The following is a 57,671-nucleotide window of genomic DNA, read 5'->3' as shown; positions in this document are numbered from 1 at the left end:
TTTGATACTACATTACGTGACGGAGAACAGACGCCTGGAATTTCATTATCGCCTGATCAAAAATTATCCATTGCAAAGAAGCTAGATGAGCTAGGAGTCGATGCAATTGAGGCAGGCTTTCCAGTGATTTCAAAGGGAGAACAAAACGCAATCAAGATGATAACAAAGGCAAATCTCAAATCTGAAATTTGTGGACTAGCAAGGACAAACAAAAAGGACATTGATGCTGCAGTAGACTCTGGTCTAAACTACATTCACACGTTTATTGCAACATCTGACATTCACTTGGAGTACAAGCTCAAAATGACAAGGGAACAAGCACTGGAAAAAGCCATAGATGCAGTAGAGTATGGCAAGTCCCGTGGATTACAAGTAGAGTTTTCTGCAGAAGATGCAACAAGGACCGATAGAGAATTTCTCAAAAAAGTATTTGGCGAGGTTGCAAAGGCAGGTGCAGACAGAATTGATATTCCAGATACCGTTGGTTATTCCACTCCCGAATACATTTCACAAATAACAAAGGATGCAGTTGATGCAACCCACCTACCAATCAGTGTACACTGTCACAATGACTTTGGTTTAGCAGTTGCAAATGCACTTGCTGGCATTCATGCAGGAGCTGAATGCGCACATGTAACAATTAATGGAATTGGTGAACGTGCAGGAAATGCTTCACTAGAAGAGTTTGTTATGGCATTGCAATGCTTACCATACGAGGAAAAATACGAGACTAACATCAACACAAAGCTACTTTATGATACATCGAGATTTGTTTCAAAAATAGTTGGAATTCAAGTACAGCCAAACAAGGCTATAGTTGGAGAAAACGCATTTGGTCACGAATCTGGCATCCACACACACGGTGTTTTGAGCAATCCATTAACGTATGAGCCAATCAGTCCCGAACTAGTTGGCAGAAAGAGATGGTTGCAGGTAGGAAAGCATGCTGGAATTCATGGAATGAATGCGATGTTAGATGAGTATGGAGTAAAACCTACACAGGAACAAGCAAAAGAGATTCTTGAGAAAGTAAAGAGCCTAGGTGATCAAGGAAAACAAGTAACTGATGTAGAGTTGTTATCGATTGCTAGTGATATTCTAAAAGAACAAGGCGTAAAGAGAATTGTCCAGTTGACTGGATTTTCTGTTTCTACTGGAATCGGAACGATGCCATATGCTTTTGTCAAGCTAAACATTGATGGACAAGAGCTCTCGGCAACTGATTATGGTGTAGGCCCAGTTGATGCTGCACTAAACGCAATTCAAAAGGTTACTGGAAAAATTGCAGAAGTTAGAATCAAAGATTATGGGTTGGCATCAATCTCTGGTGGCTCCACTGCATTATGTGAAGTAACTATACGAGTTGAGGATGCACAAGGAAATCACGTTTCTGCAAAATCAATTGGTGAGGATATCGTCACTACTAGTGTTCAGGCAGTAATTGCTGGAATTAACAGATTAATGCTCAAAAAAATGCTAAAGGAAAAACAGATAGGAAACTAATCTTAAATCCTCACATATTCTAAAAGAGTTGGTAAAGATGTACAACATTTCATTAATTACTGGAGATGGAATCGGACCTGAATTATCAGAATCTGTAGTTTCTATTATCAACACAATTCATGACAAGCTTGATTTGAAATTTGCAATAAAACAATTAGAGGCAGGTGATAAGGCTTTGAAAAATACTGGCAAGGCCTTGCCTGATGAGACAATGTCTGCAATCAAAAATTCCCAAGTGTGTCTCAAAGCACCAGTTGGTGAGAGTGCAGCAGATGTCATAGTTGTGTTGCGCCGCGCACTAGACCTTTATGCAAATATCCGACCTGCAAAATCATATCCACACATGCCTGCATTACGTGAGGATATTGACATGGTAATTGTCAGGGAAAACACGGAGGACTTGTACGCTGGCCAAGAATTCTTAATTGACAATGCTGCTGTTGCCATGCGTATCATTTCTGAACCTGCATCAAAGAGGATTGCAAAATATGCCTTTGAGACTGCACAGAGTAGGAATTTACAAAAAAAGGTAACCTGCGTGCACAAATCAAATGTAATGCGGGTAACTGATGGCTTGTTTTCAAAAGCATGCACAGAAGTTGCAAGAGATTATCCTGATGTGACATTTGAGCAGATGTATGTTGATGCATGTGCCATGAATTTGATTCGACAACCAGAATTATTTGATGTCATAGTTACCACAAATCTTTTTGGTGATATCTTATCTGATGAGTCATCCCAAGTTGTAGGCGGTTTAGGGATGGCACCTGCTGCAAATATTGGTGATGACTTTGCACTCTTTGAGCCAGTACATGGCGCAGCATTTGATATTGCTGGAAAGAACATTGCAAATCCTTCTTCGTTTATCTTATCGATGAAGATGATGCTTGATTGGTTGTCGCAAAAATACAATGATGAAAAATGCAGACAAGTTGGTGAGACTCTGGAAAAGACAGTCTATGATGTAGTAAAGGATGGAATAAAAACAAAGGATATTGGCGGAGACAAGACGACTACAGAATTTACAAAAGAGATCGTCTCAAGATTGGTCTAGTCCTTTTCTTTTTTAAGATCTGATGATGGTGGATGCAGCGACCAAAAAAACAAAGCTAGTCCAACTGGTATCATGATTAAAACTGCAGCAATCAATGTCAGATAGTAAAAGTTTGGGTCTAATCCTGGTAGAAATGGGCCTGGATACACAGCATAAAACCACAAAAATCCGATGAATCCGAGAACGATTTTGTTTTTCTTTAACAGCTTCTTTACTCCTAGTCTACGTTTTTTGATGTAGCACTGTTTGCACCGTGTTCTGTCATCTGTCATACATGATGTACAACATCTTGCATCACAAAAGTAGCATTTCCTATCTCCAAATACAGACCCACAAAAACTGCATTGTTGCAATAATACAAAATGTGGCTTTTTCGAATTTATCTTTTTAGGGTCTTAATCTGTCTGGGTCTCTAGGATACAGTACAACTTCTCTTACATTGTCAATTCCTATAAGAGTAGTCATTAATCTATCAAGACCTAACCCCCATCCAGAATGAGGAGGCATTCCCCAATCAAATGCCTGCAAGTGGTCTTTAAACAAGGCAGGGTCTAATCCCTGCTCTGCTAGTCGTGCCTTGAGTATTGCAGGATCATGCAGTCTCGTTCCTCCAGATGATAACTCCAAGTATCCATATTGTAAATCAAAGGAGCGAGACAATGTTGCATCTTCATCTTTTTCTCTAATGTAAAATGGTTTTAGCTTCAATGGCCAGTCTGTTAGAAAATAAAATCCTGGATGCTTTTCACCAACTAGTCTTAAGTGAGAATCAAGAAGGTCATCTCCAAACTCTATCTTTTGATCAAGTGATTTTAACTCATCAACTACTTGGGAATATGTAACACGATCAAATGGTTCATTAGGAACTTTAATCTCATGTTCAATCTCTTCTTGTTCTTTTTTGCAATTCTCTGATGTAAATTTGTAAACCTCCATGACAAGTGACTCTAAAACATTCATCACATCTGTATAATCCATAAATGCAGCTTCAATGTCTACACTTGTAAATTCACTAAGGTGTCTTCCAGTGTGTGACTTTTCTGCTCGATAAAAATTTGAAATCTCAAAGACTCGCTCTAAACCGATTGTCATCTGTTCTTTGTATAGCTGCGGACTCTGTGCAAGGTATGCAGTTCTACCAAAATATTCAAGTGAAAAAAGATTTGCACCACCTTCGCTTGCACTCCCAATGATCTTTGGTGTAGTGATCTCTATGAATCGTTTTTCTGATAATGTCTTTCGTAATATTGCTAAAACATGGTGACGAAGCTTAAAGATTGATGCAGTCTTTTGGTTTCGCATGTCTAATGCTCTAGAGTTTAGCCTATTGTCGATGTTGCTTTCTAGTCTGCCAATAGGATCAATTGGTAAAGGATGAATTGCTTTTCCTAAAACATCTATATCCAGTGCTAATATCTCACAATCAAAATCTTTGGCTTTGGTATCCTGAACTTTACCTTTAATGAAAACTACGCTTTGTCTGTTTAGTCCTTCAAGCTTGTCATTTAGGTCTCCTTTTACAATCACTTGGATAATTCCAGAGACATCTCGTAATGTGAGAAATGTCATCTTGCCAAGTTTTCGTAAATCCTCTATCCATCCACCAAGCTTGACTTCCGAATTAATCAAAGAAGAATTGACATCTGATATATCGTGAGTCTTTGCAAATCCCAAAATTAGTTTCTCCGTGATTCTTCAAACTCAATTTCGATATCAAGATTTCTAGCATTTTTGACGATTTGAGAGACCTTTTCAACATCAATCGGGAATCTAGGAGTCCATTTGCCTGAAATTACGGCCTTTGTCTTCTCAATTCCTCCCGGAGCCCAAACTGAATTTATCGATAATACCTTTGTTGGAAAGAAGAGGTCCTCTATGAATCGCTTGTTATTTTCTCCTTCTTCAACAAGCCAAATTTTTCCTGAAAACTCTCCCTGAATTAATCCGTATAATGTTCTACTTTGTCTGATTTTTTGAATATCTTGTTTACTAAGTCGCAGTATGAAATTTCCATCTATCTCTTTGCATCCATGTAAGGTAAATTGATCAATCTGTGGGTGCGTCTTTGCCAATCTAGCTAAGATAATTGATGCATCCACATCTGCTTTAGTAAGATCTCCTGATTCTACCTTTGACTCACATTGTGGACATAAAACTGCATTTTTTGCATCAAAACCACAAATTGGAACTTGCATGATAAATCACATAATTTCAAATAAAGTTGTTTATATCCCTTGGTCCCAAAAACGTTTTTCGAATCTAATTTTACTAAACAAGAGAATTTATCTACCTGCTTTTCATCACGCATTTAATGGAGGAGAAATTTGTTTCCGTTGATGGAAACAAAATTCGTTACCTTGAATCTGGAGAGGGTAAGGAAGTTTTAGTACTAATTCATGGATTGGGTGCATCAGCTGAAAGATGGGAGTATGTTATTCCCATTTTTGAAAAACATTATCGTGTTATAGTTCCTGATCTCATAGGCTTTGGATTAAGTGATAAACCACTAGTTGATTACACTCAAGAATTTTTTGTAGATTTTCTTTCGCACTTTCTAAAGGAGATCTCAGTTTCTTCACCCTATCTGATCGGATCATCTCTTGGAGGACAGATTTGTGCTGAATATGTTTCAAAGTATGATAATGTCAAAAAACTAGTTCTTGTATCTCCGTCTGGTGCAATGTCTCAATCGACTCCTGCATTGGAAGCATATGTTATGGCTGCATTATATCCGACTGAGGAAGGTGCAAAAAATGCATTTGAGCATATGGCTGGAGATGAACAAGTGGACCCAAAAATTATCCATGGCTTCATAGAAAGAATGCAGCTTCCAAATGCAAAGATGGCATTTATGTCGACCTTGCTTGGACTCAAAAATGCAAACGACATTACTGAGCATCTAAAAAAAATAGAATCTCCAACATTGATAATTTGGGGCGATAAGGATCCTGTCATCCCTTTTGAGTACTCGAGCAGCTTTGTTTCAGCAATCAAAGACTGCAGATTTTTCAATATGGAGCAATCAGGTCATACTCCATATGTCGATAATCCGGAATTATTTGCAGAAACGGTGGTTAGTTTTCTTGATGAATAACAATACCTTTATATTCCTCATATAACCTTCTATTACCTATGAGTGGTAATCAATACCAATACAATCCTGCTGAAATGTTCAAAGAATGGATTCAGAAGAGCGGAAAAGCCCAAGCTGAATTTATGAAAAATTTTGGCGACCTTATGCAACAAAACCAGAACAAATTTGATCCACTGGTAACCTTACAGGAAGTTGCAAGCAAGACTAGTGAAGCACAAGAGAACATGATGCAAAATATGAATAATATGCAATCCAAGGGATTTGAACAAATTTTCCAAATGAATCAAAATCTCCCAAATTTCCTAAATTGGGGAGCTTACAAAACTACCGTGGGAAGTAATGGTAGAATTTCAATTCCAGAGGCCGAACGCGATGCACTCGGAATCAAGGAAGGAGATCTCATTCAGGTCGTTATCCTTCCAATTTTAAAAAAGTCAACCAATAAGGAGGTGAAACAATGAGTAGCACAAATAGTCCAAAAGATATCTTCGCAGTATATCAGCAAAACGTTGACAAATGTATTGATTCTATAAAGAAAGCAGTACCACAATATCATCAAGCAATTTCTAATGTACAACAAGAATACTTGCAAGCAGTTGAGAATCTAGTAAATTCTTCATTTACCACACAGAAAGAGACTTCTAGAAGAGCAGGAATTACTTCCAACATTCCAGAAGCAACCCTTAAAGTAATTGATGAGACCACAGAACAACTACTAAAAGGTACAGCAGTTAACAATCAAGTAGCATTAGCAGCAATTAATGCAACACAACAAAACATCAAGACATTCAACGATAATGCAAAAACATTTGCAGATATGAACAAAAATATCATGCAATCATGGATTTCTACATTCACACCTTCAAAATAGAAGGTTAGAATCCATTCTTTTTGTTTTTTAAAATTTTTATTTATTTTAAGATCTTTCCTTAAGCCATTCGCCCAATTCTGGTAGAACAACTTTTTGTGATAAGGAACTTGCAATCATTCCGACATGCCCTGTTGGATAGATTCGTATGGTTTTGTCTTCGCTTCCTACTCCGTAGTGCAATGGCATACTGCATTCTGGTGATACTAGATGATCACCAACTGCCACCTGAGTAAAGATTGGCATGGTGATGTTTTTCAATGACACATGTTGATTCCCAACATACATCTTGTTTTGAATCAAAAGATTTTCTTGATAGATGTCTCTAATCCACTGCTTGAATAGTGCCCCTGGAATAGGCGGTGTTTCTGAAAGCCATTTTTCGACTCTCATGAAATTATCTACAAAATTCTCATTTTCTATATTGTTAAAGAAGTTCAGATACTTTTCAATTCCTTGCTCAAATGGTTTTAGAACTGAAAAACAGTAATACATGAATTCTGGAGGCATGTTACCGACAATTTCAACCATTTTGTCTACATCCATGTGCTTTGCAAGGTTGCTAATTACAGTAGTATCCTTCCAACCATCAATTACTGGCGCTGTTGCAATGAAGTTTTTTACATTCTCTGGATGCAGTGCTGCATACGTTGTTGCTATAGTTCCGCCTGTACAATACCCTTGTAATGAAACCTGTTCTACACTTGATTCATTTTTAATAAATTCAACAGAATTGTGCAAGTACCCATTAACATAATCATCAAAGTCAAGATACTTGTCCATGTTTGATGGACTTCCCCAGTCTAACATGTATACGTTGAATCCTTGCTCCAAAAGATTCTTCACCCAACTCTTTTTTGGATGAATGTCTAAAATATGATATCTGTTTATCAGTGCATATGCAATTATGATTGGTGTTTTATGTTGTGTCTTTGTTAATGGCTTGTAGTGTAACAGTCTGGCTTTGTCTTCTTGATATGCAACATCATATTCTGTACTATCAAAATTAAACTCATCTGGGGCTGATACTAATTCTGATGCCCTTGTGATATTACTACTAAACTTTAGAATATTTTCTACCATCTTTGGGTCTATGTTTAATTCATTTGAAATTTTTTTCATTTTACTTTCCCTTTTCTTTTGATTCGTACTGTCTAACTTTTGCCTCTAGCTTTGATACTCGTTTTCTTAAGGAATGAATTTCCCTATAAACCTCGTCCATCTCTTGCTTGTTTGGCAGATTAGCCGATTGTAGTACTACGTTCATTATATTATTCCAATGTTTTGTTAATTCTAACTCCTTTGAAACAAGGTGACCATAATTTTCTCCAAAGTGCTTTGAGTCAAATAACTCTGTAAAGTCGTTATCAAAGATGTCAATCCAAACTCTCTTGTATGCCTCATAGTTTTCTGCATCGTGGGGAATCTCTGGAATCTTTAGGTTGACCTTTTTTTGAGCCTCTACCCATGTCTCATTTAGCTGCTTGTAATATTCGGTAAGGTGCTCATTAAATTCTGCCAAATCCTCATTTGACTCCATTAACTCTATTGAGATCTTTTTTGCATTTTCAGCAAAGTTTCTCATAGGACCTACTGACATCAGGGCTTGCGGCTTACTGTACATCAAATTGATGAGGTCTGTCCAAAACAATGATACGTGCTTATAGTAATCCTTAGGATCTGAAAACTGATTCTTCACGTTGAACGTTATAATTCGATCGCAATAAATAGCTGTATTGACTGAAAGTTGAGATATGGCCGATATTAGTAAACTAGAGGATATTTGTGCGAAAATTAAGGATTTAGACCCTAAAGTCCGTTTTGCTGCAGTGATTAATGAGCGTGGAAGACTGATTGCAGGCGGCATGAAAGAAGGTGTTGAACCACTAGAGACAGAAAAAGACGACGAAATGCTGTTTATGGAACTGGCTTTGAGAGTAAAGATGAGAAAAGAGTTTGATAGACAACTAGGCTCGGTTCAGTTTGCCCTGGCGGCCCGAGAGAGAGCACTCGCGTTGAGTTTTCTACACGGTAATGATGTTTTGTATGTGGTAGCAGAACCTGATGCTGATTATGGTACCTTACCAAAAAAAATTCTAAAAATAATAAAATAAAGTTTCAATTAAAACCAAAATACTTGCATACCTTTGAGTATACATGACATTTCTCTCAGTTGATGGATTATCCGTAGTTTATCCTACTTCAAAAGGAAATATCCATGCAGTAGAGAATCTCTCATTTGCTTTAGATAATGGACAATCAATAGGAATTGCCGGTGAGAGCGCATGTGGAAAGAGTACTCTTGGGCTTTCAATAATACGAATGTTACAAGGTGGTAAAATCACTTCTGGAAAGATAATCTTTGAGAATGACTCTTTGTTGGATTTACCTGAAAATAAATTTGAGAAAGTTTTTCGATGGAAAAAAATATCCATGATATTTCAGGGCGCAATGAATTCCCTTGATCCTGTTTTTTCAATAAATGAACAATTCCAAGAGATACTAAGACAACATCATTTTGATGGGGACTCAAAAAAAGTGATTCTTGATGTAATGAATGCAGTTAACCTTGATGAATCTGTTTTGCAGAAATATCCTCATGAGCTAAGTGGTGGTATGAAACAACGTGTAATTATCGCAATGGGATTATTACTAAAACCAAAATTTGTAATTGCTGATGAACCTACTACTGCATTAGATGTTCTTATTCAGGCACAAATAATCAACTTGCTAAAGAAATTAAAAAAAGAAGGCATGTCAATAATGCTAATCACTCATGATCTTGCAATATTGTCTGAGATTGCAGATGTGATTGGAATTATGTATGGCGGTCAAATGATAGAATTTGGTTCCTCTAATTATATCTACAAAAATCCCAAACATCCATACACAAAAGGATTGTTGGAATCCATTCCAAGACTACATGGTGATAAACCAAAATTTATTCCAGGTGATCCTCCAAGTCTTTTAGAACCAAAATCAGAATGTCGATTTATTGATAGATGCCCAATGGCATTTGAAAAATGTAAAAAAGATCCTCCAAATTTTTCAACTGAAACCGGATATGTAAAATGCTGGCTCTATGAGTAAAGCTTCACTATTGGAAGACAAGAATCTATAATTCTTAACACTTCACTACGAACAACTTTTTTGTCAATTGATATCCAAATTCTGATCTTTTTTATTGCAAATGAGATGGTTTGAACCTTTTTTCTTTCCTCCCAAACAAATTCCACCTCTCCTAAACTCTTATCAAAAAATGCTTCTAAATCAGTTTTAATTGCAATATGAGAGAATTGGTAATGTGTATTTTTTGCATTTAGAAGTGGCTTTAGATCTGATCTTCTAAAATATGATAATAGTTCGCCGCTTGAACCAATTACTCCTACAAATCTAATGTATGGACTAATCTTTGCAATAGCTATTGGGATTTCACTATAATTTTTTTTAGCCAATAGTAGTTTCACCAGAATATGTTATTTTAATGATTATGAAAATCAAACATGTATCTCATTTTTTATAGTTAAATAATGCTGACCACTCGTTGTTGTGTGGATTTTTCTGATTTGTTTCCATTCGCACCTGAAGTTGGTTACTTTGGTTTAACACTGGTGAGTTTTTTTGGTTCTCTTGTTCCATTTGTCCCTCTCCCGTCGTTTCTTTTACTGGCAACAATGGCCGTTGGGGACCAATTCAACATTCATGTTCTTGCAATAATATCTGCTATTACATCTACCGCTGCAAAGCAAATCATCTTCTATGTCAGCTATGGTGGCCGCAAGATAATTACTGAAAAAACAAGAAAACGTATGAGGCCATTTGAAAGACTAGTAAAGCGATATGGTGCAGGGGCTGCCTTTTTTGCTGCAGCTACTCCTATACCTGATGATCTAGTATATGTTCCACTAGGACTTGCAAAGTATAATCCAAAGCGATTCTTTATTGCAACGTTTACTGGAAAACTCGTGCTTAGCTATGTGATAGTTCTAATATCTCATTTTTTGGGATTGTCCCTTGTAGACCCATTCCTAGAAGACATTGATGATGCAACACCAATTTACATTGGCATAATTGGTTTTGGAGGAATGCTTACTGGTGTTGTAATTCTACTTTTACGACTAGACTGGGCAAAAATTTTAGGTAAATTTGCTCCTTGGACATTAGATGATGTCAATGACGATAAAAAAGACTCTAAAGATTAATTTTAAAATTCCATTTCTTGTCTAATCCGTTTCTTATTCCAATTCGCTGACTGGAAAATACTTTACAATCATTTTGCGCATCTGAAATAAACAACTCTGATTTCTTTGTCAAATCAACACCGTATTGTTTTTTTGTAATCTTTAATGCTTGAGTAAGCTTTGCAGGACCATTTGTTAGTTCTTCAATTTTTTTGTTTTTTCTATTTTTTATCATAAGATCTAATCCTTTAACTGGTTTTATTGCTCGAATTAGCACTGCCCCTGCATCATAATTATCATTTCTTGCAACTGCATTGACACAATAGTACATACCATAAGTAAAATACACATATGCTCTGCCTACTTCTCCAAACATTGCCTTGTTGCGTTCTGTCATTCCTCTAAACGCATGGCTTGCAGGATCATCATTGAATCTATAAGCTTCAGTCTCTGTGATGATTCCTGAGAACATCTTTTCTCCAATTTGTCTAACCAGAATCTTACCTAGAAGATTCTTTGCAACATCTACGGTATCATCCGAATAAAATTTTCTTGGTAATGGCCTCATCTTATTTTTTTATAATACTAGCTATTTTTTTCATGTCTTTTTTTAGCACATCTAATAATTCTTGATTATAAATTGTCGCAGCAGGATGAATGGTGATAAAGTATCTGTTTCCTTGATGCTCAACCACCTTGCCGCGATTCTTTGTAATGTTAGTTCCCCCTAGAATAGAACCATATGCTGTGTTTCCCATTATGCAAATAATCTCTGGGTTAATCTCCTCTATTTCAGATTTTAAATAATTAGAGCAAGCCTCTCTTTCACCTGTATTGGGAACCCTGTTGTTAGGAGGTCTGCATTTTACAACATTTGTAATGTAGATATCATCTCTAGAAATTCCTGCCGACTCTAGTGCTGCAGTGAGTTTCTTTCCTGCAGCACCAACAAATGGCTCTCCATTTTTATCTTCACTTCTTCCTGGAGCTTCACCAACAAAGATGACCTTTGAGTTAACGTTCCCCTTGCCTGGAACTGCATTAGTCCGTGTCTCACATAATTCGCAATTTGTACATTTTATGACCTTGTTTTTTATCTCCTCAATACTAGGCATTTTTTGTCTCTCCAGTACTTTTTACAGTGGCTACTGCTTTGATGGTTGGTCCACCGTTTCCCATCATCATTGACTGCATAGGATCACCTTTTCCACAATTTGTAATTGGTCTTATGGTAAAGTCATTTCCACATGCATCAATTGATCTGAAAAATTCAGGAGCAGTGCCCATTACTATCACATCTCTTTGAAGGTCAGTGATTTCACCATTTTCAATTTTATTTGCATATTGACAAGAGATACTCCAATTGTACCTTTTCATATCTATTGACGGTATCTTCATGTTAGAAATTAAATATCCTGACTTTACATCTTTGATAATTTCATCTGGATTCCAATCTCCTTTATCAATACAAGTGCATGCCATCCTAATCAGTGGCATGAACTTGTATGATGTTGCTCTCATGTTTGCATTAGATTCTACCTCAAAAATTTTTGATGTTTCATTATTTTGCAAATGCCCTTTCAATACTCCTTTCTCAATAATATTGGTCCTTGATGACTTCATCCCCTCATCATCAAAATCATACCATCCCAGTGTTCCTTCTACTGAAGGATCATCAAATACGTTTAATTCACTAGAGCCAATCTCCTCACCAAGTTTTCCTGCCCACCATGAACCTCCTGCCCATGCCATCTCTTTTCCCAAAACTCTGTCTGCTTCAGATGGATGACCTAAAATCTCATGAGTCAGCAAGCTTACAAAATCTGGATTAAACACCAACGTTGTCTTCTCTTCTTTGATTGGTTTTGCGTATACCAGTTTGGATGCTTTATCTGAAATCTCATCTGCAACTTTTAACACGTTGGCTTCGTTAGAAATTTTTTCAATTCCTCCTCTACCTCCTTCTGTAATATTGATTGATTGTGTAATTCCAGATTCCCTTGCAGTAGCTATCAGGTCTACTATGGTATCAGTATAGTTTTGACTAATTCTTGAGCCATAACTGTCTGCATAATATTTTGATGTGGTCTTAAAATAGAGATTAACTGTTGATTTTATGATGTTTCTTTTTTCTCTGATGATAGAATCACATTCAGTTCCAATTTTGATCAATTCTTCTAAGGTTGGAGTTTTTTTTACTGGATAGTCCTTTTTTGATTGATGCGTCTTTTCCTTTGAGAATTTTATTTTATTAGAAAATTTCTGGGTCGAATGTATGGCATCTGCTATTTTTTCCCTTATTGTCTCGAATGAGCCTGGATTTGATATTGAACAAAACCCCCATACGCCATTTTTTAGAATCCGTATCCCAATTCCTGTATCTATAATCGAGTCACACTGCTCAGTTTGTCCATTTTCTATTACTGCCTTCTTTGATGAATATGACTCTGACCTGACATCACAATACTCTGCCCCCAAGTCCAGTGAAATTTGGATAGACTTGTCTGCAAAATCCTCAAAATTCATGATTTAGTATCTAATGTTTCCTAAATCACTGTATCTTTATTTTTTCTTTGTTGGGATTGTATAGTAGAACTCATCCTCAAACCCATAGTCTGTTTTTCCTTTTTTGCGTAATCCCATAAAGTACTCTGTGCAATTTGCATAAAATTCATTATTCTTTTGACTTGAGATGTTATTCATTGCATTGCCTTTTCTTTCGTTAATTTCTCTTTTAGAGTAAGATAATTTGCGTAATGAGGTTTGAATTATTTAGCTTGATTGCCCAAAGGTGGGTTTTTTGGTAGAGTGAAAATGAACTTTGTACCGACATTTGGCGTGCTCTCAACACGAATTTTGCCTCCATGTCCTTCGACTATTCCTTTACTGATTGCAAGTCCTAGTCCACTGCCGCCTCTCTCTCTTGTCAGTGAAGCATCAACTTGGTAGAACTTTTTAAACAAATCTTTTTGTTTTTCTAAAGGAATGCCAATTCCATTATCTTTTACTGAAATTTCTATGTCATCATTATTTTCAGTAACATTAATGTCAATTGATCCTTTGTCAGCATGTATTGCAATCATGCTGTTTTTAATTAGGTTGTTAAGTACCTGACCTATTCTCTCTGAATCATGAACTACAATTATCTCTGGACTTGAATGATTCAGCTTGATTCCTCTTCTTTCAGCTTCTGGCTTGAATGATGTTACTGCCTTTTCTATAGTCTTTTTAATACTGATACTTTCTTTCTTCATTCTTAATTGGCCCAAGTCTAATTTTTGAGCATCAAGCAAGTCAGAAATAATATCTAGTAATGACGATGAGCTTGATTTTATTATTCGCAATCTCTCTTTTTGTTTGTCGGTTAATTTTCCTAAATGTTCTCCAAGTAGAATGTCTGCATAACCTTGAATTGGTACCAGAGGTGTCTTTAATTCATGTGTAATCATGGCTAAGAATTCGTCTTTTGCAAGGTCTGTCTTTTTTGCCTCTTCTTCTTTTTGTTTGATGGTGTCTGACATTATGTTGAATGTATTGACAAGTTGACCTACCTCATCTGATGCGTTATACTCTATTCTTTCTCCATAGATTCCCTCTTTGACTCTTGAGAGTGCAGAGGTAATCATCTCCAATGGGTTTAGTGATTGTCTGATAACAAAAATTACCAAAAAGAATACTATGACGTCAACTGCCAATAATACCTGAATGATGGTTTGTTGTTGCGCTTCACCTAAATTCAATTGCCTATTCCATGCATCCAAAAAGTTATCCAGCGCATCAAGCAGAATGCTCTTTTGTCTCTCAAGATTCTTTCTTGCTACGTCAAACTCTGGAGATAGCAATGATCTCTCCTCTAGGGTTTGAATTCTTAGCTGAACTGCTTCCCAAAGTGGATCTAATTCCCTTAGCGCTTCTGAATTCTCCCGTGGAGTAGGAATCAAATCTTCTGGCTCTTTTCCTACTGACTGATAATCTAATCCATCAATTGGTACTTGTAATAATTTTCTTAATCCTATCTCAAAAGATAATCTATCTTGTTTTAGTTGTACTTGTGCTCCTTCTCCTTCTCCAATAGATATGAGAAGTGCCTGCTGACCAATTCTTTTTGCAAGCTCTTGAAGCTCATTTGCAATTGCTTTGTGGCGATTATAGTCTCTATCTAGTACCTCTAAATCTTTTACTAGAGAATTTGTTGTGAGAATTAACTCTCCGTTTTTCTCCAATACATAATTCAATGAGTTTACTGCATTTTGATCAAAGACCGATGTTTTTTGAACTTGATTTGCACTCATTTTGTAATTCTCCCAAGCCTTTAGAACTTGATTATATTCTGGATCAATCTGATTTGGAATTGTAACTATTGATTCTCCTCTGATTGTTCCGCCATTTTTGAAAATCTTTAGTACGTTGTCAAAGTCATCTGTTTCTTTTTTTAGATTGTCTCTGTCCGCATCATTACCACTTGCAATCGAGCTTGCAAGACTTGATACTGTCTCAGTCTTTACTTTAAGATCTCCTGCCCTGATAATAGAATATGATTCAGACGTTCCTAGTTGCTGAACTTGGTAAAGCAGAAATAAATTTACAATTGCTGCTACAATTACAATTCCAACTAGTAAGTAAGTCTTGTAGATTAGTTTCATGCTTTTATGGTTAAACGTGACATAGAGTATAAAAATGACGGGTGAATCCTTTTTGATGAATAACAATGTCCGATGAATTCATTCGTGTTGCAACAAAGGAAATAATGGAAGAATTGTCTTCGATATCTGATTTAATCAAATCCTCAAATAATGATGCCGATATTGAGAATAAGTCTGTAGGAATTGAGAAACACCTTCATAAAATAAAGGGACTTGCACCAATGATGGGAAAAGAGGACGTAGGAAAAATTTCAACCATTGTGGACCACTTGATGAAAAAAATCATCGAGGGAAACAAAATTTCTAACATTCGTACAATTGTCGTTGATGCAACAATTCTTATGCAAAAATCAATGGGTAACATTAAGTGCGATACAAAGACATTCATTGACTCTATGGGTAAGCAGTTCCCTGAAGCTTTGAAATAAAGACGATCTTAAATAATAATTCATTAATTATGTGACATGAGCAAAATTCTCATTGCAGATGATTCTGAATCTATTCGTCTTGTAATGCGAGATATATTGGCAATTGGAGAACATGAGATTGTTGGAGAAGCTATAGACGGTGAGGATGCTGTTGAAAAATTCTCCGAATTAAAACCAGATGCAATGTTGCTTGATCTTGCAATGCCAAAAAAAGATGGACTTACCGTGGTTAGAGAAATTGTAAACAAATTTCCAGATGCAATTATTATTCTAATTACTGCAAGTGATAATCAAAAAGTTATCCAAGATTGTTTAGCTGCAGGTGCCACTGCATATGTCTCCAAGCCATTTGATTTTGACAATGTGCTTAAGGTAATCAAAAATACTTTATCAAAATAATTCTCTTCCATAATAAAATTAGATATGATTAAAAGCAGCCAACTATCTGTTTACTTGATTGAAAAAAATTGTTGCAGATACTAGCATAGTAATTAATGGTCAGTTAGTGCATCTTGTTTCTTCTGGTGAAATTTCTGACTGTGATATCATAATTCCAACTGCTACTTTGGATGAGCTTCAATCTCAGGCAACCCAAAATAAAGAACAAGGTTTGATTGGTCTTGAGGAATTAAAAAAATTACAAGAAATTATTGTGCCTCACAACATCACTTTGTCCTATGAAGGAATGCGACCAAGTGTAGATGATATCAAACTGTCTGGTCGTGGACGAATTGATGCAATTATCAAAGACATTGCAAAGCAGAGTGAAGCAATACTTTACACTTCAGACAAAGTTCAAGCACTAGTAGCTGAGGCTGAAGGTGTATCTGTGGTTTATCATGCACCAAAAATAGTCTCTGAGAAACTTGAATTTCTAAAATTCTTTGATGATGAAACAATGAGCATTCATCTAAAAGAAGGAATTACCCCTATGGCAAAAAAAGGAAAACCTGGAGAAATAACACTCACCCAAATTGGAGGTGATGTCATCACCCGTGACTATCTACATGAGATGTCCACTCAAATCTTAGAGGCAACAAAGATTTCTGATTCTGGAAACGTTGAGATATCAAAACCTGGTGCTTTGGTAATCCAGTACGGTGATTATAGGATTGCAATTACTAGGCCTCCCTTTTCAGAAAAATATGAAATAACAATTGTACATCCAATTGTACATCTTTCTCTTGATGATTATCATGTCTCTGATGAACTGATGAAAAGATTCTCTAGTGGTGCAGAAGGAATTCTAATTTCTGGTGCACCTGGTTCTGGCAAAAGTACTCTTGCATCTGGATTGGCCAACTATTACAATGGTCTTGGAAAGATAGTCAAAACATTCGAGTCACCACGTGATCTGAGGGTTGATCCTGCAATTACACAATACACTAGACTTGATGGAAGTTTTGAGAATTCAGCAGACATTTTACTTTTGGTTCGACCTGATTACACTGTCTTTGATGAAGTTAGGAGAAGGGAGGACTTTCGAATCTTCTCTGATCTTCGATTAACTGGAGTGGGAATGGTTGGGGTAGTACATGCAAATTCTCCACTAGATGCCATTCAAAGATTTATTGGTAAAATTGAGCTTGGAATTATTCCAAATGTTATTGATACTGTAATATTTGTTAAAGATGGAAAGATATCAAAAGTTTATGAACTTGAACTAAAGGTCAAAGTCCCATCAGGAATGTTTGAGCAAGACTTGGCAAGACCTGTAATAGAAATTAGAAATTTTGAGAACCATGTTCTAGAACATGAAATTTACACTTTTGGTGAGGAAAACGTTATTGTTCCTGTACAGAAGGGCGGCAAAAAACACGGAATTGAAAAACTTGCTGAAGACAGAATTCGAGACGTGATAAAACGCTTTGACCCCAATGCACACATTGAAATTTTATCTGATAATAACATTCGAGTCAAAGTTCAGAAGCAATACATCCCATCAATAATTGGTAAGGGGGGCTCTACAATCAATGACCTTCAAAAGTTACTAAATGTGCACATTGATGTAGAGGAAAATGACGAAGATGACTATTTTCCCGATGCTGAAATTCCTTACACATTTTCTGAATCAAAGACTGGGATAATTCTAACTGTTAGCAGAGAATACACTGGAATGCATGCAGACATTTACGTTGCAGATAGATACGTCACTTCATCTAGAATTGGAAGAAAGGGGCAAATCAAAATTCCAAAACGTTCTGACTCTGCACAAAAATTAATGGATCTTGCATCCTCTAAAAATGACATTCAAATTTACATTAAAGATTTTTAAAATTGTCTAGAACCTTGGGGTTTGCTTTAAGAAAAGTAATGAATTTTCTTAACTGCTTGATAGTTTTTGGGTTTAGATGGTGCTCTACTCCTTCTGCATCTTGATTGGCAGTATCATGTCCTATCCCTAAAATTTCAAAAAATTCTACCAGTATGCCGTGTTTTTGTCTTATGGTTTCTGCAACTTGAGAGCCTTTTTGTGTCAGGTTTATTCCATGATATTTCTCATACTCTAAAAATCCACTCTCGTCTAATCTCTTTAGCATCTTTGTGACACTTGGGGCACTAACATTCATGTATCTTGATACATCAAGGGTAGTTGCATATCCCTTTAACTCTACAAGCTCTGCAATTACTTCTAGGTAATCTTCCATTCTTGTACTGTGTTGGTTTCTTACTGATTGGTGAGCCGCCTTTATTGATTCTAGGCGCTCTTTTCCTTTCTTCAAAGTCTCCTGATATTGATTCGTTCCTGATATAATTTAGTGTTCTTGTAAGGTTATCCTTAATTGACAATGGAGTTATCGAACTTGATCATTTGCTCTTATCTAATTTCTGCTAGATACTGGTTGGCCATGGAGGATGCACTAAAGCACAGACTAGGAAAACTACGTGCATATTCAGATTCAGCAAAACGTAGAGCAGGGCTATACTCTGATATTGCAAAAATCCACTCTCATCATCCCTCTCAGCCTCTACGTGCACTACAAAAAGCACCTGCGCCTGGAAAGAAACTACAAAAAATTGGGTTTATCATGCTTTGGATACCAGAGCCAACATTTATCACAGCTGCAGTTGGCGGTCCAATGATTCTAGCCGGTAGATACATGGAGAAAAAATACAACAGCGCTACTATTGCAGATGTAGGAAGCCAAACAAAAGAGACAATGTCCTCAATTAATGATTTTAAGAGCATATTCTAGTTTTCAAAAAAATAATGGTATTTTAGAAGCTAATTTGGCATATTACTTGTGGTAACAAGAACTCAGACCCTTTTGCCCATTGGTGTGGCTGCTGTAATCATTGGAGTTGTTGCAATGCTTAACATTCCAACTGATGCAAAACTAGAAGCGGTCCAATTTCCAAAGGGGACAATAAAACTTGATGGAATGGTACTTGAGGTACAAATTGCAGATACTGAGCCACGTCGAGTTAGAGGTCTGATGTTCCAAGATCAATTACCCTATGATGAGGGGATGCTATTTGTTTTTGATACTCCTGGACAATATTCTCTTTGGATGTTAAACATGCAGTTTCCACTTGATATGATTTGGTTTGACGAACAAGGAAGAGTCGTTCACATTGAAGAAAACGTACCTCCTTGTAAGACTGCACTTGAGACTAGAACATGTACTGGTAAATCCCCAGGCGGATTTGCCACTTATATCCTCGAAGTGACTGGAGGGTTTGTTGAGAAATTCAACATTACAGAGGATTCTGTTATGGAAATAATTTCAATTTAATCCCAAAGGCTTATCTTATAATGTATCTTTTTTTGATTAAATGAAACTTTTGATTGCTGGAATAGTTGCAGTTGTCATTGGCCTTGTAATAATTATTGCATATTCATTTCCAAGTGAGGATGAAACCATTATGGTAGATCCACTCACTATACAATACAGTGCAATCAATTTTGAATTACAGAAATCATTAACTGAGAATCAACTGCACATGTCAAAACCAATAAAGATCTCTACTCCTGAATCTATCGTAAAGTACTGCAATTTCTTTGCAGATTCCAACATTGATGCAATTGAGCACTGTACATCTACTGAGATAAAAGATTCCGATGGCAGCTTTTTAGGAAATATTCACATGATAGGCACCAATCAACAAGTATCCTCAATCATAATTATTGCCCAGGCTGATCCTTCAATGAATAATTTGGATTCTATTATCACTCTCTTTGATAATTCAATCAAAGTTACTGTCTGTGATTGCTGGGAAGAAATATCTCCTGGTGATTTTGCAAGTGTTTCAGATTGGGTATCTGCAACGGCAAACATGAAAAGTGAATCCAAAGTTATAAAGTCAAATATTAATTCCTTAGAAAACAAGGATCTCTACTTGGAGCTATCTGAAAATGAAGATGGTTATCTATGGACATTAATTATCTCTCAGATCGCCACATAGTCGAGTTTGTTTATTTCAAACACACAGCCTATTATTAGATAAATTAAGAAAATCTCGATTGGGCTTGGGACAAAGTTTACCAAACAAACTGATACACGAACTACCAAATTCTTCAAAGGAGGCGTTATTGAAAAAAATTGCGTATCTTGAGACTACCAACAAGCGTCTAATCCAAGAACATCAAAGTAAGGATAATCATATTGCAAATCTGGAAAGAAAACTACACAAGATTGGTGATGCTGCTGAACAAAGAGATTGGTTACTAGATGAATTAACTAAAAAAATCACAATGATTGGCGAAATACGAACAGATTTGCTAAAGCGTGAAAGACTTTCTGCAATAGGTGAGCTATCATCAAGATTGGCACATGATATGAGAAACCCACTATCAATAATTCTAAATACAATTGATTTGATAAAAATGAAGCATCAAGACTCTCTCAATCCAGATGTAAAAAATTTGTTTTTGATGGTAGACCGTGCAACTTCAAGAATGGCATTTCAATTAGATGAGGTGCTTAACTTTGTTCGAAGTGCCCCGTTGGAATTTGAAAAAAAATCCTTACGCGATATTATTACATCTTCTTTGTATCGCATTGTAATTCCTGATGACATCAAAATAATAAAACCGACAATTGATGCAGAAATTGATTGTGATCCTCGCAAACTTGAGGCAATCTTTTCTAATTTGGTTATGAATGGTATTCAAGCAATGAATAACCAAGGTACACTCACAATTAGAATATTTGATGATGAACAGCATGTTACAATTGAAGTGGAAGATGAGGGACCTGGAATTCCAGAAAAATTAACTAAAAAAATCTTTGATCCATTGTTTACAACAAAATCCCGTGGTACTGGATTGGGATTGGCAACTGTAAAAAATATGGTAGAGCAGCATTCTGGTCATGTTCATTTTAGACAAAACCCAACTGTGTTTTCAATTACTCTGCCTAGAATTCAACATAAACAAACTGTGAGCATCCCTTAGAGTTCTTTACCAAAAACACAATATAGCATCAATCTAATCATTTGACGTTTACAATGTTAGATCATATTTGGCTAATCCCACTTGGATTTGCCGCTGGCACATTGGGTTCTATAATTGGTTTAGGTGGAGGAATAATTGTAGTCCCTGTTTTAACATTTTTTGGATTCCCGCCTACTGCTGCAGCAAGTAATAGTCTTTTTGCGGCATTTAGCAATGCAATTGCATCTACAATTTCCTATTCTAAACAAAAACGTATTGAGTACACCATCGGATTACGATTAGGTCTTCTTAGTATTCCTGGAACAATCCTTGGGGCATTTATTTCAGCAGATGTCACACCAGAAATTTTTAAAATATTGTTTGGACTAGTTTTAGTTTCTTCCAGCATCTACATTTTTCTTAAAAGAAAAATCGAATCAAAGTCAATTAACACATCAAAGCAAATAATGATTCTTGCAATTGGAGCAAGTTTTTTTGCTGGAATAATTTCTAGCTTTTTTGGAATTGGTGGAGGAACGATCTTTGTACCTTTGATGGTAGTAGCTATGGGAATGAGTATGAAAAAAGCTGCGCCTACATCCCAATTTATTTTGTTGTTTGCATCATTTTCCGGATTAATCACTCATTCAATACTTGGACATCCTGATTTTCTTCAAGCACTTTATCTTGCAATAGGTGCATTTGCCGGAGGTATGGTTGGAGCTAGACTCTCAATAGATATTAAAGAAAAATACTTGCAAATCCTAGTTTCTGTTGTAATTATCATTGCTGCAATCAAACTCTTTATTGATTCTGCAGAAAATTTAATTTGATTCTGGATATTTTTTTAACCTATAGAAATTTTTTCTGGAAATCACTACAACTTCCCCGTTTTGCTTAGTTCCTTCAAAATCTACTGCAATTTTTCCATTTTCTTCATCAATGTCTTTCTTATCTGAAATTGTAAATTTTATTTTTAGAACTTCGTCTACTCTAAGTGGTTTTAAGAACCGTGTGTTTCTGTTTTCCCAATCAGTATCTCCATCAGTCCCAATGAATAACATATGGTTTCCATAAATCTGGCTTAACCTAGTGAACTCTCCTTCCATTCTTGATAGTATTGCTCTTCCAGACACCATGTGGTTTTCTTTACCAGAATCCAGTAATGCGTTTTTCACTCTGGAGAAATTGAGATAGTCTTCTAACTCCTTTTCTGATATACTACATGTGGAAAAAAACTCATCACCTATTCTCATCTCTGAGAACTTTTTCATTCTTATCTTGATTCGTCTACACAGAAGGTTACTTCAGATGATGCAGCAGCCGAGTCTGAAACAAAAAAGTTCAACGCTTGTGAGATATTCTCAACATTTGGTTCTCCACCATCAACTGTGCCTGGTAACACCAAAAATGACCTGACATTTGATTTTAAGACATCACTTAATTCTTGATTAATGGTTGTTGTAAATGGTCGTAAGGCTCCCCTGAATACTTCAACTCTTGCTCTATCCTCACCTGAAATCTTTCTTCCTACGGGAAGGTCTGGTCCAATAGTGACAATAGTTCCTTTTTTACCTTGGAACAATCTTGGATCTTTTCCACCTCCTGGAACAAAATGCTCTAGAGCCTGCTGAATAACAGTCGCAGGAGTGTTGATGAATTTATCAACCAAATTGTCCCAATCTTTTCTTGATAACTCTACGTACTTTGAACCATTTGGAACGTTTCCAGTCAAATGTACTACTGCTGCTATCTCGCCCATGTTCTTTGCTGCTTCTAACCATCGCTTGATTTCTTCTGGGTTTTTTAAATCAGAAACATGTGAATGGAATTTTCCAGAAATAGATTCTTGTAATTCTTTTTGTGTCTCATTTGAAATGATGCATACTGCTTTTCCACCATTCTTTTCAACATGTGCTGCAAGTGCTTCTGCTCTGTCTGCATCGCTTTTTTCAGTGGCGTTTATTGTAAAGACAAATGTTTTTCCTTTCCAATCTGGCTGATGCACTCCGGGCGTCTTGTTTGCAATGTGAGCTCTAACTGGATAGAATACTCTGTCCCCTGGAATGACTTTGCCGTTTAGAATGGCGGCCAATTTGTCTTCGGATAATTTCAAAACAGTTTCTGCTACTTGTTCTTGTGATAGGAATTGCTCATCTGCAATCATCTTTGATGTGTTTGTTTGAACCTTTTCTGCTATTGTTTGGATTTTTGATAACAGCGCTGCAATAGTTTTTGATGATTTTTCTACATCTCCTCCTCTCCGTTTAACAAGATTTTCTGCTGCTTTTACTATTCCTGCTTTTACAGTTGCATCATCTTCTCCAAGTAGATCAAACAATTCGTTATTTACTGATTCTACTTCTACTGGTGTCAAATCCTCAAATCCACTGACACGCAAAAATTCTGCAGCTGCTTTTGGATACACTGTCTTGTAAATTCTATCTGAATGTACTGGGCCTGGATTTGTTGCAATAGATATGATTCCTTTCTCTGTTAATTCCCATGACATTGCTTCTGCTAATCTATTCTTTGCACCTTGTGATGCTGTGTATGGATCTCTGAATCGGTATGGTCTTTGTTCTAGGGGTCTTTCTTCTGTGAAAAATGTTGAAATTGTGATTATTTTTGCTCCCTTTTTCATTACTCGTAATGATTGCACAGATGTCCAAAATGTTCCTGTCAGGTGAATGTCTACTGTGCTTCTAAAGTCCTTTAATGAAGAATTAGCAAAACATGTGACCGGACCTGAAACTCCTGCATTATTTACAACTACGTCTACATTTACATTTGATTTTTGTAATTCATCAAACATTCCATTAATTCCGTCTTCATCACTGACATCGACTCCATCAAAAATTGTCACTTTTCCATTGCTTTGCACTTTGGAGATGATGTCGTTTAGCTCTTTTGCAGCCTCTTCTAAGGGTTCTCGTCTTCTACCTAAAATTATGACACTGGCTCCATTTTCTACAAACTTTTTTGCTATGGCTTTACCAATGCCAGTTCCACTTCCGGTGATTAGAGCAATCTTTCCTTGAAATTTTAGCATGAACAACAGTTCCAATCTTTTGTGATATTTAATTGGATTGATCGGTTTGATTCCTTGATATCTTTATTTGTGGGCTTGTTTGATTAATGACATGCATGATTCTGAACCAGATACATTTGTTTCAAAAACATGGCCAGAAAAATTCTCAGATATGTTAAAAGAAATCGGTGTTGATTCAAAATCCAATGAAATAGCAACCGGTGATGTTGAAAATGATGATTACTATAGTAGATTTTTTTCTCAAACCCCCAGAATGGTTACAAACAAGGGAAGCTTGGAAGTAAAAAACTCCAACATTGACGTGATACAAATTATTCAAAAGGGATAGAAATGCAAGATCCAAATCCACTACCTTGGGGCGCACTTGATAGATTCCAAGCACACTTTATCGTACGAAAAAATACTGGAAATGATCCTTCTGCTTTTGTTGCAAAAACTGTTCTCAAAACTACAGGTCGCTTTGGAAACAAAAAAGTTGTATCTGTATCTTGGGATGGCGGTAAACTTGCTGAAGTATTAAATTCTGATTCCGCATTAAATGAATTAATTGCAAAGCAATCTATCAGAGATGCATCATTATTTGTAGAACCAACTGAGACTGGAATTAGAATTCACAACAAATGGAAGAACCACTTAGATTTTGATATTTCAAAAGAAATGTTTGAAATCTATGATAAAATAGCTGGCCACATCAAATCTCTTTAGGCTCGCCACCAATCTAGCGCAAGAAAACTAACGTTATCTTTTCCTTGTGGAATTGCAAGGATGAATTGCTTTCTTACTGTGGTTGCCAGTCTTCCAGCAAGTACTACTCCTGTACTAGTGATGATGTCTTTTTTGTTATACACTTGAACTAAATACGGTGCATGATCAATTCCTGGACCTTTCTCATATACTGCAAAATCACATCCAAATTTTATCCCAGGATTGACAATGTAACCATTATCTCTAAAATTTTTGTACACTGTAAATTTTTTATCAAAATCATGATACTCTTTTCTACAAATCTCCAACATTTGCTCTTCTGAAATTTTCTTTTTTAATTGATAAACTGTGATTTTTCCATTTTGCATCAAATAGTAACTTTCTATGAGATCCAAAATCAATGGAACATTGATTTCCTCAAGTTTTGGTTTTGGCATTCCAATTGGCTTTCCATAATATCCACTTGAAAAAAGTTTTTTAGAATTTTCAATATCCCAAATAATTACTCTGTTCTCTATCAGCTCACTCTTCATGAATTGTCTCCTCTAACATTTGGTATTATTTGTTAGGTTGGAATAGAAAAATAACTAGATTCACTTGACTATAGGCTTAGTGCTAATAGTATGAATGAATCTGATACTCTTTGACATTTGTCGGCCATCTCTTCAATTCCTTCAATGACGTCCTTAACTAGTAGGAGTTCCTTGGTGTTTGTGATTTCATTGAGGATTGTGATTGTGGCTTCACGATATTTGATATCGATCTCTCTTTCAATTGCTTGAGTTTCTTGGGCTAATTCGATTGCATTTGATGCATTGGTGTTTAGACTTCTAATCACCTCATTTAGTTTGTAAACTTCGTCCACTACAAGTTCAATGAGTTTTGTAAGATCCTTGTCTAACTTTGAATTCTTTAGTGTGGCAGGTTTGATATTTGCAAGTTTAAATGAAATTCCAGTGATGTAACCTGCAATCTCATCCATTGTGTATGCAGTATTGAGAAGGTTTTCTCTATTCATAATGAGTCCTCCAACATCTGCCACCTCACGAGTAATCTTTCGTCGTAGTGTTTCTACTTCCTCTTCGATAGTAGAAATTTGTTCTAAGGTATTCTTTATTCCGGTCTTGTCTTTTTTCATCATAAGATCTGGCAGTGTGGCCAATTCTCTTGATGCATTTAGGATTCTGTTTATTTCATCTTGTAAGACGGCAATAGCCTTTCTCTTAGCTTGAACTTCAAGTTCCCCGCTATACATTTCAGAAATTTGTAATTTTGTGAGCCTAATTAAATCATTAGATCTTTGTCAAATTAAGAGGAAAAAACCTAGTACTGCTCTGCCTCGTTTTGTGTTACCTTCTTTTGGCCACGAAAAAGTGTGATGACCTCTTGATCTGTTGATGCATTTTCAGCAGATTTCTCTGACCTTATCTTTCCTGTAAATTTGGGAAATCGTAATGCCAGCCCTGCATTTTTTCGTAATTCATTAAATGCTGTTTTGTGAATTGGACTTAATGTAATTTCAGAGGCTACTATCTCTATTACTAGCTCTGGCTCAAACCAAACATCTGCTTCCATCTCGCTAACTATTCTTGGATTCTTTTTGATTGTCACTTTGTTTGATAGTATCTGATAGAGTTGATCTAAATCCTCATCAGTAAATCCTGTTCCAACTTTGCATATGCTTGGAAACTCATCCTTATCTTCATTGTATGATGCAAGAAGTAATGTGCCGTATCTTCCAGTTCTTCTTCCTTTTCCAAAAAATGCACCAATTACTACGAGGTCTAAACTATCTCCAAGTTCGTTACGGTATTCTCGTTTTAGCTTCAACCAAAGATTTCCTCTCGAACCTGCTCTGTAAGGGCCATCTAGAGTTTTTAGCATTAGTCCTTCACAACCTGCATTGATGCTATTTTCCAAGAAATCTTCTATCTCAATTTCGTTTTGTACTGTTGTCATTGGAATAAGCTTTACAAATTCATCTTCCTGAGTGATCTTTTCCAATATGCCTCTTCTCTTCTCATAAGAACTCTCTAAGCAACTAGAATTATCATAATACAATATATCAAACAAATTTACTGAAATCGGATACTGCGTTACTGCTTTTTCTATCTTGTATTTTCTTCTCCTATGCATTAATTCTTGAAACGGAAGAAACTCCCCTGTGTTTTCATTAATAGCTACTGCTTCAGCTTCTAAGATGACTTGCTTTGAATTGATTTTTTTTGGAATATTTTCTACAATATCTGGATAATAATTTGTAATGTTCTCTAAACTTCTTGAGAATAAAACTACTGCATCATCTTTAATGTGTATCTGAACCCGCTCCCCATCCAATTTGTATTCTGCTGAAAATTTATCTCCTAGTTTTTCAATCGCTTCAGCTTCACTTTTTACTCTCTCAGCAAGCATTGGTCTAATCGGATTGAACAGTGTAATATGAAAATCATTTATTCCCTCAATGCCTTTTGCTACAACTGTTTCTGCAACTTTTCCTAAATCGCTTGAGACATTGTATGCATTCTCTAAAAACTTTCGATTATCTTTTGAACCTGTAAAAGCAATTGCCAATGCATCCATTACTGTGTTTTCTGCAATTCCTAACCGTAAGGTTCCTAGCAAGATTTTTAAAATAAAACTAGACTCTTGCGGATTTGCGTCATTAAGTAGACTAGAGATGTATTTCATCTTCATGTCTTGTGATCTGGCCCCTTCAAGCTTTGCAATTTTGTATAGTGTCTCGTAAACTCTTTCGACAGTAATGTCTTCTACAAGAAATGTAGTCTGTGTCTTTTGTTCTAGTATCTTTGATGCAGCGTGTCCTAGGTCTCCATCTTTTCTATATGCTAATTCTATCTTATTGCTAGGAATTCCTGATGACTTTGAAATCGCCCTGATTGCAAGCTTTTCTGCAACACCTAACTCCACTCCCTCAAAGTCTGGCCTTAATTTTCCTTGAATAAGATAGACAATTCTTGAGATTACGTCTTGTGGAGTGTTTTTGAATAACTCTACGAGAATGTCTGTTAGCTCTAGCCTCTTTGTGGTTTTTTCCATTCGTTCAAAAGATTCAGATAAAATTGAGAATTGCACTTAGGGATTTCTACTGTGACTGAAATAAAAGTTTGAACTAGATGTATCTAAAAATTGTCTTCTTTTCAGACTTTTTGACATCTGATACTAGGGCAAAATTATGCAATGGGTATGACTTCTTGTAGTCTTTCATAAAACTCCATGCCACATCATGTGTTTTGAATTCTTTTCTAATGCCATCAATTTGTGTCTCTTTACCGTATATATCAAAGATTACAACAGTATAGCTCTTTGGCTTGTTGTGTGGTCTTGCTTTTAGAAGCCATGCAAATGCAAAAGCAAAGACTGCTGCCAAAATTACGACTTCGCCAAAACTCTTGAAGAATGTCCATATGAAATTGGGTATTGTGACTCCAAATAACTGGCCCACAAACTGAGAAAACGAAATAATTGCAATTGCAGTTAAAATGTAAGTCTTAATTTCAAAAAGCAAAAATGCCTTATTCATGAATATACTTCTCTGTATTTGCTTTTAACCCTTTACCAGATTTTCACGAAATGACACTAATCTGGATCTTCGTAGTTTTCTTTTTTCTGACCAGAAGAAGATCCCTCTTCAATTGGTTTCATCTTTGCTTCTAGTATGTCCATTCTAGCTCGATACCCTTCTGCATATTCTAATTCTGATGGAACTAGTGTTGCTGGGTGGATGAATCCTTGACTTCTCATTGCAAGAGCTTTCTTTGTTGCAATCTCTCTGACATAATCCCAATCTGGCGTTGAAAATCCATCAAAGGGACCTGTGAGTTTTCCATTGTGCATACTAAATACTAGAGCAGATACTATTGGAATGCAAAAGTCAATTGTTGCAGCTGTGTTTAGCTTCACTGGCATTAGAGGCATGTTGTGACTTCCTCGTGTGTTTCCTGCCACGTAATGTGGATTATTAAAAACACTACCTGCTTCTTCTGTAGCAGGAAAATTCTTTTGTGTTCTGATGAGACAAACTGGATCGTCTTTTCCTACGTATGTCCCTGCAATATTGTGTAGTCTATCAGTGGAGGCAGCAAGTATTGGCTCTCCTTCTTTAGTTTCAATTGTAGATATGACATATCTTCCAGGATACATCAGTGCAGCTTCAACAGTTGGTTTATCTTCCCATAATGATAATTTTGCAATCTTTCCTTCTTCAACATCCATTACACTGATGTTTACTCCTCGTGCAAGAGATTTGTTAACAATTAATCCTGTATTGCTGAGTCCGTCTACAAATAATCTGTACAATGGATAGTTAAATGCGCCTGGCTCTGTTTTATCCGCTGCAAAAACTGTAAATGCTTCATTAGGTCTTTCTTCAAATTCCATTTCTGCAACTCCAGGACCCATTCCTTTGATGTTGCCTGAAAATGAATCCTTGAGAAGATCTTGGCCTGCACCATACAATCCTTCTTCTTTAGCAACTTTAGTACCAGCTTCAAATGCATTCCATGCTAATTGATGAATCTCTTTACTTTCAACACCCTTGGTATGTGTCATTACAATGTGAACATCATCACCACAATATCCGATGTAGTGATCAAGTAACAAATTTCCTGCAGATTCTACAGTCTTTCTAACTGCATTGATTAATCCGTCACTTGGTCTAGTATGTCCTCCAATTCCACCAACATCTGCTTTGATCACTGATACAGTAATTTTCATAATTTGTCTCAATATCTCTTTGATTTATGTGTAATTTATCAAAATTGATGATCCCAAAAAAATTGAAAAAAATCTTGTCTTTCTTCAAAAAATCGGAAAGGTAATAAATCCCCTCCATCTACGATTTCGATATGGCTAATAAAGACCACTTGAACCTGATTGTTACAGGTCACATCGATAACGGAAAATCCACCACAATGGGTCACTTCTTAATGGATCTAGGTGTTGTGGATGAAAGAACTATTGAAGCTCATGCAAAAGCATCTGAAGAAACCGGAAAAGGTGATACCTTCAAGTATGCTTGGGTTATGGATAATATTAAAGACGAAAGAGAGAGAGGTATCACAATCGATCTCGCATTTCAAAAGTTTGAAACTCCTAAATTCTTCTTTACCTTAATTGACGCCCCAGGACACAGAGACTTTATCAAAAACATGATTACTGGCGCTTCTGAGGCTGACTGTGCAGTTCTAGTACTTTCTGCAAAAGAGGGTGAAACTGACACTGCTATTGCTCCAGGTGGACAAGCAAGAGAACACGCTTTCCTGCTCAAAACCTTAGGCGTAAATCAATTAATTGTCGCTATCAACAAGATGGATGACAGCAACTTTTCAGAAGAAGCATTCAAAGTAGCAAAAGAGAAGGGTGAGAAATTAATCAAATCTGTAGGTTACAAAATAGATCAAGTACCTTTCATTCCAGTATCTGGTTGGAAAGGAGACAACTTGGTAAAGAAGTCAGAAAACATGGCTTGGTACAAAGGAAAGACACTCTTAGAAGCCTTTGATGACTTTAAGATGCCAGAAAAACCAATTGGCAAACCACTCAGAGTTCCAATTCAAGACGTATACTCAATCACTGGTGTAGGAACTGTACCAGTAGGTAGAGTTGAAACCGGTAAGATGAAAGCTAACGATAAGATCATTGTAATGCCTTCTGGCGCAGTCGGTGAAATCAAATCAATTGAAACACACCACCAACAAATGGAATCTGCAGAAGCTGGAGATAACATTGGATTTAACCTAAGAGGCATTGAAAAGAAAGACATCAAGAGAGGAGATGTAATGGGAACACCAGACGCTCCACCTAAAGTTGCAAAAGAATTCAAAGCACAAATTATTGTTATACACCATCCAACAGCATTAGCTCCTGGATATACACCAGTAATGCACTGTCACACAGCTCAAGTCGCTGCAACAATTACAGAGTTTGTCTCAAAGATAAACCCAGCAAGTGGTGCAGTAGAAGAAGAGAATCCAAAATTCTTGAAAGTTGGTGATTCTGCAATCGTAAAAATCAGACCAGTAAGACCAACCCCAATTGAAACATTCCAAGATTTCCCTGAGATGGGCAGATTTGCTCTAAGGGACATGGGTGCAACAATCGCTGCTGGTATTGTTAAAGAAATTACTGAAGAACACAAACCATAGGTAGGAGTAGATGACTCAATCTGCTCGCATCAAACTAACAAGCACCAGTCTCCCTAAACTAGATGGTGTTTGTGGCGAGATAATGGGGATTGGAAAGAAAACCGGTGTTAGAGTAAAAGGACCAACTCCACTTCCTGTAAAAAGATTGCATGTTGCTACAAGAAAATCTCCTTGTGGAAACGGAACAGAAACTTATGAAAAATGGGAGATGAGAATGCATAGAAGAATTATTGATATTAATGCAGATGATAAGGCAATTAGACAATTAATGAGACTAAAGATTCCAGATGATGTCTACATTGAACTATCCCTAACTTAGGTTTGTTAGCCTTAAATTACAGCAAAGCGAGCAAAAATCATGTCTGAAGAAACCCCTGATGTATCAATGGAGGAATCAGCACCCACTGAGCAGTTTGAAGTAATCTATTCTTGTCTTAGATGTGGAACGACTGTATCAAATACAGAATTGACTCGCTTGCCAGAAATAAAATGCATTTGTGGATTCCGAGTATTCAATAAAGTACGTCCACCAGTAGTAAAATCTGTTAACGCAGTATAGCTACCTGTCTTTTTTGTAACTATGTTCTCTTTGTAGATGAGTTCTCATATCTTCCATATTTGAAAATGATTCATTGCATTCTTTACAATCGTATGGAAGATCCTTATAGTGTGTTACTTGTTGATGCTGCATGAGCTCTTCTATCTTTGAGAATTTTGCTTTACATATTTCGCATACATTTTTTTTAAAAAACATTAACTCATCCTGATTTTGCTTTTTGTTCGTCCCAACAATTTCTACAAAGCTGCCCTGTCATCTTCCACTTTGATTTTGGATTGTATCTGATAAAGCCCATCTTGCTTCCACAGACACTACAGAAATTTTTTTCATTTTTATGACTTGATTCTTTTTTATCAAAGCATTCCTTGCAAAGCAATCCATCCATGTCCCATTGCCATCTTGGCTCCCATAAATCTGAAATTTTTTTAGTTATTCCACATTGTGCACAGGGCTGACGAGATTTTGCTTCAAAATATTCCTTGGTCTTATCCACATGACAGTTTCCACAAAGTGAACCTTTGATATTCCACTCTCTTTTTGGCTTGTGCTTGTGAGTGATCTCTTTATTACAAACTGCGCAATATGTTGGACCCCTACTGAATAATCGCATCTTTGACTGTATATTCAGGTCTAAAAAATAGTTTACCCTGTCTAAATCTAAAACAAATATCAAAAATGAATATAGGCCGTTTAGGCTTGTTCGATAATCTTTTCTATTGCTTGGCTTGCATTAACCATGCCGTGTTTTTTTGCAAATTCCTCGATCATCTTGTATTGATCATTTGAAAAGCAAATTGGCATTGAGCGTTTTTCCATAGTATACTATCTTTTTTTTATTTAATATCCTTTACGATTGGAAAGATTTTTGATATGATGCTTATCATGGCAAACATGACAAAACGAATCCAAATTTTGGTAATCGGTCATAACGATAATGGATGTACTCCAGAGCATGAAAAAATTGCTTATGAAACTGGATCTGAGATTGCAAAATCAGGCGCCGTATTGATATCTGGTGGTCTAGGCGGTGTAATGAGGGCATCTTGTCATGGAGCCAGAGATGCTGGGGGTTTGACTGTGGGGATAATCCCTCAAGATGATCCAACATTTGCAAATGAATTTTGTGATATTGTTATACCCAGTGGAATGGGCCTGACTCGTGATTTTCTAAATGCACTTTCTGCTGATGGAATCATTGTAATTGGTGGCGGTTCTGGAACTCTCTCTGAGATGGCAGCTGCATACATGCACAAAAAACCAATGGTGGTCATAAAAAATACCGGTGGTGTATCTCAGCAGTATGTTGACAAATATCTAGACCACAGAAATAATGTTAAGATTCTTGGTGCAGATAATCCTAAAGATGCTGTAGAGTTAATTCTATCAAAAATTACTTTATAGAAACTAGTAGTGGATCAGGCTCGTAAAACTTTCCATGTTTTTGTGCCAACTGATTTAATTCATTTACAATATTTGACATTCCAATTTCTTTTGCTGTTTCAAACAATGGCTTTTTGAGTCCTAATCCTAATTGTGCTGCTTTTTCAATCTCTTCGATGTCGCTTGCTCCATTTGATACTAACCATGCTGCATTGTTTAAAATATTTGCAACAATTTGAATGGGGTTGCATTTACTAGCAAGCTCTTCTGATAAAGGAATTCTTTCGTATTTGTCATCTGAGTATTTGTAAAATCCTTCTCCGGTCTTTTGACCTAATTTCTTTTCATTAAATAATTTTTCAATTGTCGGATGGGGGTTGATTACTTTTTTATCTCTCAGATGCATCTCAATTGTAGCTTTGTGTATGACATCCATTCCAGTAAAATCTGCTAGCTCAAATATTCCCATTGGGAAGCCAAGCTTGAATTTTACGGCAGAATCAATTTCTGTCTTGTCGTATCCAAATCTATCCATTACGTAACATGCTTCGTGAACGAGTGGAATGAATAATCTGTTCACAATAAATCCTGGAACATCTTTTCTGCAAACTACTGGTTGTTTGTTTACTGATTTTACATAGTTATTTGTTATATCTAAAATATCCTTTCCAGTTTTTTCTCCTGGGATTACCTCTACTAGTTTCATTAGTTGAGGTGGGTTAAAGAAATGAATTCCAATAAATTTTTCAGGTCTGGTTGTTGTGTTTGCAATCTCTGTAATTGGAAGTGTACTTGTGTTTGATGCAAAGATAACATTTTCAGCAGCAGCTTCATCTAGCTCTGCATATACTTTTTTCTTCAAATCCATGATCTCTGGAACTGCCTCAATGACCATGTCTGCATTCTTTACTGCTTCTTTCAAGTCAACGATAGGAACTATTCGTGAGTAAATGTCCTCAGACTGTTCTTTTGTAATTTTTTCTTTTGATACTAGTTTATCTAAACTCCACTTTATCTTCTCCATTGCTTTATCAAGAAATTTCTGCTCAATATCTCGCAAGACAACATTGTACCCTGACATTGCAGAAACTTGAGCAATCCCATGACCCATTATTCCTGAACCTAAAACTGTAATGTTCTTGATTGCCATATGTTTGATGAAAACTAGTATCCTTTATAATATATTTCAAAATTTTAATTTGTAATGGGATTACTACGAAAAAAAGAAGATCCAAATCAAACAAAATGTAAAGAATGTGGAATGGAATTACATGACCCCGAACGCCTAAAGAGACATCTTAAGAAGGCACATGGTAATGTACCTGCAAAAAAATTAGACCCTAAAGGCAGTGATGGGGGTCTTTGGTAATTTTGGATCTTTCTGAATCACAAAAACACGGATTAATCTTTGGAGGAGCTATAATCATTGCAGGCTTGGTCTTGGCTACTGTAGTTTTTCCTTTTTGGAATTTGATTCGCGAAGATGTTTTTGAGGAAGTTGAAATTCTCTCAAATAAAGATGGGGTTTGTTATGTTGCAACCCAAGATAATGTTCCTAAAACTATAGAAAACTGTAATGCTCAAGTTGGCGATAGTGTTACTATAAAATTTGGCCGAGATTTAGCTTGGGCTGAAATTGTAACACCATAGTTGAATTTAATATCTTGATTAATTCATCATGAATAATGGATTGTATTTTTTGTAAAATTGTTCATGGTGAGATTCCATCAAAAAAGATTCTAGAAACAGGAAAATCTCTGGCATTTTTAGATGCCTTCCCGGTAACTGCAGGTCATTGTTTGGTTATTCCAAGAAATCATTATGAAAAAGTCCAAGATATTCCTTCTGAGGAAAATAAAGATCTCTTTGAGACAGTGAGGATGGTCACATCAAAAATTGATCAATTAACGGGCGCAACTTTGATTGCCATTCATAATGGTAAACAAAGCGGGCAGGAAGTACCCCATGTACATGTTCACCTGATACCACGGAGCAAAAATGATTCTGCAGGACCTGTTCATAGTATGTTTCAAAACACGCCAAAACCAGATAACAAAACAACTGAAGAAATTTTTAAAAAGTTAATTATGTAATTTAATGGGGATATAGTTTCTCTTTAGTGTCTAGGTTTTCAACTATGATTGCTTTTGTGGGGCATGTCTCTGCCGCATTCATAATTTTATTTATGCCTGCTCCTTTCATGTTGTGAACTTTTGATTTTGGATTCATCCTTGATAATCTGTCAACTTCAAAAACATTTGGTGCAATCATCTCACAACTACAACATCCGATGCATAAACTTGGGTCTACATTGACAAAAAGATTGGGTTGCTTTTTGGGTTCTTTTGTTTTTTCAAACTCTTCATTTTTTCCATTGTTGTTAACCTTTGCATCATATGCTTCCCAAAACTTTCTTTCATATTCTTTCCAAAATCCTGGGTTCTCATCTTCAAACTCTTGAGTATACTTACTCCAGTCTTGTTGGGGTGGATCATTTTTTGGTGGAGCTCCCCACTGTGAATTATTTTTTCTGACATCTTTTTTCTGTTTTGTTTCATCATCAGTAAAATCCCAACTCTTGTTCTTTGATTGAGTGTCTTGATTATTTTTTAAAATATGATATGCCTCTGTTACCAGTTTGAATTTTTTATCATCTCCTTTTGATCTATCTGGGTGTAATTCTAGGGCCAACTTTCTGTATGCTATCTTTACTTCATCAAAAGATGCATCATTCTTTATTTCCAAAGTCTGGTAAGCTTGGGATGTATTCACTAATCTCCTAAAGCCATGGCTATTTTAAAAACAATTTGTGTCTCACTTTATGATGAACTCATCATCCTGTTTCCAAGCAGGATCTACTATACATAAAAACTCCAAATTTTCACTTCCAGTGTTTTCTACATGCTGAGGTGACATGGGTGGTACGTAAATCACACTGCCACTTTTGACTTTGAATGATGTATTATCCACATGAATAATTCCATTACCTTTTAGAAAATAATATACCTCAGATGACTTTAGTTTGTGCTTTGTTGATTTTTTTCCTTCATTCAAAGTAAAGTGTGCTATACTATACCTTATCCCATCCAAAGTGTTGTGTGGATGAAATAATTGACGAATGATAGTTCCTTCATTTCCTTGAATTGTTTCTACTTCGTTTAGTTCTTTAAACGACATACCTGACTATAGGATGAATAATTATAATTTCTTTATTGCTTTTGAATTAAAGTCTGATTCAAACCAAATGGTTTTTGGTTCTTTCTTTGAGGGCATATATGCATTAATGGCAAAATGCGAAAAAGTCTTCTTGCTTACTGAACCGTGAGTGTGAAGTGTTTTTGCAGGAATATATGCAATGTCTCCTTTCTTTAAAGAAGTTGTTTTGATTAATTTTATTCCAAATAATGAATTCTTTGTTTTTGCATTTTTTCTAAAAATTTCTAGACTGCCTATTCCTTCTGTAACAATTAAAGTCTGACCTCCTGTATGGCAATGTAGTTTCGTCCTACTTCCATTTTTGAAGGTTACATGATATAATTTTTCATCATTTGATTTTATTTTACCAGTGATCTCTTTCATCACTGTCTTTCCTGTAAAATATACGCTGTCTGCATTTTTTGTTTTAACTTGAGAAAGATTAGTCTTTTGGATTTCCATAACTTTCCTTATCTGACTGTGTTTTATCTGTTTTAATCATATTGACTTGTATGCAATCTTTAAAAGTTGATTCAACTTTGATGTATTATTGTCAAATGCTGACTATGAGAGTAAGACCTTTGTTTTAAAAGTAAACTTGGATGAATTTGACGCACAAAAGATAACAGAACAAAAAAAGGTTAGTGTCTTTAAGAGTCTCTTTTCAAAACCTAAAGCAGACGAAGTCAATGTTGCATCAACTGATTTAATCTATGAGGGAGTTCTTTATGTCTCTGGTACTTACACTGCCGATTACTATAGAAAAGCAACTCATGAGATATCCGTAGACCATAATGTTAGTGAGGTAGTTTTAGGTGAGGGCACATTCCCTATTCGTGAAAAATCAAAATTTGCTAAAATGCTTTCAGGTAAAAAAGGGAAAAACAAAGTAGATATTCAAATGGAAGAGCACGCTTACGTTGTTAATTCTGATTCTATGTATTTCGATCAACATGGAACCGAAATAAAATTTCCATTCAAATTAGATTCTAAAAATTTAGAAAACTATCCTACAAGAGTTTTACAAAAAAATCAACCTGATGTAAAAAAACCAGATTTATCTGTAGAAGAGGCTATTGAGAAATTAAAAACTAAGTTAAAACAACTTGATGTCGAAAATGTTCGAGATTTAAGAGAAGATTTTACCATTGACGAAGTTTATGAAATCTATGTTCCAATTTACGAATCACGAATTGTAGGTCCGAAAAAGAAAGTAGAATTACTCCGAATAGATGCTGTAAGAAACAAAATTTTGTAATTTATTTTACCATTTTTCTAAATCGTTCGTCATCTTCAAATCTTTCAAATATTTTCTCAGCTCTTGCCCATTTTTTTATCGTTTTAGGATCTTTCATTATAGCTCTTTTTAGTAATTCTAATGATTGACTGATGTCATCTAGTGCAGCTTTGCTTCTTGCTTTGGCATAAATGACATTGACATTGTCTCTATGCTTTTCAAGAATCTTGTCAAAAACTCTTATCGCTTCTTCATGCTTTTCTAATTCTGCTAATTCTATTCCCTTGTGAAACAAACTATCCAGATGACTAGGATTGTTTTTTGTTACTTTCTCAAAGCAATTGAGCGCCTCTTCATGTCTTGCAAGCTTTCCTAACACGATTCCTTTGTAAAATAACGCATTTGGCTTTCTGGGATCTAATTTTATAGCTTCATCTAAAATCGCTAATGCCTCTTCACGCTTTTCAAGTCTGTCAAAGAGCACTCCTTTGTTAAAATATGCAGCAGCATATTTTGAATCAGCAGCAATTGCCATGTCGTATGATTCCAATGCTCCATCTGTGTTTCCAAGTTCTGCCTGAGCTATTGCCTTGTTGTTATACGCATCAGGATCATCTTTCTTTATCTCAATAATCTTATCAAAACATGTTATCGCATCCTGATATTTTTTTAATTGATTTAGAGTTAGGCCTTTTTTGTGTAAGGCAGACAAATTTTTAGGGTCATTTTTGAGGGCTTTGGAAAACAATACTAGTGCAGCTTTAGGCTGATTCTTTTCAAGAAAAGATACTCCTTGATAGATTAGGTCTTCTGGGTCCTCTTTTTTTCCAAAAAATATCATGCTATTCCAATATCCTTAGTACTTAATAATTTTCAAATTCTCAATGATAGAAATCTTCTGTGAATCTTTGTGTGGCATTAACCAAATTTTTGATATCCGAAATTGAATGTGCATCCGATATTGCTCCAAGCTTTCCAGGCAAAAAGAAGATGCCATCTTTTGCAATTAATTCAGTGTGATATCTATGTAATAATTCTACATCACATTTTGCTGCATCTGATGCGTTATTGATTTGTGTAATTCCTTCCTTGACAAAGTGGGTCATAAATAATGAATCCTTTCCTGTGATGATTACTTTATCGCCAAATGTTTTCTTTAACTCTCTTCTTGCATAATTTCCAAGCTTGCTAATTTTTGAGTAGATTGATTTTTTCTTTAACGCTGTTAGGGTTGCATGGCCTGATGTCATTGAAATAGGATTTGCAGAAAATGTTCCTCCTCCAATATATGATCTTTCTTCTTTAGTATATTTTCCAGTATTTGCATACTCCATTATCTCTTCTTTACCACACAGGACTCCTATTGGGAACCCACCTCCTACAATTTTTCCCAAAGTTACAATGTCAGGATCAAGTTTCATAGTCGGATAAAGACAACCGTATCTGAATCTAAAACCTGTAACGATCTCATCTAGTAAAAATAACGAATTATTTTTGTGAACAAATTCTTCTATTGCCTTGAGATATTCCTGAGTTGCTGGAATGCATCCTCCGCCACCTAATACTGGTTCAATAATAGTGCATGCCAAGTCCTCTTTGACAGAATTTAAAATTTCAATTGATTTTTCAATATCATTGTATGGAATTGATATTATATTTTCCTCATTTACTAGTCCACTGCTTTCTGATTTACTAAACGGCCAGTTGACTGTTTTTAGAAGTTCAGATGTATATCCATGCCATCCGCCATCAATCTTTGCAACAATTTTTTTTCCAGTGACTGAGCGAGCTAATCTTACTGCATACATTGTGGCTTCAGTACCTGATGTTACATAACGAATTTTTTCTGCAGCAGGTACTGTCTTTTGTATTATGCTTGATAGCTCAACTGTTGGATTGTTGACTGTACCAAACATCCATCCATTGTTTACTTGTTTTTGAACTCTATTTTTTACTGAACTTGGAGCATGTCCAAGAATTAAACTCCAATGACCCATCCAATAATCTACAAATTTGTTATTATCAACATCAATCAGATTTTTGCCTCTGGCAGATTTTACAACAAATGGATATGGCTCAAAAAATCTAATGTTATGACTTACTCCGCCAACATGAAATTTTTGTGATCTTGCAAAAATCTTTGAGGATCTCTTTGTCTTTTTTTTGTATTTTGAAATATAATCCACTTTTTTCAGTCCTATTTTCTATTATTTGATCGTTAATTTAATCAAAGATCGAAACTTCTTGGCATGGTTTATATGTATTTGAGAAGTTTCACCCTCTGCATACGTAACGCAAGAGCGGCGCTTGTGATGAAGTATGGTATTGGACCATTTTATGATTCCCAAGCCTCCAGTTACGCATACAAAATGAGGATCTGATCAAATGATCAAATCTGAAATGTGAAGATTATGTGCATTCCGTTCAATTCCAATTAAGTACAATAGTACTTCTATAATCCACTGAATCCGGTTGATCCTGCCGGACCTGACTGCTATCGGATTGATACTAAGCCATGCGAGTCTTTGTAGCAATACAAGGCAGACGGCTCAGTAACACGTAGTCAATCTACCCTATGGACGAGGATAACCTCGGGAAACTGAGAATAATACTCGATAGATCATAGCTCCTGGAATGGTTTATGGTCAAAATGATTTATCGCCGTAGGATGGGACTGCGGCCTATCAGTTTGTTGGTGGGGTAATGGCCCACCAAGACAATTACAGGTACGGGCTCTGAGAGGAGTGGCCCGGAGATGGGTACTGAGACACGGACCCAGGCCCTATGGGGCGCAGCAGGCGAGAAAACTTTGCAATGTGCGAAAGCACGACAAGGTTAATCCGAGTGATTTCTGCTAAAGAAATCTTTTGTCGGTCGTAGAATCACCGATGAATAAGGGGTGGGCAAGTTCTGGTGTCAGCCGCCGCGGTAAAACCAGCACCTCAAGTGGTCAGGAGGATTATTGGGCCTAAAGCATCCGTAGCCTGTTGTATCAGTTTTCGGTTAAATCTATACGCTCAACGTATGGGCTGCCGGGAATACTGTACAGCTAGGGAGTGGGAGAGGTAGACGGTACTCGGTAGGAAGGGGTAAAATCCTTTGATCTATTGATGACCACCTGTGGCGAAGGCGGTCTACCAGAACACGTCCGACGGTGAGGGATGAAAGCTGGGGGAGCAAACCGGATTAGATACCCGGGTAGTCCCAGCTGTAAACAATGCAAACTCAGTGATGCATTGGCTTGTGGCCAGTGCAGTGCCGCAGGGAAGCCGTTAAGTTTGCCGCCTGGGAAGTACGTACGCAAGTATGAAACTTAAAGGAATTGGCGGGGGAGCACCACAAGGGGTGAAGCCTGCGGTTCAATTGGAGTCAACGCCAGAAATCTTACCCGGAGAGACAGCAGAATGAAGGTCAAGCTGAAGACTTTACCAGACAAGCTGAGAGGTGGTGCATGGCCGTCGCCAGCTCGTGCCGTGAGATGTCCTGTTAAGTCAGGTAACGAGCGAGACCCTTGCCTCTAGTTGCCACCATTACTCTCAGGAGTAGTGGGGCGAATTAGCGGGACCGCCGCAGTTAATGTGGAGGAAGGAAAGGGCCACGGCAGGTCAGTATGCCCCGAAACTCTGGGGCCACACGCGGGCTGCAATGGTAGTGACAATGGGTCCCAAATCCGAAAGGAGGAGGTAATCCTCAAACACTACCACAGTTATGACTGAGGGCTGCAACTCGCCCTCACGAATATGGAATCCCTAGTAACTGCGTGTCATTACCGCGCGGTGAATACGTCCCTGCTCCTTGCACACACCGCCCGTCGTTTCATTGAAGTTTGCTTTTAGCGAGGTGACGTCTAATTGGCGTTATCGAACTTGAGGTAAGTGACAAGGGAAAAGTCGTAACAAGGTGACCGTAGGGGAACCTGCGGTCGGATCACCTCCTTAGATAAAAGAAATTGTGACGAGTGCACATAATCTTCACAAAAACCATCAGATGCAATGCATCATGAAAGTGATGTATGAAGGATGTAGCGGGTACCTCCCCTTGGAGTACACGCAATGATCGTCGTGCATAGTCGTGTAATATGTGGCTGAATTTGCCGGTGTAAAGACGGCAATAGGTGGATTGCTAGGCTTGAGGAGAGAAGAAGGACGTGGCAAGCTGCGATAAGCTCGGGGTAGGTGCACGCACCCTATGATCCCGAGATCTCCGAATAGGAATCCTGCATTTATGCACTCCATTACAATGGTAGTGGAGATCGAACCGTGGGAATTGAAGCATCTTAGTACCACGAGGAAAAGAAATCAATTGAGATTTCCCAAGTAGAGGCGATCGAAAAGGAAATAGCCCAAACTGAATCTGCTATGGTAACATAGTAGAGATGTGGTGTTTTGGTGTGACATTACGATCCTAGAACATAACCCAAATTTCCTGGAATGTTATGGCGTAGAGGGTGATACCCCCGTAGGTGAAATGGTATAGGATCTTGTCATTACCCGAGTATTTGTCCTTGGTAGTGGGCAAAGAATACTGGAGAAAGTAGCTTCAGAGGCTAAATATCTCTCAAGACCGATAGTGCACTAGTACCGTGAGGGAAAGCTGAAAAGTACCCCGGAAGGGGGGTGAAAAGTGCATGAAACCTATTGCTTACAGACGTGCATGGCATGGAAGGTGATTTTTTCAGACTGGAGGTTCTAGCAATAGAGCTAAAGGTTTGAAGCTCATGTCATCAGTGTCATGCGTTCCGTCTCGAAACACGGGCCAGGGAGCTTACTGTCATGGCAAGCCTAAACCAAGAAAGGTGGAGGCGAAGGGAAACCGAATTCTCGCAACATTGTGAGGAGAAGCGTGTGAAAGTGCGTTGAGTCATGGCGGCAAGGCTAGAAGCCAGTCGATCTATTCCTGAGCAAGACGAAGGCGGGCGAAAGCCCGCTGGAGGTCTATAGCAGTTCTGACGTGCAAATCGTTTGTGTGACTTGGGAATAGGGGTCAAAAACCAATCTAGACTGGCGCTCGCTAGTTCCAACCGAAGCGTCTCGTAGGGCGTGCTTTGTGGAGGTGGTGTTTCCGGTAGAGCACTGATAAGGGGGCGCGGGGAAGAAATTCCTCACCCTCTATTCAAACTCCGAACGGATACACATCGTAGAAACAAGGACACGGGTTCGTGTGACGTAAGGTTCACGACCGAAAGGGGTTTAACCCAGACTGAAGTTAAGGTCCCCAAATTTTTGCTAAGTGTCAAGCCAAAGTGCGTATTTACGCCAAGACAGCAGGGAGGTATGCTCAGAAGCAGCAATCCTTCAAAAAGTGTGTAACAACTTACCTGCCGAGCGTAGTTGCCACAAAAACGGACGGGGCTAAAGCAAAGTACCGATACTTCAGATAAGTTTCGTAAGATACTTCGTGGTAGGTTGGCGTAGTGATTGGGCCGAAGCAGGGCAGTGATGTCCTGTGGACCGGTTTCTATTGCAGATCCTGGCGGCAGTAACAGCATAGTATGGTGAGAACCCATACCACCGAAAGCGCAAGGGTTTCCAGGCAATGCGCTATCAGCCTGGAGTTAGTCGATCCTAAGGATTACCTCAACAGAGTAATTCGAATGGGAAACTAGTTAATATTCTAGTACCTTGCAAGGAGCGTTTGAGCTATATGGTTAGCTTCCGGATATGGAGTGTACAACCGTCGTTGTATCTAACTATTCAAGGATTGGGGAGTGTCGTAATGACGAGAACTGATCCGAGGTAGGAGTGGCTTCGCGTTAGCGGAGTTTTCTTGATTCCAGGAGACCATGAAAGACCGTGTAGTTAGCAAATTGCAAGTTCGTACCCAGATCCGACACAGGTGCGCTGGATTAGTAATCTAAGGTGCTACGGGTATACCGTATGGCGAGGGAATTCGGCAAATTAGTCCTGTAGCTTAGGTATAAGGGATGCCTGCAATCTTCATGAGGAATGGGGATAGCAGGTTGCAATGACAAGGGGGTTCCGACTGTTTAATAAAAACACAGGCGACTGCTAGTCCGAAAGGATTTGTATAGTCGCTGAATCCTGGCCGGTGCCGGTACCTAAAACTTGGGTTCAACCGAGCTAAGGGCCGGTTAACGCCGGGAGTAACTCTGACTCTCTTAAGGTAGCCAAATGCCTTGTCGGGTAAGTTCCGACGCGCATGAATGGAACAACGAGAGCCCCACTGTCCCCGCCTACAACCCGGTGAAGCCACATAAGGTGGACGAACAGTCCATCATCTTCCATCGGGGAGAGAAGACCCCGTGGAGTTTTACTGCAGCTTGTGCTTGACGTATAGTTGACTTTACACAGGGTATCTGGGAGCTATGCTTAACATTCTCTGGGATGTTAGGAAGCGACGATGTAACACCAGATAAAGTTTGCAGTACGTCTAATCCGGTGAAGACCGGAGACATGTGCAGGTGGGCAGTTCGGCTGGGGCGGCACCCCTTTGAAAAGATATCAAAGGGGCCCAAAGTTTAGTTCAAGTGGGTCAGAAATCCACTGAAGAGGGCAAAGCCAAAAACTAGACTGAATGGATTTCCAAACGCACGGAATTCATAGACGAAAGTCTGGCTTAGCGATCCTTCGTGTGCCCACTATTGGGGCCCGGAGGTGACAGAAAAATTACCCCAGGGATAACAGGCTCGTCGCGGGCGAGAGCTCCTATCGACCCCGCGGTTTGGTACCTCGATGTCGGCTTTTCCTATCCTGGTCCTGCAGCAGGGGCCAAGGGTGAGGCTGCTCGCCTATTAAAAGGGAACATGAGCTGGGTTTAGACCGTCGTGAGACAGGTCGGTCTCTGCCTGATGGAAGCGTGGATGTCTGAGGGGAAGTTTCTCCGAGTACGAGAGGAACAGAGAAGCGTGGCCACTGGTTTACCGGTTGTCTGACAAGGCAGGCCGGGCAGCTAAGCCGTTTAGGCTAAGTGCTGAAAGCATCTAAGCACGAATCCTATCCCGAGACAAGACATCCTTTCGTAAGATGAAGGTCGGCAGAAGAAGACTGCGTTGATAGGAAGGTGGTGTAGTATCACGAGCTTCGGCGAGTGGTGAGCCAGCCTTTACTAATAGACCAACACACCGGTTCAGCCATTTACATAGAGACTATGTGCGATGATTCATTTTTGAATCACTTAGCGAATGCTATACACGACATTGCATGATGATTTTTTTCTTTTATCGCTTTTAGCGAATGCTATACACGACATTGCATGATACTTTGAGATTTTTTTCAAACGATGGTATTTGATTATATTTACACGAATGAGGATGCGGAAACCTTTATCACATATTGATTTATGATTACACCATGGACGCCCAAGACGTAGTGGCAAAAGTTCTGAAGATCAGTCCTTCTATTCGTGTTGTAACCATTTGTGACATGAATGGCAAACTAGTTTTCCACGGAAGAAGAAAAGCTGTAAAGAACATTCTAAGCCCAAGTGAAAGTAAAGAATCACTAAAGGCATCGGCACGAAACATGAAAGGCAGAAAGAAACTTGCTCGCAAATTAGGCAAATGCAAATACACTCTGGCTGAATATGAAAAAGTCAAACGACTTGTAATGCCAGCAGGAAATAATCATTTGTTATATGTGACATGTTCTCCTGGCTTTGATCACAACAAAATAGTTCGAAAAGTAAGAACATTCCGATAAAAACAAACTTCTTTTCTAATTTTTTAAGAGATTTTTTACTGCAAGTTACGTTTTCATTTTTGGGAATCTAAAATTTTTATCTTATAATATTAACATGAGTTCATTCATACTATTTTTCATAAATGGAAATAAGAGTCATTTTTTTAAAAAATTAAAAAATTTCATAAATTAATAATTTGCACATGAAGTTATATTCTACCAATTTAATTACAAAATATGTTAAAGAGAATTACAATCATGTTGGATTCTGAATTGCAAAAAAAATTACGCGAACGTCAGGCAAAAATGATAAAACAAGAGAGTAAAGGAGTTAGTTTTTCACGTGTAATTAATGATGCACTGGAAGACTGTTTAAAGAAAAAACGTTAATTCTCTACTTAAAGCTCACTATACGTAAACACTTTTTGCAAAACTAAGATTATATTTTTTATTACTAGAGTTAGAACATGAAAGCAAAATTTAACTCGTCATGTGTATCATGCGGTGCACAAATTCAACCTGGCAAAGAGATCTCAAAAGATTCTTCAGGTAAATGGGTTCACAAACACTGTGCTGATGATTCTGAAGGACTACCTTAATTTTTTACCAAGGTTGATTCATGACTTTAGTCATTACATTGTTTAGTGCAATCCTGTCAAATGGTTTTAGAATATAGTCTCTAGCTCCTAACCTAATTCCTTCATGAACGATTTTTGCATTTGCAGCTGCTGTGATCATAATTATTTTAGCTTTTTTGTTTAACGTTAGCATTGCTTTTAGTGATTGAATCCCGTCTACTCTTGGCATGTAAATGTCTAAAAACACAATGTCTGGTGACTCATCACGAAATAATTTTACTGCGTCATATCCATTGTCTGCTTCTAAGTATTTACAAGAATATGCTGTAGCGTCCAAAATTTCTTTTATTGCAATTCTTATTGCCTCTGAATCATCAACAATTAGGAATTTAACTGACTTACTTGCTAGCATTTTTTATTTCCTCTTTTTCAAGAGATGCTTCTAAACTTTTTAAAATATCAAGCATTGTTTTTGCATCATATTTTTTACTCAAAGAACTTAATTCTTCATCAATCGTTCGTATTGTTTTTTCATCATTGTTGCTTAAGGAATTATATTTCAATGACTCGTCAATTTCTCGCATTTCATTAACCTGTCTTTCTAATTCTGATTCTGTTTTTGATATTGAGCTTTTCAGTTCATTCAAATATGCTTTTGTTACTTGATGTTCTTTTTGAATTGACTCTTTTATTTCAGACAATCTTTTCTTGTCATTTATGAATTGATTTGGATTGCTATCTGCTCTTAGAGTATCGCTTGTTTGACGAAGTAAATCTACTTCTTGATCAAATTTGTGTTTTAGTGCTTTAATCTTGTTAATTTCAGAATTTTTCTTTTCAAAATGTGCATTAACATATTTTATGTATTGTCCTGTGTTGCCTGCTTTATCCATTGCATTCCGAGTTGCCTCCTTTGTTTTTTCCCAATTAGTCTGTGGAGTTTGCGCTTCGTCATTAAAAAACAATGTACGATCTTGTATATCCATAACATCAACATCATCGATGTTTGGATTTTGTGAATCTGCAATGTGACTCCATTCGTCTTCTGCAGAAATTTTTCTGTTGATAAACTTTCTTGCCATTTATTCATCCTCACTTGTTGATAATGACTGTAATATTTTGCGTAATTCATTAACGTTGTATTTTTTACTTAACTCTGCAAGATCTTTTTTGATACTTTCTTCTTTTACCTTTTCTTCTTTTTCCTGAAGCATCTTTTCATTAATCCGTTTTTCAATTCTTTCAATGTCTTTTTCTTGACGCGTAAGCTCTTGCTCGGTTTCTTTTACACGATTTTTAAAATGTTCTAACTTTGATTTTGTAATGTCTTTGTTTAGTGTTAGTGAATGAAGCATCTCTTGCATTGCTTTTGAAGATAATGTTTCTACTTTGGTCTCTTTTAATCTTGTAAGATATTGGAATTCATCTCCTTTCAATGCTTCAATATCTTTATCAAAAGCTTGTTTTGCTTGTTTAATTTTATCTATCCTTGAAAGTCGATCCTCAATATGCGCATTAATATATTTTTGAAATTGATTTGTAGTTCTTGTCTGATGCCCTGCAACTTGTAATTCTTCTTTAATGATTTCTTCTCTTGATCTTGGTTTGTCCATATTTTTTTCAAGAGAAATCTGTCGGATTTCGACATCCATGGCATCGACATCATCGATATTAGGTCCAACTCTTTCCATCCTCTTCTTGTTGTTTTCCTCTTCTTCTTCATACTCTTGATCATAATTTTCATTTTTGTATCGATTGATGAACTTCCTTCCCATGTATTTTGACAAAGTCATTGAGTATTAGGGTTCAGGATGTTTATTCTGGACACACATTTTTTACAAATCTTTAATTGATTTTTTTACTGCTTTTGACACTCAAAGAAAGCACTCATGGCGACGTTTTTATCTCTCTTGATATTGTGAATCAATAGAAATTGGAAAAACAAACCATTCCTCTCAAATTATACAATGAAAAATGCAAAGTCCTACTCCAAGAGGATGAAATCCGTTTTGCTGGAATAATTAATCAGGACGGCGAACTCATATCTGGCGGTCAAAAGGAAGGATTGACTCCTCTTGAAGGCGATGAAACAAAATTAAAGTCATTTATGGAATTTGTATCCAAAGTTTCCATTCGAAAAGAGTTTGACCAAACCTTAGGTCCAATAAACTATCTTGCTGCTAGGCGTGACAAAGTTGTACTTGTGAGTTTTCCTTTTCCAATAAGCAAAGTACTTCTCTTAATCTCTGCAGAACCAACCGTTGATATCGAAAAATTAGCTAATAGAGTCGTAGATATCTTTACAGGCGTAGACTAGTTATCGGTCTCCAGTTCCTACTCCGTCTACCAACTCAACATCAATCTGTTTACCTGGACTGTTTTCTTCTGCAGCAGGGGGAGTAACTGTAATTTCGATATTATCTGACATTTGCATGGAATTATCCTGATCATTGCCAGGTATACCATCAAAATTAATTGAATCTGTAAAGGTAGACCCAACACCAATTCCAATTGCAACTATTACTATTGCAATTCCGATGCCTATTGCTGGACCTTTACGCATAACATGATATGTGATCTGTATTATTAAAATAATTCAGGATAGTTCTCTTTGATGAAATAATTAATTAAATTCTCTTTCCTAAAAGTAAAGAAATCGCTCTTCTTGATTCTGTTCAGTTGTGCCTGAGATCTTTTTCTCAGTCTCTTCTATGTTGTTGATATTCAACTTTTCTTCATCAGAATTTGTTTTGTCTGAAGATTCTTTTTTCCTCTTGCTATTCTCTTTTTTTATTTGATCAATAATTGAGCGTTTCAACATTGATGAAATTGTCATCCCATTATCATTACAAATTTCCATGAATCTTGAATGCTCTTCCTCTGTTAGTTTTGTGGAAACAACGCGGTTGACCATGTCTACCTTTGGTATACTGACCATATAAAGAGGGGTTTTTTCAAATTCAAAAAACAATTCAATTCCTGAAAAATTACCTTGAAAAATCAGCAGACAATTTTTTGAGCAAAAATATGAAAAATGATAATTTTTTAAAAATAATTTTTTAGAAAATTTTGATTTACGAATAATTTTTGAAAAATATTTTGTCCAAACTAAACGCAATCGGAATAATGTATGAATAATTAGTCACAAATCATGTGGAAACAAAGGCCATTGCGGTTGCATTAGTTAGTATTATCTTAATATCGTCATTTTCATTTGCGTTTGCAACATCTGTCTCAATTTATTCAAACATTCCTAATGATGAAATTACATTTTCTCAAATAAAAACAACAAATACGAATGAAAAAATCTCAAAACATTATTCTGTAAATCTATTTGATGGAATTTCTGTTAAACAATTTAATGGAAAAAAATTACCTGTCCCCGATGATGTACGTAACGAAGGAAAAATTTATTCTGTAAATCTATTTGATGGAATCAAAACCTCCTCCGAAAAAAAGACAGAAGGAATTATAACAAAAATCCATAATGGAAATGAACGTCTCGCAATCTGGGAGAGAATTTTCCCATTAGAGCGATTCAAAAATCCAAAATCAATTTACAAAACAATTCAAAATGATTATGGTCTGCATGTAATTCAAACTGATGAAAATGATTCAGATGATAAAAAATTAGAATTTTTAGATGATGAATCAAAAAAATTACTGAAATATTTCGAAAAATCATTTTCCTCATCTGAAATTTTCAAAATTCCTGTCATTCTGACAACATCAGGTCAAAATATTTCTGATGAAATAATAAAAATTGAAAATATTTTCCGCATTGATGCTGAAAAATTTTCATCAGAAAATCCATTTTCCCTGTTAATTATCACGGTACCGTTAGCTGGTCTCATAATCATTCGAATTGAAAATGAAAAAAGTAAATTCTATCAATACAAACAATTTGTATCATTTACATTTGTAATTATTTTATTATCTTCTATTTTGATTACGCCCTATTCAATTGCAAATTCCTACTGGGGATATGCATTTGCCGATGAAGGAACTGATTCAATGATAGATAATTCAACATCGGATGTTATTGTGGATGATGGTGATTACGATGTTCCACAATTATCTGAAATAGATCCACCTGACGATCAAATTAATTCTGAATCAATTGTAGATATTGCACAACCTCAACCATCAAACGTTACTGCACAACCTCAACCATCAAACGTTACTGCACAACCTCAACCATCAAACGTTACTGCACAACCTCAACCATCAAACGTTACTGCACAACCTCAACCATCAAACGTTACTGCACAACCTCAACCATCAAACGTTACTGCACAACCTCAACCATCAAACGTTACTGCACAACCTCAACCATCAAACGTTACTGCACAACCTCAACCATCAAACGTTACTAATTCATTAATTATAATTCAATTAATTGAACATGTTTCTATTTATGATGAATACATATTCGATTATGATCTTATTCACAACCAAAATTCTATATTATTGTCAGAAAATCTATTCATTTACGAAGATGTTGTAAATCATGAATCAATCCAACAACATTTCATTTTTAATCAATTGGGTATCAATGATCGTTTATTATTAAAAATTAATAATCAAACCTGGGATAATTTTTCAGAATATCTCTCTATTAATGATTCATTGAATCTATATCTTAATGATCAACTGATAGAGCAAAAAATTCAGCACCATAATCAAACATTAGATGAACAGTTGGGTATCACATTGTATTTACCAATTGATCCGCCAAAAATAATCTTACCAAATGTAACTGAATCATGGATTAATGGTAATCAAACAAATAATTTAGAATTAATTGGAGATGCAAAAATCCTAAACGATACTGAATTAGATTTAACCTCAATTTCATTAGATGGAACAGATGATTTTGCTGAAACAATTCCCACCAATGCAACAACATACATTACCAATATGACAATATCTGCTTGGATAAAACCTGATTACACAAAAGGTTCTGATGAATTTACAATTGTTTCAAAAGCTAGATCATTTGTTTTATCCATTAACAATGTTTTAACACCACAAAAAATTGCAAAATTTTCAGTATTTGATGGTATCAAATGGACATCAGTAGAATCAAAATCACAAATAGTTAATGGTTGGACGCATCTTGCAGCGAGTTTTAACAAAACCGCAATAATGATTTATGTAAATGGAACTCTCGAAGGGACAATTCCAATTACAGGAATACCATACATAACATCAGATGGTCAAATCTCAATTAAAACAGTTGATGAGATCACATCTGCAAATGATGTTGTCATTGGTGCTGCAGTAACACCTGATATGAAACATTCCGCTGAAAATCTGTATTCTGGTTTAATTACTGATGTTGAATTTTATGATACACAATTATCTGGACACGATATTGAATCAATTTTCATTGCAAACACTCCTGTAGCACGAATTTTCACATTTGAACCAGAAAATTCTACTGAAATTCCTGAATCAGTTCTTCCTACATCGATTACCAATTCTACTGATATGCAAGAGGAAGGAGTTATTCTTTCTACAAATGGAACACAATCTGAAATAATTGCGGTTAATGAGGAAAATCTGAATAATGATTTATCATCTTTGACCGTTTCATCATGGGTTAAACCAAATTACACAAACGGTTCTTCTGAATTCACTATCGTGGGGAAAGAAAATTCATTCGTGTTATCCATAAACAAATTAATTCCACCGGAAAAGGTTGCAAAATTTTCAGTATTTGATGGAATCTCATGGACAACTATTACGGGAACAAAAGCCATTCAAAACTGGTCTCATGTTGCAGGTATAATTAACAAAACCAAAATTTCATTATACGTAAATGGAACTCTCGAAGGAACTGCATTTTTACCCGAACCAATTTCATTTTCTCAAGGAAAACTCAATGTGACACACGCAAATGTTGCAACATCTGAATCCAATGTTGTAATTGGTGCATTAATCAATACTCAAAGAGATGAACCACGCTTTTCAAACTACTTTTCAGGCATAATTGGTGATGCATCAGTTTACAAGAAAGCTCTCACACAAGAACAAATTCAAACCGAGTTTAATGCTTACATTTCCACTCTAAAATCATCAAAAATTTCTGGGTCTACCATTTCTTTGTCAGAAAATATTTTGATAAAAATTGAAAAAATTAGTCTACCTTTTGAAAAAGGTCTACCCGAAATCCAAAACGACTCAAATAAAATTAAACTAAACGAGGATCTCAAATTCGATGATTCCATTTTACTAAATCACAATGGTCAAATCCATATCCAAATCTTTGAACAATTAGGCATTCACTCATCTATTGCCCGCGATGAATCCCATCTACAATTTGTAAATCTGAATGAAAATATGCTCATCAATAATGAGATATTTGCAGTAGATCCAAGAAACCCGTATTATAGTACGCATTTGGGTCTTGATGACAAAATCTCCTTATTCCTAAATGGAATCCCAATTCTTGAGCCAAAGAATAACCCCTCACTACTAGAACATAATGAGATTGAAATTGGAAAAATCGTAAATTGGACCCAGACAGTCATCGTCAATGAAACCCGTTCTCTGGATTCAATTTTAGTGGAAATTCCTGCAGATGCACAAGATATCGCAGTAGAAATTCTCCATGAAAATGATACTGTATCTGAGATATCTCAAGATATGATAACAATTTTGAATGATGATGACGTTAATGATAATTCTACTGATGTTGAGTTACCCGAAAAATTAGAAAAATTCCTAGAAAAACAACAAAAGAAACTCGACAAACTTGCAAAGAAAATTAATGTTACTTCCATTGCTTCATTAGATCTTGCAACAATGAAGGAACTAAAGCAAGTAAAACAGCATGAAAAACCATCCAAATTCATTATAATCAATGAAACTAAATTAGATGTAAATGAAAAGAAATCAGAAAAAATTAAAAATTCTACAAAATCTGATAAAGAATATTTAATTAAATTCGCAACACCAGCACCATATACAAAAGAAAATGACTTTTCAACTGATGTCAAATTCCAAAGAAATGTAACTGTTGCTCACAACTCTACATTACATTATACAAATGTCAAAACATACACTGATCTGCCAGAGTATCTAGTTGAACACAATGTTGATTTCAAATTACACTGGATGATAAACGGCTCAAAGGTGGATGTAACTTTGGATCCACGATTTAATGTTACATTTGTTGATACTGATGGAAATGGAATATCAGACAGAATGAAATGGACTGTTCCACAGCTATCTGAACAAGAATTTGAAGTTGAAGCTGACATTAACATAATCAATGTTCAATCTTATCCCAAAGTAGGAAGTGATTGGACAGTTAGATTTGACACTATTGGCATTGCAAATCTTACAATCACCGCAATTAATGGTACAACATTTGGTGATGCATATCCTGCTGATTTGAAATTTTTAGAATTAACTAATGGCACTCATTCATTAAATTACACAATCAACGGTAATTCTGTTTTCTATCCAAATTACACAAGCAATTCTACAGGTTCTGAAACATCAACTGTAATGACAACTGGCATTCATATTTTGGAATTTAGATTTGGTAATGATGTACAATATGCATTTAACAGTGCAGTGAATAAGAATGGTCCATCTGTAATTTTATTACGCGGTGCAGCCGGTGATATTGATAACACTGCTGATCAAGATATTACTTGGTCAATTGAGGACAGAGAGGACGCAGCATTTGATCACTCTACAGTAACTAATACTGAGCGAATTACCGTTCTTGAAGATGGTGTTTATCGAATTAATTATGGATTGTATGTTACTACTACAAATGATGGTACAGGTAATGATGCTAGATACCAGATTTTATCCCATTTGTTAGTTAATGGTGCAGATTCTAAGGCATGTTATGGCTCTGGGTATAATCGTGGAGGTGGTTCATCTGCATTGGATTCTGTTGCAAAAGGCTCATGTCTGATAGAATTGGATGCCGATTCATATGTGTCTCTCGTTGCTAGAAGGGTATCCAACAGTGCAACAACTGGTGCTGCGCTAACAGGTGCCCAAAGCTGGATACATTTACAAAAAATTGATAATCCTAATGTGATAATTTTACGAGAAGATTCTAACGGCGCTGCATTTAGTTCTGGCAACCAAACTGTCAGTTGGACAGTTCAAAATAGAACTGATAGTAGTTTCACACACAGTCTAGGTACTCCATCTGTTGTCACCGTACAAAATGCTGGTTATTACAAAGTCACCTATGGTGTAGGTGTTACTCAAACAACTAACAACCGTGCATCAACATTTGGCCAAATTCAAACAAACTCCTCCGGAGTTTGGGCTTCTATTCCTTATGGTTGGAGTCACATCAATCAAAGAGGAAACACTGATACCCGTGATGCAGCAGTTGGGGCATCTACCATCTTGTATCTTGATTCTCAAGATGCACTTCGAGTAAACATTGGTGTTGGAAATACAGGTGCTGTAAATAGAAACAGTGTAGCTGATAGAATGCATTTGGATTTAGAATACCTTGGCACTACAGCTCCTGGAAAGATTCTTCAAATCCGTGATGTAAATGGCGGTGATGATCTAGGTGCTGGCACATTTACTCAAAAGTGGGACACTATTGATACACTAGGAAGTGATTACTCATTTACTGCAGATGGTACTGATGTAACAATTCACAAAGCTGGCTTGTATAACATTGCATATGGTATCTATACTAGTGGTCACACTGGTAGTACAAGATTCGAATGGACTACTAGTTTGTATGTAAATGGCACTCAACAGAATGTCTGTTATGGTGGTGGATACAATCGTGGTGATCAAGGAACATATGATAGTATGGAGGGTGGAGCTGAATCAAGCTGTTTCATTGAGCTGCCAGCTAACGTAAATCTATCAATTAGAAATATTGAGACATCTACAGCATCTTCAGACTCTGTGTCTACTACTGCAAATCGTATCTGGTGGGTAATTCACAGTATGGATCCAACCTATCTCTCACTATCAGAAAACTTGGGAATCTCAGAGCCTGAATTACCAAACAAACCCTCACACCTTCATCTTAATGAAAATCTTGGATTGCAAGACGAACTATTCACATTATCTGGCAAATTTGCGTCTTTTACAGAAAATATTGGATTTAATTCACCTGAGTTAAGAACTGACTATTCCAAGATAATTCTAAGTGAACAAGTAGGAATCAAAGATCGTGTTACTCAATTTGGCTCTGAAGACTTTAGGATTCAACGAGACTGTACAATTATGTCAAGTGGCTCAACTACATCTACTCTTACTGCAGGCTCTGAATATGATGCTCCATTTGGTGAAGCGTTTGTAAGAATTGTTAACACCAGGCTTACTGCAAACGGTGTAACTTCTGGCGGTGGAAATCAAAATCTCAATGACTTTAGTGCATACATTAGTGATGCATCCGATATGACAAACCAAATTGTATTTACAAGAAATTCAAATCCTGCATCTGATGATCGAATTTGCTGGGAGATTGTAGAGTACATTGGACCATCTGATGGTCCTAATGCTATTGATGTTTTGGATATCGATACAGTGACTTATGCCTCATCATCTACAACTGCCTCTGGCGCATCCGTTACTCCAGCAGATGATAACGATGTTGTTGTTTTCATTACAGGTCAAGCTGGATTTAATGCCGGTATCAATGATTGGAATGAAGCACTATCCACTGCAGAGTGGGATGCTGCAAACAATGAACCTGACTTTACTCGTGGTGATGCTAGCGGTACTGAGGATGCTAATCAATTATCATACGCAGTAGTTGAATTTACTGGTAAACATTGGAAGATTCAAAGAGTTGAGCACTCTTACATTGATGGCAATGCTGGAAATCTTGAAACCGATGACATTGAAGCAGTAAATTCTCTTTCTCGTGCATTTTTGCATGTGCAGCATCGCGCTGGTGGAGCAATGGATGATTTACAAGAACTAGGTGCAGAAGTTTATCTAAATTCTACTGCTGATGGCGTTGGTGGGGACCCTGGTATCTCTTTCATGTTAGACGTTAATGCTGCTGATGATGGTGGTGAAACAGAAAGTGAAATTGTTTCTGTTGCTTGGGTTATTGAAAATACCCAAGTGGGTAATGGTCTAAATGTTCAGCATGTTGGTAATACTCGCGGTACTGGCGGTGGAGAAGAGGAGACTTGGACAGAAACCATTACTGCTGTGAATTCACTTTCCCAAACCTCTATCATGGGTGAAACTTCCACTTCTACTGGTACTGGAACTGCCTATCCAAGAGGTGCTATTGCTTTGCAGTTAACTGCTGATAATACAGTGACATTGTATCGTTCTGATACCGGACAGTCTCAATCTTACAGATTTGATGTAGTTGAATGGCCTAAAAGACCAAAGGAGCGTACCATAACTGACTCATTATCTACATCTGATTCAATTTCTAAAGTAACTAGCTTTGCAAGAACTATAACTGATGATGTAGTTACACTCACTGATCTTACTCCTGACTCTGTTACTTCATTTACAAGAACAATCACTGACTCATTATCTACATCTGATTCAATTTCTAAAGTAACTAGCTTTGCAAGAACTATAACTGATGATGTAGTTACACTCACTGATCTTACTCCAATTTCTGCTACTTCATTTACAAGAACAATCACTGACTCATTATCTACATCCGATTCTGTTATTGGTGTTGTTCAATTCACACGTACCATAACTGACTCACTATCCACAGATGATTCCATAACAAAGGTCACCTCATTTGGCAGAACAATCACTGACTCACTATCCGCAGACGATTCAATTGCCATATCTACTTCATTTACAAGAACAATCACTGACTCATTATCTACATCTGATTCTGTTATTGGTATTGTTCAATTCACACGTACCATGACAGACTCACTAGCAGCAGCTGACACCATCACTACTGCAACATCATTTGGCAGATTATTCTCCGACTCACTATCCACAGATGATTCTATTGCAGTATCTGCATCATTTACAAGATCAATCACAGATTCAGCTTCCTTTGATGACACCATCACTACTGCAACATCATTCACACGTACCATGACAGATTCATTATCAGCTGCTGATTCCATTGCAAGAGTCATTACATTTGGCAGAACAATAACTGATTCACTATCCACAGATGATTCCATCACAAAGGTCACCTCATTTGCTAGATTATTCTCAGACTCACTATCTACAGATGACACCATCACCACTGCAGTATCATTTACCAGATACATGACTGACTCACTGACAGCAGACGACGTCATAGCTGTATCAAATTCATTCACACGTACCATGACAGACTCACTATCTACAGATGACACCATCACCACTGCAACATCCTTTGCTAGATTATTCTCAGACTCACTATCCACAGATGATTCTATTGCAGTATCTGCTTCATTCACACGTACCATTACAGACTCACTATCCACAGATGATTCTATTGCAGTATCTGCTTCATTCACACGTACCATGACAGATTCATTGTCAGCTAGCGATTCTATTTCAAGAGTCATTACATTTGGCAGAACAATAACAGACTCACTATCCACAGATGACACCATCACCACTGCAACATCCTTTGCTAGATTATTCTCAGACTCACTATCCACAGCTGACACCGTAACAACATCAACTGCATTCAACCGCTTCATGACTGACTCACTAGCAGCAGCTGATACACTTCTTGCATCTGTCCAATTCACACGTACCATGACAGACTCACTATCTACAGATGACACCATCACTACTGCAACATCCTTTGCTAGATTATTCTCAGACTCACTATCCACAGATGACACCATCACAACTGCAACATCCTTTGCTAGATTATTCTCAGACTCACTATCCACAGATGACGCCGTAACAACATCAACTTCATTCAACCGCTTCATGACAGACTCACTAGCTGCAGCTGATACACTTCTTGCATCTGTTCAATTCAACCGTGCAATAACTGATTCACTATCCACAGATGATTCCATCACAAAGGTCACCTCATTTGCACGTCTATTCACTGATGCTG

At 36.8% G+C, this 57,671-nt stretch carries 59 protein-coding genes and 2 rRNA genes (1 of these 61 running past the window's edge); 30 read left to right on the top strand and 31 right to left on the bottom strand.

All coding sequences use genetic code 11. The features are described from left to right. On the top strand, positions 1-1,503 hold the 3' portion of the coding sequence (locus DWQ18_06485; GenBank protein ID RDJ32839.1) for a 2-isopropylmalate synthase. It extends 15 nt beyond the left edge of the window; 1,503 of the gene's 1,518 nt are visible here — the last part of the coding sequence; its start codon lies beyond the left edge, outside the window; it ends in the stop codon at positions 1,501-1,503. 37 nt (positions 1,504-1,540) lie between these two features. Beyond that, a complete protein-coding gene (locus DWQ18_06480; GenBank protein RDJ33413.1) occupies positions 1,541-2,557 on the top strand; it encodes an isocitrate/isopropylmalate dehydrogenase family protein in 1,017 nt (338 codons plus the stop codon). Here DWQ18_06480 and DWQ18_06475 read toward each other — a convergent pair. The 3 genes from DWQ18_06475 to DWQ18_06465 all read right to left on the bottom strand — a co-directional run bounded on the left by DWQ18_06475 (position 2,554) and on the right by DWQ18_06465 (position 4,752). Further along, the gene (locus DWQ18_06475) at positions 2,554-2,829 is read right to left on the bottom strand and encodes a hypothetical protein (GenBank protein RDJ32838.1); all 276 of its coding nucleotides are present in this window, start codon (positions 2,827-2,829) and stop codon (positions 2,554-2,556) included. The genes DWQ18_06480 and DWQ18_06475 overlap by 4 nt on opposite strands. 115 nt (positions 2,830-2,944) lie before the next feature. Next, positions 2,945-4,231 carry an aspartate--tRNA(Asn) ligase gene (locus DWQ18_06470; GenBank protein ID RDJ32837.1) on the bottom strand — a complete coding sequence of 429 codons (1,287 nt, stop codon included), beginning with the start codon at positions 4,229-4,231 and terminating at the stop codon, positions 2,945-2,947. Positions 4,232-4,233: 2 nt separating this feature from the next. Continuing rightward, positions 4,234-4,752, bottom strand: a complete 519-nt coding sequence (locus DWQ18_06465; protein ID RDJ32836.1) for a transcription elongation factor NusA — start codon at positions 4,750-4,752, stop codon at positions 4,234-4,236. A gap of 116 nt (positions 4,753-4,868) precedes the next feature. Between DWQ18_06465 and DWQ18_06460 the strand changes: the two genes are divergently transcribed. From DWQ18_06460 to DWQ18_06450, 3 genes are read left to right on the top strand one after another with little or no spacing between them, the layout of a single operon-like run. Next, the gene (locus DWQ18_06460) at positions 4,869-5,651 is read left to right on the top strand and encodes an alpha/beta hydrolase (GenBank protein ID RDJ32835.1); all 783 of its coding nucleotides are present in this window, start codon (positions 4,869-4,871) and stop codon (positions 5,649-5,651) included. Between the two features lie 38 nt (positions 5,652-5,689). Next, positions 5,690-6,112 carry an AbrB/MazE/SpoVT family DNA-binding domain-containing protein gene (locus DWQ18_06455; protein RDJ32834.1) on the top strand — a complete coding sequence of 141 codons (423 nt, stop codon included), beginning with the start codon at positions 5,690-5,692 and terminating at the stop codon, positions 6,110-6,112. Then, positions 6,109-6,522 (top strand): hypothetical protein, encoded by a 414-nt coding sequence (locus tag DWQ18_06450; protein RDJ32833.1) that lies wholly within the window; start codon positions 6,109-6,111, stop codon positions 6,520-6,522. The genes DWQ18_06455 and DWQ18_06450 overlap by 4 nt, the downstream gene beginning before the upstream one ends. Before the next feature lie 45 nt (positions 6,523-6,567). Here DWQ18_06450 and phaC read toward each other — a convergent pair whose 3' ends face one another. Beyond that, positions 6,568-7,632, bottom strand: coding sequence for a class III poly(R)-hydroxyalkanoic acid synthase subunit PhaC (phaC, locus tag DWQ18_06445; protein RDJ33412.1), 1,065 nt, complete (start codon positions 7,630-7,632; stop codon positions 6,568-6,570). Between the two features lie 10 nt (positions 7,633-7,642). Next, a complete protein-coding gene (locus DWQ18_06440; GenBank protein ID RDJ33411.1) occupies positions 7,643-8,143 on the bottom strand; it encodes a hypothetical protein in 501 nt (166 codons plus the stop codon). A gap of 130 nt (positions 8,144-8,273) precedes the next feature. Between DWQ18_06440 and DWQ18_06435 the strand changes: the two genes are divergently transcribed. After that, positions 8,274-8,633, top strand: a complete 360-nt coding sequence (locus tag DWQ18_06435) for a hypothetical protein (GenBank protein ID RDJ32832.1) — start codon at positions 8,274-8,276, stop codon at positions 8,631-8,633. A gap of 43 nt (positions 8,634-8,676) precedes the next feature. Continuing rightward, entirely contained in the window at positions 8,677-9,609 is a 933-nt protein-coding gene (locus DWQ18_06430) for an ABC transporter ATP-binding protein (GenBank protein ID RDJ32831.1), read from the top strand. On the opposite strand, the gene DWQ18_06425 is transcribed toward DWQ18_06430, so the two are convergent. After that, a complete protein-coding gene (locus tag DWQ18_06425; protein ID RDJ32830.1) occupies positions 9,600-9,974 on the bottom strand; it encodes a hypothetical protein in 375 nt (124 codons plus the stop codon). The genes DWQ18_06430 and DWQ18_06425 overlap by 10 nt on opposite strands. 96 nt (positions 9,975-10,070) lie before the next feature. Here DWQ18_06425 and DWQ18_06420 point away from each other — a divergent pair, with 96 nt between their 5' ends. Beyond that, positions 10,071-10,721, top strand: coding sequence for a DedA family protein (locus tag DWQ18_06420; GenBank protein RDJ32829.1), 651 nt, complete (start codon positions 10,071-10,073; stop codon positions 10,719-10,721). Here DWQ18_06420 and DWQ18_06415 read toward each other — a convergent pair. The 4 genes from DWQ18_06415 to DWQ18_06400 form a co-directional block, all read right to left on the bottom strand. Further along, positions 10,711-11,268: a DNA-3-methyladenine glycosylase gene (locus DWQ18_06415; GenBank protein RDJ32828.1), complete on the bottom strand. Its 558-nt coding sequence runs from the start codon at positions 11,266-11,268 to the stop codon at positions 10,711-10,713. The genes DWQ18_06420 and DWQ18_06415 overlap by 11 nt on opposite strands. 1 nt (position 11,269) lies before the next feature. Then, positions 11,270-11,815 carry a uracil-DNA glycosylase gene (locus DWQ18_06410; protein RDJ32827.1) on the bottom strand — a complete coding sequence of 182 codons (546 nt, stop codon included), beginning with the start codon at positions 11,813-11,815 and terminating at the stop codon, positions 11,270-11,272. Further along, positions 11,808-13,226, bottom strand: a complete 1,419-nt coding sequence (locus tag DWQ18_06405) for a TldD/PmbA family protein (GenBank protein ID RDJ32826.1) — start codon at positions 13,224-13,226, stop codon at positions 11,808-11,810. The genes DWQ18_06410 and DWQ18_06405 overlap by 8 nt, the downstream gene beginning before the upstream one ends. A 242-nt stretch (positions 13,227-13,468) precedes the next feature. Next, positions 13,469-15,343, bottom strand: coding sequence for a sensor histidine kinase (locus DWQ18_06400; GenBank protein RDJ32825.1), 1,875 nt, complete (start codon positions 15,341-15,343; stop codon positions 13,469-13,471). A 65-nt stretch (positions 15,344-15,408) separates the two neighbouring features. On the opposite strand from DWQ18_06400, the gene DWQ18_06395 reads away from it, so the two are divergent. The 3 genes from DWQ18_06395 to DWQ18_06385 are packed head-to-tail and all read left to right on the top strand — an operon-like array spanning position 15,409 to position 18,046. After that, a complete protein-coding gene (locus tag DWQ18_06395) occupies positions 15,409-15,771 on the top strand; it encodes a hypothetical protein (protein RDJ32824.1) in 363 nt (120 codons plus the stop codon). Positions 15,772-15,807: 36 nt separating this feature from the next. Beyond that, positions 15,808-16,170: a response regulator gene (locus DWQ18_06390; GenBank protein RDJ32823.1), complete on the top strand. Its 363-nt coding sequence runs from the start codon at positions 15,808-15,810 to the stop codon at positions 16,168-16,170. 58 nt (positions 16,171-16,228) lie between these two features. Continuing rightward, a complete protein-coding gene (locus DWQ18_06385; GenBank protein RDJ32822.1) occupies positions 16,229-18,046 on the top strand; it encodes an ATPase in 1,818 nt (605 codons plus the stop codon). Here the strand turns inward: DWQ18_06385 and DWQ18_06380 are convergent. Then, on the bottom strand, positions 18,033-18,419 hold the full coding sequence (locus DWQ18_06380) for a transcriptional regulator (protein RDJ33410.1): 387 nt from the start codon (positions 18,417-18,419) through the stop codon (positions 18,033-18,035). The genes DWQ18_06385 and DWQ18_06380 overlap by 14 nt on opposite strands. Positions 18,420-18,620: 201 nt before the next feature. Between DWQ18_06380 and DWQ18_06375 the strand changes: the two genes are divergently transcribed. The 5 genes from DWQ18_06375 to DWQ18_06355 are packed head-to-tail and all read left to right on the top strand — an operon-like array spanning position 18,621 to position 21,981. Further along, positions 18,621-18,968, top strand: coding sequence for a hypothetical protein (locus DWQ18_06375; GenBank protein ID RDJ32821.1), 348 nt, complete (start codon positions 18,621-18,623; stop codon positions 18,966-18,968). Positions 18,969-19,016: 48 nt separating this feature from the next. Next, entirely contained in the window at positions 19,017-19,508 is a 492-nt protein-coding gene (locus DWQ18_06370) for a DUF192 domain-containing protein (protein ID RDJ32820.1), read from the top strand. Between the two features lie 40 nt (positions 19,509-19,548). Beyond that, positions 19,549-20,178, top strand: coding sequence for a hypothetical protein (locus DWQ18_06365; protein RDJ32819.1), 630 nt, complete (start codon positions 19,549-19,551; stop codon positions 20,176-20,178). Positions 20,179-20,236: 58 nt separating this feature from the next. Then, positions 20,237-21,169, top strand: a complete 933-nt coding sequence (locus tag DWQ18_06360) for a GHKL domain-containing protein (GenBank protein ID RDJ32818.1) — start codon at positions 20,237-20,239, stop codon at positions 21,167-21,169. A 53-nt stretch (positions 21,170-21,222) separates the two neighbouring features. Next, positions 21,223-21,981 carry a sulfite exporter TauE/SafE family protein gene (locus tag DWQ18_06355; protein RDJ33409.1) on the top strand — a complete coding sequence of 253 codons (759 nt, stop codon included), beginning with the start codon at positions 21,223-21,225 and terminating at the stop codon, positions 21,979-21,981. Here DWQ18_06355 and DWQ18_06350 read toward each other — a convergent pair. Next, positions 21,973-22,422, bottom strand: coding sequence for a hypothetical protein (locus tag DWQ18_06350; GenBank protein ID RDJ32817.1), 450 nt, complete (start codon positions 22,420-22,422; stop codon positions 21,973-21,975). The genes DWQ18_06355 and DWQ18_06350 overlap by 9 nt on opposite strands. 2 nt (positions 22,423-22,424) lie before the next feature. After that, positions 22,425-24,200: an SDR family NAD(P)-dependent oxidoreductase gene (locus DWQ18_06345; GenBank protein RDJ32816.1), complete on the bottom strand. Its 1,776-nt coding sequence runs from the start codon at positions 24,198-24,200 to the stop codon at positions 22,425-22,427. Positions 24,201-24,291: 91 nt separating this feature from the next. Here DWQ18_06345 and DWQ18_06340 point away from each other — a divergent pair, with 91 nt between their 5' ends. Together DWQ18_06340 and DWQ18_06335 are read left to right on the top strand one after the other, a co-directional pair. Continuing rightward, on the top strand, positions 24,292-24,528 hold the full coding sequence (locus tag DWQ18_06340) for a hypothetical protein (protein RDJ32815.1): 237 nt from the start codon (positions 24,292-24,294) through the stop codon (positions 24,526-24,528). A 2-nt stretch (positions 24,529-24,530) separates the two neighbouring features. Then, positions 24,531-24,905 (top strand): hypothetical protein, encoded by a 375-nt coding sequence (locus tag DWQ18_06335; protein RDJ32814.1) that lies wholly within the window; start codon positions 24,531-24,533, stop codon positions 24,903-24,905. On the opposite strand, the gene endA is transcribed toward DWQ18_06335, so the two are convergent. The 5 genes from endA to DWQ18_06310 all read right to left on the bottom strand — a co-directional run bounded on the left by endA (position 24,902) and on the right by DWQ18_06310 (position 29,639). Beyond that, entirely contained in the window at positions 24,902-25,438 is a 537-nt protein-coding gene (gene endA / locus DWQ18_06330) for a tRNA-intron lyase (GenBank protein RDJ32813.1), read from the bottom strand. The two genes, DWQ18_06335 and endA, sit on opposite strands and share 4 nt — an antisense overlap. A gap of 68 nt (positions 25,439-25,506) precedes the next feature. After that, complete coding sequence (locus tag DWQ18_06325; protein RDJ32812.1) at positions 25,507-26,160, bottom strand: DUF47 family protein; 654 nt, start codon at positions 26,158-26,160, stop codon at positions 25,507-25,509. Positions 26,161-26,228: 68 nt separating this feature from the next. Then, on the bottom strand, positions 26,229-27,998 hold the full coding sequence (locus tag DWQ18_06320; protein ID RDJ32811.1) for an ATP-dependent DNA ligase: 1,770 nt from the start codon (positions 27,996-27,998) through the stop codon (positions 26,229-26,231). 37 nt (positions 27,999-28,035) lie between these two features. Next, on the bottom strand, positions 28,036-28,446 hold the full coding sequence (locus DWQ18_06315; protein ID RDJ32810.1) for a hypothetical protein: 411 nt from the start codon (positions 28,444-28,446) through the stop codon (positions 28,036-28,038). A 56-nt stretch (positions 28,447-28,502) separates the two neighbouring features. Beyond that, the gene (locus DWQ18_06310) at positions 28,503-29,639 is read right to left on the bottom strand and encodes a fructose 1,6-bisphosphatase (protein ID RDJ32809.1); all 1,137 of its coding nucleotides are present in this window, start codon (positions 29,637-29,639) and stop codon (positions 28,503-28,505) included. A 131-nt stretch (positions 29,640-29,770) separates the two neighbouring features. On the opposite strand from DWQ18_06310, the gene tuf reads away from it, so the two are divergent. The 3 genes from tuf to DWQ18_06295 are packed head-to-tail and all read left to right on the top strand — an operon-like array spanning position 29,771 to position 31,628. Further along, complete coding sequence (gene tuf, locus DWQ18_06305; protein ID RDJ32808.1) at positions 29,771-31,069, top strand: translation elongation factor EF-1 subunit alpha; 1,299 nt, start codon at positions 29,771-29,773, stop codon at positions 31,067-31,069. A gap of 10 nt (positions 31,070-31,079) precedes the next feature. Continuing rightward, on the top strand, positions 31,080-31,388 hold the full coding sequence (locus tag DWQ18_06300; protein ID RDJ32807.1) for a 30S ribosomal protein S10: 309 nt from the start codon (positions 31,080-31,082) through the stop codon (positions 31,386-31,388). Positions 31,389-31,427: 39 nt separating this feature from the next. Further along, complete coding sequence (locus DWQ18_06295; GenBank protein RDJ32806.1) at positions 31,428-31,628, top strand: RNA polymerase Rbp10; 201 nt, start codon at positions 31,428-31,430, stop codon at positions 31,626-31,628. Here DWQ18_06295 and DWQ18_06290 read toward each other — a convergent pair whose 3' ends face one another. Together DWQ18_06290 and DWQ18_06285 are read right to left on the bottom strand one after the other, a co-directional pair. Then, entirely contained in the window at positions 31,629-31,823 is a 195-nt protein-coding gene (locus DWQ18_06290) for a hypothetical protein (protein ID RDJ32805.1), read from the bottom strand. Positions 31,824-31,827: 4 nt separating this feature from the next. Continuing rightward, positions 31,828-32,238, bottom strand: coding sequence for a hypothetical protein (locus DWQ18_06285; protein ID RDJ32804.1), 411 nt, complete (start codon positions 32,236-32,238; stop codon positions 31,828-31,830). Between the two features lie 281 nt (positions 32,239-32,519). Here DWQ18_06285 and DWQ18_06280 point away from each other — a divergent pair, with 281 nt between their 5' ends. Next, complete coding sequence (locus DWQ18_06280; GenBank protein ID RDJ33408.1) at positions 32,520-33,029, top strand: TIGR00725 family protein; 510 nt, start codon at positions 32,520-32,522, stop codon at positions 33,027-33,029. Here the strand turns inward: DWQ18_06280 and DWQ18_06275 are convergent. After that, positions 33,019-34,158, bottom strand: a complete 1,140-nt coding sequence (locus DWQ18_06275; protein RDJ32803.1) for a 3-hydroxyacyl-CoA dehydrogenase family protein — start codon at positions 34,156-34,158, stop codon at positions 33,019-33,021. The two genes, DWQ18_06280 and DWQ18_06275, sit on opposite strands and share 11 nt — an antisense overlap. Before the next feature lie 221 nt (positions 34,159-34,379). Here DWQ18_06275 and DWQ18_06270 point away from each other — a divergent pair, with 221 nt between their 5' ends. Further along, positions 34,380-34,658, top strand: coding sequence for a hypothetical protein (locus tag DWQ18_06270; GenBank protein ID RDJ33407.1), 279 nt, complete (start codon positions 34,380-34,382; stop codon positions 34,656-34,658). Between the two features lie 35 nt (positions 34,659-34,693). Then, the gene (locus tag DWQ18_06265) at positions 34,694-35,101 is read left to right on the top strand and encodes an HIT family protein (GenBank protein ID RDJ32802.1); all 408 of its coding nucleotides are present in this window, start codon (positions 34,694-34,696) and stop codon (positions 35,099-35,101) included. A gap of 1 nt (position 35,102) precedes the next feature. Here DWQ18_06265 and DWQ18_06260 read toward each other — a convergent pair whose 3' ends face one another. From DWQ18_06260 to DWQ18_06250, 3 genes are read right to left on the bottom strand one after another with little or no spacing between them, the layout of a single operon-like run. After that, a complete protein-coding gene (locus DWQ18_06260) occupies positions 35,103-35,780 on the bottom strand; it encodes a molecular chaperone DnaJ (protein ID RDJ32801.1) in 678 nt (225 codons plus the stop codon). Positions 35,781-35,822: 42 nt separating this feature from the next. Beyond that, positions 35,823-36,185, bottom strand: coding sequence for a cupin domain-containing protein (locus DWQ18_06255; GenBank protein ID RDJ32800.1), 363 nt, complete (start codon positions 36,183-36,185; stop codon positions 35,823-35,825). A 21-nt stretch (positions 36,186-36,206) separates the two neighbouring features. After that, positions 36,207-36,659, bottom strand: coding sequence for a cupin domain-containing protein (locus tag DWQ18_06250; protein ID RDJ33406.1), 453 nt, complete (start codon positions 36,657-36,659; stop codon positions 36,207-36,209). Between the two features lie 94 nt (positions 36,660-36,753). On the opposite strand from DWQ18_06250, the gene DWQ18_06245 reads away from it, so the two are divergent. After that, complete coding sequence (locus DWQ18_06245; protein RDJ32799.1) at positions 36,754-37,461, top strand: hypothetical protein; 708 nt, start codon at positions 36,754-36,756, stop codon at positions 37,459-37,461. Between the two features lies 1 nt (position 37,462). On the opposite strand, the gene DWQ18_06240 is transcribed toward DWQ18_06245, so the two are convergent. Continuing rightward, on the bottom strand, positions 37,463-38,281 hold the full coding sequence (locus tag DWQ18_06240) for a tetratricopeptide repeat protein (protein RDJ32798.1): 819 nt from the start codon (positions 38,279-38,281) through the stop codon (positions 37,463-37,465). A 40-nt stretch (positions 38,282-38,321) separates the two neighbouring features. Further along, the gene (locus DWQ18_06235; protein RDJ32797.1) at positions 38,322-39,626 is read right to left on the bottom strand and encodes an aminotransferase class III-fold pyridoxal phosphate-dependent enzyme; all 1,305 of its coding nucleotides are present in this window, start codon (positions 39,624-39,626) and stop codon (positions 38,322-38,324) included. A 278-nt stretch (positions 39,627-39,904) separates the two neighbouring features. Between DWQ18_06235 and DWQ18_06230 the strand changes: the two genes are divergently transcribed. The 3 genes from DWQ18_06230 to DWQ18_06220 all read left to right on the top strand — a co-directional run bounded on the left by DWQ18_06230 (position 39,905) and on the right by DWQ18_06220 (position 45,098). Next, positions 39,905-41,379: ribosomal RNA gene (locus DWQ18_06230) — 16S ribosomal RNA — on the top strand. 160 nt (positions 41,380-41,539) lie between these two features. Beyond that, a 23S ribosomal RNA gene (locus tag DWQ18_06225) occupies positions 41,540-44,515 on the top strand. The 16S and 23S rRNA genes sit together here, the layout of an rRNA operon. A gap of 235 nt (positions 44,516-44,750) precedes the next feature. Continuing rightward, complete coding sequence (locus DWQ18_06220; GenBank protein ID RDJ32796.1) at positions 44,751-45,098, top strand: hypothetical protein; 348 nt, start codon at positions 44,751-44,753, stop codon at positions 45,096-45,098. A gap of 582 nt (positions 45,099-45,680) precedes the next feature. Here the strand turns inward: DWQ18_06220 and DWQ18_06215 are convergent. The 3 genes from DWQ18_06215 to DWQ18_06205 are packed head-to-tail and all read right to left on the bottom strand — an operon-like array spanning position 45,681 to position 47,442. Next, the gene (locus DWQ18_06215; GenBank protein RDJ32795.1) at positions 45,681-46,067 is read right to left on the bottom strand and encodes a response regulator; all 387 of its coding nucleotides are present in this window, start codon (positions 46,065-46,067) and stop codon (positions 45,681-45,683) included. Further along, a complete protein-coding gene (locus tag DWQ18_06210; GenBank protein ID RDJ32794.1) occupies positions 46,054-46,737 on the bottom strand; it encodes a hypothetical protein in 684 nt (227 codons plus the stop codon). The genes DWQ18_06215 and DWQ18_06210 overlap by 14 nt, the downstream gene beginning before the upstream one ends. Next, on the bottom strand, positions 46,738-47,442 hold the full coding sequence (locus DWQ18_06205) for a hypothetical protein (GenBank protein RDJ32793.1): 705 nt from the start codon (positions 47,440-47,442) through the stop codon (positions 46,738-46,740). A gap of 146 nt (positions 47,443-47,588) precedes the next feature. Here DWQ18_06205 and DWQ18_06200 point away from each other — a divergent pair, with 146 nt between their 5' ends. Beyond that, on the top strand, positions 47,589-47,972 hold the full coding sequence (locus tag DWQ18_06200) for a hypothetical protein (protein ID RDJ32792.1): 384 nt from the start codon (positions 47,589-47,591) through the stop codon (positions 47,970-47,972). On the opposite strand, the gene DWQ18_06195 is transcribed toward DWQ18_06200, so the two are convergent. After that, entirely contained in the window at positions 47,973-48,218 is a 246-nt protein-coding gene (locus tag DWQ18_06195; GenBank protein ID RDJ32791.1) for a hypothetical protein, read from the bottom strand. A gap of 78 nt (positions 48,219-48,296) precedes the next feature. Then, complete coding sequence (locus DWQ18_06190) at positions 48,297-48,773, bottom strand: hypothetical protein (GenBank protein RDJ32790.1); 477 nt, start codon at positions 48,771-48,773, stop codon at positions 48,297-48,299. A 35-nt stretch (positions 48,774-48,808) separates the two neighbouring features. Here DWQ18_06190 and DWQ18_06185 point away from each other — a divergent pair. After that, a partial coding sequence (locus tag DWQ18_06185; GenBank protein ID RDJ32789.1) for a hypothetical protein occupies positions 48,809-57,671 on the top strand: 8,863 nt, incomplete at its 3' end.

This window comes from Thermoproteota archaeon (genome assembly GCA_003352285.1).
Lineage (GTDB): Archaea > Thermoproteota > Nitrososphaeria > Nitrososphaerales > Nitrosopumilaceae > PXYB01.
This window is presented reverse-complemented; position numbering and strand designations above follow the sequence as displayed.

Excerpts from the sequence above, each read along its gene's own strand:
- DWQ18_06210 (RDJ32794.1), bottom strand. The coding sequence starts at position 46,737 with ATGGCAAGAAAGTTTATCAACAGAAAAATTTCTGCAGAAGACGAATGG.
- DWQ18_06240 (RDJ32798.1), bottom strand. The coding sequence starts at position 38,281 with ATGATATTTTTTGGAAAAAAAGAGGACCCAGAAGACCTAATCTATCAA.
- DWQ18_06465 (RDJ32836.1), bottom strand. The coding sequence starts at position 4,752 with ATGCAAGTTCCAATTTGTGGTTTTGATGCAAAAAATGCAGTTTTATGT.
- DWQ18_06195 (RDJ32791.1), bottom strand. The coding sequence starts at position 48,218 with ATGCGTAAAGGTCCAGCAATAGGCATCGGAATTGCAATAGTAATAGTT.
- DWQ18_06395 (RDJ32824.1), top strand. The coding sequence starts at position 15,409 with ATGTCCGATGAATTCATTCGTGTTGCAACAAAGGAAATAATGGAAGAA.
- DWQ18_06280 (RDJ33408.1), top strand. The coding sequence starts at position 32,520 with ATGACAAAACGAATCCAAATTTTGGTAATCGGTCATAACGATAATGGA.
- DWQ18_06335 (RDJ32814.1), top strand. The coding sequence starts at position 24,531 with ATGCAAGATCCAAATCCACTACCTTGGGGCGCACTTGATAGATTCCAA.
- DWQ18_06275 (RDJ32803.1), bottom strand. The coding sequence starts at position 34,158 with ATGGCAATCAAGAACATTACAGTTTTAGGTTCAGGAATAATGGGTCAT.
- DWQ18_06340 (RDJ32815.1), top strand. The coding sequence starts at position 24,292 with ATGCATGATTCTGAACCAGATACATTTGTTTCAAAAACATGGCCAGAA.
- DWQ18_06440 (RDJ33411.1), bottom strand. The coding sequence starts at position 8,143 with ATGTACAGTAAGCCGCAAGCCCTGATGTCAGTAGGTCCTATGAGAAAC.
- DWQ18_06430 (RDJ32831.1), top strand. The coding sequence starts at position 8,677 with ATGACATTTCTCTCAGTTGATGGATTATCCGTAGTTTATCCTACTTCA.
- DWQ18_06435 (RDJ32832.1), top strand. The coding sequence starts at position 8,274 with ATGGCCGATATTAGTAAACTAGAGGATATTTGTGCGAAAATTAAGGAT.
- DWQ18_06390 (RDJ32823.1), top strand. The coding sequence starts at position 15,808 with ATGAGCAAAATTCTCATTGCAGATGATTCTGAATCTATTCGTCTTGTA.
- DWQ18_06220 (RDJ32796.1), top strand. The coding sequence starts at position 44,751 with ATGGACGCCCAAGACGTAGTGGCAAAAGTTCTGAAGATCAGTCCTTCT.
- DWQ18_06285 (RDJ32804.1), bottom strand. The coding sequence starts at position 32,238 with ATGCGATTATTCAGTAGGGGTCCAACATATTGCGCAGTTTGTAATAAA.
- DWQ18_06375 (RDJ32821.1), top strand. The coding sequence starts at position 18,621 with ATGGAGGATGCACTAAAGCACAGACTAGGAAAACTACGTGCATATTCA.
- DWQ18_06400 (RDJ32825.1), bottom strand. The coding sequence starts at position 15,343 with ATGAAACTAATCTACAAGACTTACTTACTAGTTGGAATTGTAATTGTA.
- DWQ18_06415 (RDJ32828.1), bottom strand. The coding sequence starts at position 11,268 with ATGAGGCCATTACCAAGAAAATTTTATTCGGATGATACCGTAGATGTT.
- DWQ18_06215 (RDJ32795.1), bottom strand. The coding sequence starts at position 46,067 with ATGCTAGCAAGTAAGTCAGTTAAATTCCTAATTGTTGATGATTCAGAG.
- DWQ18_06455 (RDJ32834.1), top strand. The coding sequence starts at position 5,690 with ATGAGTGGTAATCAATACCAATACAATCCTGCTGAAATGTTCAAAGAA.
- DWQ18_06265 (RDJ32802.1), top strand. The coding sequence starts at position 34,694 with ATGGATTGTATTTTTTGTAAAATTGTTCATGGTGAGATTCCATCAAAA.
- DWQ18_06365 (RDJ32819.1), top strand. The coding sequence starts at position 19,549 with ATGAAACTTTTGATTGCTGGAATAGTTGCAGTTGTCATTGGCCTTGTA.
- tuf (RDJ32808.1), top strand. The coding sequence starts at position 29,771 with ATGGCTAATAAAGACCACTTGAACCTGATTGTTACAGGTCACATCGAT.
- DWQ18_06290 (RDJ32805.1), bottom strand. The coding sequence starts at position 31,823 with ATGTTTTTTAAAAAAAATGTATGCGAAATATGTAAAGCAAAATTCTCA.
- DWQ18_06350 (RDJ32817.1), bottom strand. The coding sequence starts at position 22,422 with ATGAAAAAGTTCTCAGAGATGAGAATAGGTGATGAGTTTTTTTCCACA.
- DWQ18_06310 (RDJ32809.1), bottom strand. The coding sequence starts at position 29,639 with ATGAAAATTACTGTATCAGTGATCAAAGCAGATGTTGGTGGAATTGGA.
- DWQ18_06300 (RDJ32807.1), top strand. The coding sequence starts at position 31,080 with ATGACTCAATCTGCTCGCATCAAACTAACAAGCACCAGTCTCCCTAAA.
- DWQ18_06380 (RDJ33410.1), bottom strand. The coding sequence starts at position 18,419 with ATGGAAGATTACCTAGAAGTAATTGCAGAGCTTGTAGAGTTAAAGGGA.
- DWQ18_06355 (RDJ33409.1), top strand. The coding sequence starts at position 21,223 with ATGTTAGATCATATTTGGCTAATCCCACTTGGATTTGCCGCTGGCACA.
- endA (RDJ32813.1), bottom strand. The coding sequence starts at position 25,438 with ATGAAGAGTGAGCTGATAGAGAACAGAGTAATTATTTGGGATATTGAA.
- DWQ18_06460 (RDJ32835.1), top strand. The coding sequence starts at position 4,869 with ATGGAGGAGAAATTTGTTTCCGTTGATGGAAACAAAATTCGTTACCTT.
- DWQ18_06255 (RDJ32800.1), bottom strand. The coding sequence starts at position 36,185 with ATGTCGTTTAAAGAACTAAACGAAGTAGAAACAATTCAAGGAAATGAA.
- DWQ18_06475 (RDJ32838.1), bottom strand. The coding sequence starts at position 2,829 with ATGACAGATGACAGAACACGGTGCAAACAGTGCTACATCAAAAAACGT.
- DWQ18_06295 (RDJ32806.1), top strand. The coding sequence starts at position 31,428 with ATGTCTGAAGAAACCCCTGATGTATCAATGGAGGAATCAGCACCCACT.
- DWQ18_06325 (RDJ32812.1), bottom strand. The coding sequence starts at position 26,160 with ATGTATAGCGGGGAACTTGAAGTTCAAGCTAAGAGAAAGGCTATTGCC.
- DWQ18_06450 (RDJ32833.1), top strand. The coding sequence starts at position 6,109 with ATGAGTAGCACAAATAGTCCAAAAGATATCTTCGCAGTATATCAGCAA.
- DWQ18_06345 (RDJ32816.1), bottom strand. The coding sequence starts at position 24,200 with ATGCTAAAATTTCAAGGAAAGATTGCTCTAATCACCGGAAGTGGAACT.
- DWQ18_06315 (RDJ32810.1), bottom strand. The coding sequence starts at position 28,446 with ATGAATAAGGCATTTTTGCTTTTTGAAATTAAGACTTACATTTTAACT.
- DWQ18_06410 (RDJ32827.1), bottom strand. The coding sequence starts at position 11,815 with ATGCCTAGTATTGAGGAGATAAAAAACAAGGTCATAAAATGTACAAAT.
- DWQ18_06405 (RDJ32826.1), bottom strand. The coding sequence starts at position 13,226 with ATGAATTTTGAGGATTTTGCAGACAAGTCTATCCAAATTTCACTGGAC.
- DWQ18_06480 (RDJ33413.1), top strand. The coding sequence starts at position 1,541 with ATGTACAACATTTCATTAATTACTGGAGATGGAATCGGACCTGAATTA.